At 72.5% G+C, this 56556-nt stretch carries 51 protein-coding genes, 1 tRNA gene and 1 pseudogene (1 of these 53 only partly in view); 27 read left to right on the plus strand and 26 right to left on the minus strand.

Annotated elements, in window-relative coordinates:
- Nucleotides 1-910 (plus strand): DUF8017 domain-containing protein (locus JNW98_RS13290; RefSeq protein WP_308015590.1); only part of this gene is annotated, 910 nt, incomplete at its 5' end.
- A 92-nt stretch (nucleotides 911-1002) separates the two neighbouring features.
- Here the strand turns inward: JNW98_RS13290 and JNW98_RS13295 are convergent.
- The 3 genes from JNW98_RS13295 to JNW98_RS13305 form a co-directional block, all read right to left on the minus strand.
- On the minus strand, nucleotides 1003-1197 hold the full coding sequence (locus JNW98_RS13295; protein ID WP_223768386.1) for a DUF397 domain-containing protein: 195 nt from the start codon (nucleotides 1195-1197) through the stop codon (nucleotides 1003-1005).
- A 198-nt stretch (nucleotides 1198-1395) separates the two neighbouring features.
- Nucleotides 1396-2271: a helix-turn-helix domain-containing protein gene (locus JNW98_RS13300; protein WP_223768387.1), complete on the minus strand. Its 876-nt coding sequence runs from the start codon at nucleotides 2269-2271 to the stop codon at nucleotides 1396-1398.
- A gap of 715 nt (nucleotides 2272-2986) precedes the next feature.
- The gene (locus JNW98_RS13305; protein WP_223768388.1) at nucleotides 2987-3769 is read right to left on the minus strand and encodes a GOLPH3/VPS74 family protein; all 783 of its coding nucleotides are present in this window, start codon (nucleotides 3767-3769) and stop codon (nucleotides 2987-2989) included.
- A 367-nt stretch (nucleotides 3770-4136) separates the two neighbouring features.
- Here JNW98_RS13305 and JNW98_RS13310 point away from each other — a divergent pair, with 367 nt between their 5' ends.
- The 4 genes and pseudogenes from JNW98_RS13310 to JNW98_RS13325 form a co-directional block, all read left to right on the plus strand.
- Nucleotides 4137-6524 carry a D-alanyl-D-alanine carboxypeptidase family protein gene (locus JNW98_RS13310; protein WP_223768389.1) on the plus strand — a complete coding sequence of 796 codons (2388 nt, stop codon included), beginning with the start codon at nucleotides 4137-4139 and terminating at the stop codon, nucleotides 6522-6524.
- Nucleotides 6525-6828: 304 nt separating this feature from the next.
- Nucleotides 6829-8670, plus strand: a complete 1842-nt coding sequence (locus JNW98_RS13315) for a DUF8823 domain-containing protein (protein ID WP_223768390.1) — start codon at nucleotides 6829-6831, stop codon at nucleotides 8668-8670.
- Between the two features lie 289 nt (nucleotides 8671-8959).
- The gene (locus tag JNW98_RS13320; protein ID WP_223768391.1) at nucleotides 8960-9505 is read left to right on the plus strand and encodes a GVDTG sorting domain-containing protein; all 546 of its coding nucleotides are present in this window, start codon (nucleotides 8960-8962) and stop codon (nucleotides 9503-9505) included.
- 136 nt (nucleotides 9506-9641) lie between these two features.
- Nucleotides 9642-10325 (plus strand): annotated as a pseudogene (locus JNW98_RS13325) (class F sortase); the annotation flags it as partial.
- A 324-nt stretch (nucleotides 10326-10649) separates the two neighbouring features.
- Here the strand turns inward: JNW98_RS13325 and JNW98_RS13330 are convergent.
- From JNW98_RS13330 to JNW98_RS13375, 10 genes are all read right to left on the minus strand, one after another.
- Nucleotides 10650-11213 carry a hypothetical protein gene (locus JNW98_RS13330; RefSeq protein ID WP_223768392.1) on the minus strand — a complete coding sequence of 188 codons (564 nt, stop codon included), beginning with the start codon at nucleotides 11211-11213 and terminating at the stop codon, nucleotides 10650-10652.
- Nucleotides 11214-11240: 27 nt separating this feature from the next.
- Complete coding sequence (gene recQ / locus JNW98_RS13335; protein WP_223768393.1) at nucleotides 11241-13166, minus strand: DNA helicase RecQ; 1926 nt, start codon at nucleotides 13164-13166, stop codon at nucleotides 11241-11243.
- A gap of 118 nt (nucleotides 13167-13284) precedes the next feature.
- A complete protein-coding gene (locus JNW98_RS13340; RefSeq protein ID WP_223768394.1) occupies nucleotides 13285-15372 on the minus strand; it encodes a restriction endonuclease in 2088 nt (695 codons plus the stop codon).
- A gap of 121 nt (nucleotides 15373-15493) precedes the next feature.
- Nucleotides 15494-16222, minus strand: coding sequence for a VC0807 family protein (locus tag JNW98_RS13345; RefSeq protein WP_223768395.1), 729 nt, complete (start codon nucleotides 16220-16222; stop codon nucleotides 15494-15496).
- Nucleotides 16223-16364: 142 nt separating this feature from the next.
- Nucleotides 16365-17591, minus strand: a complete 1227-nt coding sequence (locus tag JNW98_RS13350; RefSeq protein ID WP_223768396.1) for a cytochrome P450 family protein — start codon at nucleotides 17589-17591, stop codon at nucleotides 16365-16367.
- Nucleotides 17543-18976, minus strand: a complete 1434-nt coding sequence (locus tag JNW98_RS13355) for a cytochrome P450 (RefSeq protein WP_223768397.1) — start codon at nucleotides 18974-18976, stop codon at nucleotides 17543-17545. Before JNW98_RS13355 ends, JNW98_RS13350 begins: the two co-directional genes overlap by 49 nt.
- On the minus strand, nucleotides 18973-19581 hold the full coding sequence (locus JNW98_RS13360; protein ID WP_223768398.1) for a GTP-binding protein: 609 nt from the start codon (nucleotides 19579-19581) through the stop codon (nucleotides 18973-18975). The genes JNW98_RS13355 and JNW98_RS13360 overlap by 4 nt, the downstream gene beginning before the upstream one ends.
- Nucleotides 19562-19996 (minus strand): DUF742 domain-containing protein, encoded by a 435-nt coding sequence (locus JNW98_RS13365; RefSeq protein ID WP_223768399.1) that lies wholly within the window; start codon nucleotides 19994-19996, stop codon nucleotides 19562-19564. Before JNW98_RS13365 ends, JNW98_RS13360 begins: the two co-directional genes overlap by 20 nt.
- Nucleotides 19993-20397: a roadblock/LC7 domain-containing protein gene (locus JNW98_RS13370; RefSeq protein WP_223768400.1), complete on the minus strand. Its 405-nt coding sequence runs from the start codon at nucleotides 20395-20397 to the stop codon at nucleotides 19993-19995. Before JNW98_RS13370 ends, JNW98_RS13365 begins: the two co-directional genes overlap by 4 nt.
- Nucleotides 20394-22262: an ATP-binding protein gene (locus JNW98_RS13375; RefSeq protein ID WP_223768401.1), complete on the minus strand. Its 1869-nt coding sequence runs from the start codon at nucleotides 22260-22262 to the stop codon at nucleotides 20394-20396. Before JNW98_RS13375 ends, JNW98_RS13370 begins: the two co-directional genes overlap by 4 nt.
- Nucleotides 22263-22642: 380 nt before the next feature.
- Here JNW98_RS13375 and JNW98_RS13380 point away from each other — a divergent pair, with 380 nt between their 5' ends.
- The 3 genes from JNW98_RS13380 (at nucleotide 22643) to JNW98_RS13390 (ending at nucleotide 26206) form a co-directional block, all read left to right on the plus strand.
- Complete coding sequence (locus tag JNW98_RS13380; protein ID WP_223768402.1) at nucleotides 22643-23155, plus strand: hypothetical protein; 513 nt, start codon at nucleotides 22643-22645, stop codon at nucleotides 23153-23155.
- On the plus strand, nucleotides 23155-25503 hold the full coding sequence (locus JNW98_RS13385) for a hypothetical protein (protein ID WP_223768403.1): 2349 nt from the start codon (nucleotides 23155-23157) through the stop codon (nucleotides 25501-25503). The genes JNW98_RS13380 and JNW98_RS13385 overlap by 1 nt, the downstream gene beginning before the upstream one ends.
- Nucleotides 25504-25735: 232 nt before the next feature.
- On the plus strand, nucleotides 25736-26206 hold the full coding sequence (locus JNW98_RS13390) for a hypothetical protein (RefSeq protein ID WP_223768404.1): 471 nt from the start codon (nucleotides 25736-25738) through the stop codon (nucleotides 26204-26206).
- Here JNW98_RS13390 and JNW98_RS13395 read toward each other — a convergent pair.
- Complete coding sequence (locus JNW98_RS13395) at nucleotides 26171-26872, minus strand: polysaccharide deacetylase family protein (RefSeq protein WP_308015592.1); 702 nt, start codon at nucleotides 26870-26872, stop codon at nucleotides 26171-26173. The two genes, JNW98_RS13390 and JNW98_RS13395, sit on opposite strands and share 36 nt — an antisense overlap.
- A 185-nt stretch (nucleotides 26873-27057) precedes the next feature.
- Here JNW98_RS13395 and JNW98_RS13400 point away from each other — a divergent pair, with 185 nt between their 5' ends.
- A complete protein-coding gene (locus tag JNW98_RS13400; protein WP_223768405.1) occupies nucleotides 27058-27771 on the plus strand; it encodes a hypothetical protein in 714 nt (237 codons plus the stop codon).
- A 434-nt stretch (nucleotides 27772-28205) separates the two neighbouring features.
- On the opposite strand, the gene JNW98_RS13405 is transcribed toward JNW98_RS13400, so the two are convergent.
- From JNW98_RS13405 to JNW98_RS13420, 4 genes are all read right to left on the minus strand, one after another.
- Nucleotides 28206-29492, minus strand: coding sequence for a hypothetical protein (locus tag JNW98_RS13405; RefSeq protein WP_223768406.1), 1287 nt, complete (start codon nucleotides 29490-29492; stop codon nucleotides 28206-28208).
- A gap of 555 nt (nucleotides 29493-30047) precedes the next feature.
- Nucleotides 30048-30461 (minus strand): hypothetical protein, encoded by a 414-nt coding sequence (locus JNW98_RS13410; protein ID WP_223768407.1) that lies wholly within the window; start codon nucleotides 30459-30461, stop codon nucleotides 30048-30050.
- Nucleotides 30458-30886, minus strand: a complete 429-nt coding sequence (locus JNW98_RS13415) for an ATP-binding protein (protein WP_223768408.1) — start codon at nucleotides 30884-30886, stop codon at nucleotides 30458-30460. Before JNW98_RS13415 ends, JNW98_RS13410 begins: the two co-directional genes overlap by 4 nt.
- A gap of 46 nt (nucleotides 30887-30932) precedes the next feature.
- Complete coding sequence (locus JNW98_RS13420; protein ID WP_223768434.1) at nucleotides 30933-31340, minus strand: NUDIX hydrolase; 408 nt, start codon at nucleotides 31338-31340, stop codon at nucleotides 30933-30935.
- A gap of 109 nt (nucleotides 31341-31449) precedes the next feature.
- Between JNW98_RS13420 and JNW98_RS13425 the strand changes: the two genes are divergently transcribed.
- The 10 genes from JNW98_RS13425 (at nucleotide 31450) to JNW98_RS13470 (ending at nucleotide 38258) form a co-directional block, all read left to right on the plus strand.
- Nucleotides 31450-32238 carry a GntR family transcriptional regulator gene (locus JNW98_RS13425; protein WP_223768409.1) on the plus strand — a complete coding sequence of 263 codons (789 nt, stop codon included), beginning with the start codon at nucleotides 31450-31452 and terminating at the stop codon, nucleotides 32236-32238.
- A gap of 218 nt (nucleotides 32239-32456) precedes the next feature.
- Nucleotides 32457-32807, plus strand: a complete 351-nt coding sequence (locus JNW98_RS13430) for an SCO3933 family regulatory protein (protein WP_223768410.1) — start codon at nucleotides 32457-32459, stop codon at nucleotides 32805-32807.
- A gap of 6 nt (nucleotides 32808-32813) precedes the next feature.
- On the plus strand, nucleotides 32814-34154 hold the full coding sequence (locus JNW98_RS13435) for an FtsK/SpoIIIE domain-containing protein (RefSeq protein ID WP_223768411.1): 1341 nt from the start codon (nucleotides 32814-32816) through the stop codon (nucleotides 34152-34154).
- A 58-nt stretch (nucleotides 34155-34212) separates the two neighbouring features.
- Nucleotides 34213-34800 (plus strand): DUF2637 domain-containing protein, encoded by a 588-nt coding sequence (locus JNW98_RS13440; RefSeq protein ID WP_223768412.1) that lies wholly within the window; start codon nucleotides 34213-34215, stop codon nucleotides 34798-34800.
- Nucleotides 34801-34812: 12 nt separating this feature from the next.
- Nucleotides 34813-35004, plus strand: coding sequence for a mobile element transfer protein (locus JNW98_RS13445; RefSeq protein ID WP_223768413.1), 192 nt, complete (start codon nucleotides 34813-34815; stop codon nucleotides 35002-35004).
- A gap of 14 nt (nucleotides 35005-35018) precedes the next feature.
- Entirely contained in the window at nucleotides 35019-35210 is a 192-nt protein-coding gene (locus JNW98_RS13450) for a hypothetical protein (RefSeq protein ID WP_223768414.1), read from the plus strand.
- 10 nt (nucleotides 35211-35220) lie between these two features.
- Complete coding sequence (locus tag JNW98_RS13455; protein WP_223768415.1) at nucleotides 35221-35505, plus strand: DUF6251 family protein; 285 nt, start codon at nucleotides 35221-35223, stop codon at nucleotides 35503-35505.
- Between the two features lie 167 nt (nucleotides 35506-35672).
- On the plus strand, nucleotides 35673-36932 hold the full coding sequence (locus JNW98_RS13460) for a replication initiator (protein WP_223768416.1): 1260 nt from the start codon (nucleotides 35673-35675) through the stop codon (nucleotides 36930-36932).
- Nucleotides 36925-37107 carry a helix-turn-helix domain-containing protein gene (locus tag JNW98_RS13465; protein ID WP_223768417.1) on the plus strand — a complete coding sequence of 61 codons (183 nt, stop codon included), beginning with the start codon at nucleotides 36925-36927 and terminating at the stop codon, nucleotides 37105-37107. Before JNW98_RS13460 ends, JNW98_RS13465 begins: the two co-directional genes overlap by 8 nt.
- Nucleotides 37107-38258, plus strand: a complete 1152-nt coding sequence (locus JNW98_RS13470) for a tyrosine-type recombinase/integrase (protein WP_223768418.1) — start codon at nucleotides 37107-37109, stop codon at nucleotides 38256-38258. The genes JNW98_RS13465 and JNW98_RS13470 overlap by 1 nt, the downstream gene beginning before the upstream one ends.
- Nucleotides 38259-38326: 68 nt before the next feature.
- On the opposite strand, the gene JNW98_RS13475 is transcribed toward JNW98_RS13470, so the two are convergent.
- A tRNA-Arg gene (locus JNW98_RS13475) sits at nucleotides 38327-38402 on the minus strand.
- A 153-nt stretch (nucleotides 38403-38555) separates the two neighbouring features.
- Here JNW98_RS13475 and JNW98_RS13480 point away from each other — a divergent pair.
- Nucleotides 38556-40910, plus strand: a complete 2355-nt coding sequence (locus JNW98_RS13480; RefSeq protein WP_223768419.1) for a tetratricopeptide repeat protein — start codon at nucleotides 38556-38558, stop codon at nucleotides 40908-40910.
- A 250-nt stretch (nucleotides 40911-41160) separates the two neighbouring features.
- On the opposite strand, the gene JNW98_RS13485 is transcribed toward JNW98_RS13480, so the two are convergent.
- Together JNW98_RS13485 and JNW98_RS13490 are read right to left on the minus strand one after the other, a co-directional pair.
- The gene (locus tag JNW98_RS13485; RefSeq protein WP_372459237.1) at nucleotides 41161-42597 is read right to left on the minus strand and encodes a CDP-glycerol glycerophosphotransferase family protein; all 1437 of its coding nucleotides are present in this window, start codon (nucleotides 42595-42597) and stop codon (nucleotides 41161-41163) included.
- Nucleotides 42598-43231: 634 nt separating this feature from the next.
- Nucleotides 43232-44494, minus strand: coding sequence for a M6 family metalloprotease domain-containing protein (locus JNW98_RS13490; RefSeq protein ID WP_223768420.1), 1263 nt, complete (start codon nucleotides 44492-44494; stop codon nucleotides 43232-43234).
- Between the two features lie 258 nt (nucleotides 44495-44752).
- On the opposite strand from JNW98_RS13490, the gene JNW98_RS13495 reads away from it, so the two are divergent.
- Nucleotides 44753-45385, plus strand: coding sequence for a TetR/AcrR family transcriptional regulator (locus tag JNW98_RS13495; protein ID WP_223768421.1), 633 nt, complete (start codon nucleotides 44753-44755; stop codon nucleotides 45383-45385).
- Between the two features lie 269 nt (nucleotides 45386-45654).
- Nucleotides 45655-47172 carry an MFS transporter gene (locus JNW98_RS13500; protein ID WP_223768422.1) on the plus strand — a complete coding sequence of 506 codons (1518 nt, stop codon included), beginning with the start codon at nucleotides 45655-45657 and terminating at the stop codon, nucleotides 47170-47172.
- Between the two features lie 199 nt (nucleotides 47173-47371).
- Here JNW98_RS13500 and JNW98_RS13505 read toward each other — a convergent pair whose 3' ends face one another.
- Entirely contained in the window at nucleotides 47372-47878 is a 507-nt protein-coding gene (locus tag JNW98_RS13505; protein WP_223768423.1) for a MarR family winged helix-turn-helix transcriptional regulator, read from the minus strand.
- Nucleotides 47879-48081: 203 nt separating this feature from the next.
- Between JNW98_RS13505 and JNW98_RS13510 the strand changes: the two genes are divergently transcribed.
- Nucleotides 48082-48840 (plus strand): dioxygenase family protein, encoded by a 759-nt coding sequence (locus JNW98_RS13510; protein WP_223768435.1) that lies wholly within the window; start codon nucleotides 48082-48084, stop codon nucleotides 48838-48840.
- A gap of 44 nt (nucleotides 48841-48884) precedes the next feature.
- Here the strand turns inward: JNW98_RS13510 and JNW98_RS13515 are convergent, their stop codons facing one another.
- Nucleotides 48885-49976: a questin oxidase family protein gene (locus JNW98_RS13515; protein WP_223768424.1), complete on the minus strand. Its 1092-nt coding sequence runs from the start codon at nucleotides 49974-49976 to the stop codon at nucleotides 48885-48887.
- Nucleotides 49977-50098: 122 nt separating this feature from the next.
- Nucleotides 50099-50563: a cation:proton antiporter gene (locus JNW98_RS13520; protein ID WP_223768425.1), complete on the minus strand. Its 465-nt coding sequence runs from the start codon at nucleotides 50561-50563 to the stop codon at nucleotides 50099-50101.
- A 564-nt stretch (nucleotides 50564-51127) separates the two neighbouring features.
- Here JNW98_RS13520 and JNW98_RS13525 point away from each other — a divergent pair.
- A complete protein-coding gene (locus JNW98_RS13525) occupies nucleotides 51128-52126 on the plus strand; it encodes a sigma-70 family RNA polymerase sigma factor (RefSeq protein ID WP_223768426.1) in 999 nt (332 codons plus the stop codon).
- Between the two features lie 67 nt (nucleotides 52127-52193).
- Here the strand turns inward: JNW98_RS13525 and JNW98_RS13530 are convergent, their stop codons facing one another.
- The gene (locus JNW98_RS13530) at nucleotides 52194-53282 is read right to left on the minus strand and encodes a helix-turn-helix transcriptional regulator (protein WP_223768427.1); all 1089 of its coding nucleotides are present in this window, start codon (nucleotides 53280-53282) and stop codon (nucleotides 52194-52196) included.
- A gap of 91 nt (nucleotides 53283-53373) precedes the next feature.
- On the opposite strand from JNW98_RS13530, the gene JNW98_RS13535 reads away from it, so the two are divergent.
- Entirely contained in the window at nucleotides 53374-54870 is a 1497-nt protein-coding gene (locus tag JNW98_RS13535; RefSeq protein WP_223768428.1) for an MFS transporter, read from the plus strand.
- A gap of 76 nt (nucleotides 54871-54946) precedes the next feature.
- Here the strand turns inward: JNW98_RS13535 and JNW98_RS13540 are convergent, their stop codons facing one another.
- Nucleotides 54947-55543 (minus strand): GNAT family N-acetyltransferase, encoded by a 597-nt coding sequence (locus JNW98_RS13540; RefSeq protein WP_223768429.1) that lies wholly within the window; start codon nucleotides 55541-55543, stop codon nucleotides 54947-54949.
- A 196-nt stretch (nucleotides 55544-55739) separates the two neighbouring features.
- On the opposite strand from JNW98_RS13540, the gene JNW98_RS13545 reads away from it, so the two are divergent.
- A complete protein-coding gene (locus tag JNW98_RS13545; RefSeq protein WP_223768430.1) occupies nucleotides 55740-56513 on the plus strand; it encodes a DeoR/GlpR family DNA-binding transcription regulator in 774 nt (257 codons plus the stop codon).
- Nucleotides 56510-56556, plus strand: the beginning of a protein-coding gene (pfkB, locus tag JNW98_RS13550; protein WP_223768431.1) for a 1-phosphofructokinase. It continues 907 nt past the right edge of the window; the window shows 47 of its 954 coding nt (coding positions 1-47); the start codon lies at nucleotides 56510-56512; its stop codon lies off the right edge, out of view. Before JNW98_RS13545 ends, pfkB begins: the two co-directional genes overlap by 4 nt.

The following is a 56556-nucleotide window of genomic DNA, read 5'->3' on the forward strand; positions in this document are numbered from 1 at the left end:
CGGCGGCGGGGGCGCCCCCGGCCCGTACGGTGCGGGCCCGGGCATGACGCCGATGCCCGCGCCCGCGCCCCCGCCGCCCCCGCGGCGCGGGAACAAGAAGGTGCTCGCCATCGTCGGCGGGGTCGTCGCCCTGGCGGTCATCGGCGGCGGCATCGCGTTCGCGCTCAAGGGCGGGTCCGGGGACGACGAGAAGAAGGAGGACGCCAAGGGGGCGTCCGCCGCGCCCAAGGACCCCGCCGGTCCGCAGGCGTCGGCCTCGGCGCCCGCGCCGGGCGGTCAGGGCGCGGACAAGCCGGCGGACGGCGGCTACAAGGCCCCGGCCGGCTGGCAGTCGCAGGTCTACGAGCGGCACGGCTTCGCCTACGACGTCCCCGGCAAGGGGGAGAAGTGGAAGCTCCTGCCCGGTGACACCATGATCTCGTACACCGACAAGGGCAAGCCGGTCGTCGCGATGACCGGCACCGCCAACTTCCGTGAGGGCGGCTGCTCGTCCAACCCCAACCCCGACACCTTCGGCGAGGCCGGCAAGGGCCAGCTCGCCACCGTCGGCACCACCGGCGGCGGCAAGGACGGCGACCTCCAGACCAACGCCCGCAACTGGGCGGGCAACTGGGGGGTCATGGCCTACGGCGGTGTGGGCGCGAACAAGCCGAAGATCGAGGTCAGCCAGGCCACGCCGTGGAAGAAGAACGGCATCGAGGGCTACACCGCCACGGCCAAGGTCAAGGTGACCCACCGGCCGAGCGCCTGTGTGCCGCCCACCGCGATCGTGAAGAGCATCGCGCAGAAGATGCCGGACGGCACCTTCCACGGCTGGGTGATCTACGCGGACCAGGGCGTCCCGGACGCGCTGTCCGAGGAGCAGATCGACAAGATCATGCAGACGGTCCGCCCGGCCGCCGCGCACTGACGCCGCGCGCCGACGCCGCGGCCGGGTTCCGCCGCCGGCGACGTGCCACCCGAGGGCCTCGGAGGGGTGTGGCCCTCGGGTGCGCCGCTACGTCACCGGCCGTCCGCGACGGTCTCCGTGAAGGCGCTCCAGGCCTCGGGGGTGAAGCCGAGCACCGGGCTCTTCGGGTCCTTCGAGTCGCGGACCGCGATGGCGCGGGGAAGGGGGGAGGCGACCTCCACGCAGTCGCCGTGCGCCAGCGAGTAGGAGGACTTCCGCCAGGTGGACTTGCCCTGCTGAATGGCCATGGTGTTGCTCCGTTGCCTGTGAGTACTGCCTGTGGTCAGAAACGCCGGTTTCCCGAGGTGGAATCGACGGTACGCGCCAACATCAGATGCTGAGCTGGCTGTTCACCCGACCGGATGGCATATTCCAGGCACCCCTTCCCCGGAGGTGGCGGCAGGTGTACCGTTCCGCCTCTCACGTGGCAGGGGATGCGGAAGCGGTCACGCGCGGGCGCCGTCGGCGGCCCGGTACTCCTCCGCGACGCGGAGCATGAACTGCCGCGAGTGCTCCGCGTTCAGTGCCTGCATCCGCAAATGCTCGTACATCACGCTGTACGCCTGGACGTCGTTCGGCTTCTCCAGGTAGAGGTCGCTGGTGATCCCCTCCAGGTACACCGTGCTCGCGTCCTGCGGGTCGTTGAACTCCAGGATGCAGAACTTCCCGTACATGCCGGGGTGTGCGCCCACGTCGTACGGCAGCACCTGCACGGTGATGTGCGGCTGGAGGCTGAACTCCACGAGGTGCTCGAGCTGTTCGCACATCACGGCGCGGCTGCCGACCACCCGGCGCAGCGCCGCCTCGTCGATGACGGCCCACAGGCGCAGCGGGTTGTCCGGGTCGCTGATGCGTTCCTGCCGCCGCATGCGCACCTGCACCCGGCGCTCGACCTCGGCCGCCGTGGCCTCCGGCCAGGAGCCCTCGGTGACGGCGCCGGCGTAGCCGGGCGTCTGGAGCAGGCCCGGGACGAGCGACGCTTCGTAGATGCGCAGCGAGGCCGCGTCCGTCTCCAGCCCGATGTAGACGCTGTACGGGATGTCGCCGAACGCGTGCCACCAGCCCTGCTGGCGCGACTCCTTGGCCATCTGCATCAGCGAATCGACGATGCGGTGGTCCTCGACCCCGTACACGCCGCAGAGATCGCGGACATCGCGCTGGCTGATGCTGCGGCGGCCGTTCTCCAGCCTGCTGATCTTCGATTGCGACACCAGCAGCCGCTCGGCGACCTCCTCCGCCGTCATCCCCTTGAGCTCACGGAGCTTGCGCAGCTCCTGCCCCAAGCGGCGCCGCCTTACGGTGGGATTGACACTGGACGCCACGGGACGCACCTCCGGCTCCGTCATGCTGCTGTCTCCTGCTCCCGCAGCCTGCCACCACCGGCCGGGGCGGCGCTGGAAAACGCCGACACAGGATCCGCTCGCGGTGACCGTGGTCACGGCGGCGACATCCCCGCCGGAAGCGCCCGGCGGTGCGCCCACTGGGCCCCGGGGTGCGCCGGGGCGGCCGGTCGCGCCGTAGGCCGCGATTCCGTTTCGGTCTTCCCCGTGGGGTACGGGAGGTTGTCGTCCCGTGGCCCCCGCGGTGCGCGGGTCCTTCCGGTTCCGCGGGGCGCGGCGCGGTGGCGTGTGCCGGCCCGGCCGACCTGGCCCGGCGGAACGGTTCGCCGGACGCCGGTCGTGCTCGCGGTGGCGCGGTCAGCACGCCGTCGTGCCCGTCACCTCACCGGGACCGCCGCGTACGCGACCGGAGTTGACCGCTCCGGCGCCGCGTCGGTGAAGTGCCGAAGCGGCGCCGGTGACGCGCCGGTGCCGCGCCGCCCGGTGACGCGCCGGTGCCGCGCCGCCCGGTGTGCGGCGGCGCGGCTCGGCTTCGTGGTGCGGTGGTTCCGCGACGGGTCCCGACGGGTCGCGACGATTTCCGACGGGTCCTGGCGATTTCCGGCGGGTCCGTCGTGAGCGTCGACGCCCGGCGTTCACCGTGCCGGGTGTCACCGGCGTACGCCGCGTCGCCCGTCCGGTGCTCGCTGCGGCGGCGTCAGGAGGCCGCCGCAGCGCGCGCCATCACCCCGCCGTGGTGCCCCGCTTGCTGAGGAACGGTTTCAGCAGGTGCGACGCCACTGCGGACGGCCGCCGTCCGACGGCCGGAGCCGCCGTTGCCGCCGCCGCTCACGGCCGCGGCCCGGCGCGGCTGCGCCGCGACGCCGTTCTGCACGTCCATCACGGCGTGCGCCACCAGCCCGCCCATGGGGTCGTGCCGGATGAGGTCCCGGAGCCTGGAGCGCGACGAGCGGCCCTCGTTGCCCGGATAGAGGTGCTTGCCCAGGCCGACCGCGTGGGCCAGGGCGGCGAGCGCCGCGGTCCGCGGGTCCGGCGGCACGCCGGTGCGGATCGCGCTGTCCAGCCGGGCCCTGATCTCCCGGCTGATGGCCGTGTCCGTCGCCTGGTACCGGGTGGTCGGCAGCACCCCGCACATCTGGCCGGCGACGGCGTGCACCATGCCGCACCGCTCCAGGTGGGTGAGGTACGTCTGACGCAGCCCCAGCCGGGGCCCGCCGATCCAGTGGACCGCGCGGACCGGACTGCCGCGGCGGCGCAGCAGTTCGAGCGCGGTGTCCAGGGTCGGATCTCCTGTCGGCCGTGGCATCACCACGGCGATACGATCCCCGTCAGGGGCTATCCGTCCGGCCAGAGCCAGCTCCACTAGCTGGGCTCCGGCGAGACCGAGGTCGAGCGACTGCGGCTGCGCCGTGGTCCCGGTGGCCGGGTCCAAGGCGAGCAGCAGAAGCTCCTCCGGAATTGTTCTGCGGCTCCTGCCCATCCATGCCTCCCCGCGTGGATGAGTGACAGGGTGACCCCTCTCACATTGGTCTGTCGAGAGTGCGTGGTGGCTTCGGGTGGGAACCGGTAGGTATGTCGTCTCGTCTTGCACATGGGTGAAGCCGGGGAAGCCGCCTGCCGGGTGGTCGCGCGGTGGCACGCCGACGGCAGAGCACACTGGTAGACGTTGAGAATGTCCGGAACGGCGGAGTGCGGGGCACTCCGCCCCGGCGTACGGCGTGGGAATCGAGGAGGCATCGGTGGCGGGCGAGTCCCCCGACAAGTCTGAGCAGGGGAAGCCGTCGGGGGAGGCGGCCGGCGCTGAGCGCGACCCGAGGCTCGGGATGCACAGGGAGTCCGGAGCGGCCGTGGCCGTGGCCGGAGGCACCGGTTCCCACCCGGACAAGAACGACGACGGCGAACGTGACGGTGACGCCGACGGCGGTGAGAACGGTGCCGGCGGTGAGGGCGGCCGGCGTGACGCCGACGCTCCGTCGGCTCCCGCCGCCGGGACCCCGTCCGTGAACGGCGCGAAGGCCGCGGCCTCCGCCGGGGCCGGAACCGCCGCTGACGCGGCATCCGAGGACGGCGCGAAAACCGATGCGGACGCAAAGCCCGCCGCCGCGGGAGCGGGCCGGGTCCCGCCCGGCGACGCCCGGCTGAAGGCCGCCGTCGCCGCCTGGGTGGCGAGCACGGACGACGACGGGGTCGAGGGCCCCGGGGACGGCCGCGAGGAGCGGAAGGCTTCCTCCGACTCCGACGCGGCGCCCGTCGACGAGCCGACGCAGCTCATCAAGGCCCCGACCCCGGCCCCGGCTCCCGCCGGCGAGCCGACGCAGGTCATCAAGGCCCCGGCCCCCGCCGGCGAGCCCGTCCGCGACACGGCCGCGAAGCCGAAGAGCGGTGCGGGGCGCGACGACGCGGACGCCCGGCCCGCGGACCGGCCGACCGCCGCCTTCGGCGTCGTCCGCCCGGACCGCGCGCCGTCTGCCGCCAAGGGGCGGGCGAAGCAGGAGGAGAAGGCTGCCGGACGTGACGGAGGGGAGCCGTCCGGTTCCTCGTCCGCCGACCAGCCGACCGCCCTCATCAAGGCGCCCGCCGTCCCGCCCGCGGCCCCCGCGGGTACGCCCGCCGCGGCTCCCCGGCCGGCCGGCGACCAGGGCAAGGCCAGCCGCTTCGTCCCGCTGAAGTCGGACGACGACGCGCCCGCGCTCGGCAAGAAGGCCGCTCCCGGCGCCCCCGCGGCCCCCGGTGCCGCCGCGGCACCCGCCTCCGCGCGTCCCGCGACGCCGGACCGGCCCGCCGTCCCCGTCAAGGTCACCGCCCCTGCCCCGGCCGCCCGCCCGGCGCCCGCCCCGGCGGGCCCCGGCGGTTCCGAGCGCACCACGCAGACGCCGATGCCCGTCGGCCCGGACGGGGAGAAGCAGGCGCCGCTCGACCTGCTGGCCCAGCTGACCAACACCCCGCCGCCGCCGGAGACGCCGGCGCGGACGGCCATGCGCCGGGTGAAGATCTGGACGCCCATAGTGGTGCTCCTGCTGATCGTCTTCTGCGTGGTCCAGGCGTTCCGCCCGCTGCCGGACGCGTCCCTGGTGCGCGGCAAGCAGGCCGCCTACACCTTCGGCGGCGAGAAGTTCGACATGAAGTGGCCCACCGAGGGCCAGTCCGCCGCCAAGGTGCTCGGCGTCGGCGACCTCGGTACCTACGGGCCGCAGAAGCCGGTGCCGACGGCGAGCATGGCCAAGGTCATGACGGCCTACATCGTGCTGCGCGACCACCCGCTGAAGATGCGCAAGAGCGGCGGGCAGGACGTGCCCGAGCAGGGCCCGTCCGTCACCATCGACGCGCGGGCGGAGAAGGAGGGCGAGGCCAAGGACGAGTCGGCGATCCGCGGCCTGAAGGCCGGGCAGACCTTCTCGGAGTACGACATGCTCCAGATGCTGCTGATCCCGTCCGGCAACAACGTCGCCCGGCTGCTCGCGCGCTGGGACGCCGGCTCGGAGGAGGCGTTCCTCAAGAAGATGAACGACACCGCCAAGCAGCTCGGCATGAAGAACACCACGTACACCGACCCCAGCGGCCTCAACAAGACCACCGTGAGCACGGCCGTCGACCAGGTGCTGCTCGCCGAGCAGGTCATCAGGAACCCGATCGTCCGGTCCATCACCACCAAGCCCAACACCCCGATCAAGGGTCTCGACAAGGGCATCAACAGCAACATCGACGACCTGCTGATCAAGCACACCGGTGTGCTGGGCATCAAGACCGGCTCGTCCTCCCCGGCCGGCGGCACCCTGATGTGGGCGGCCCGCAAGCGGCTGAACGGCGAGGAGGTGCTGATCGTCGGCGCCACCATGGACCAGCACTTCAAGGGCGGTCCCGACGTCAACGCCGAGATGAGCCTCAAGATGGTCAAGCGCGTCAGCTACGAGCAGCTGACCGCCGTGCAGAACGCCCTCCAGCAGGCCGTCGTGGTCAAGAAGGGCCAGGTCGTGGGCTACGTCGACGACCAGCTCGGCGGGAAGACGCCGGTCGTCGCGACCAAGGACGTCAAGGGCTACGGCTGGGGCGGCCTGCGGGCGAAGATGTCCCTGGACAAGAAGAAGGGCGCGGTGCTGCCGCACTCGGCCAAGGCGGGCACGGTCGTCGGCGAGCTCGTCGTCGGCAGTGGGGCCGACGCGGTGCGGGTCCCGGTGGCGCTGCAGAAGGCGCTGAGCGAGCCGTCCTTCGGCTCGAAGCTGCTCCGCCTCGGCTGACCCGGCTCGGATGCCTCGACTGATCCGGCTCGGATGAGCGGTGATCTCCGGCTCCCGGCCCGTACGCCTCGTACGGGCCGGGAGCCGTTCTACGGGCCGGGAGCCGTTGTGCGGCCTGGCCTCCGCGGCCCGGGGCCGCTTCGTGATCCAGGGGCCGGTGCCCCGCCCGTGCTAGCGTCGCGCGGGGTCCGCGCAGGTCGCGGACCCGTCGCGTGCGGGGCCTGATCGCGCACCCGGGGGAACCGGGACGGTCGGGGCATGCGGGAAGATGGGGGGAGACTCGGGGAGGACGGGGAGAGCCGCAGTGAGCACCGTGGGCCCGGCGCGGGCCGGGAAAACCGAAGAGCAGGGCAGGGCAGGCGCCGCACCGGCAGGGACGGACGCCGCTCCGGCACGCCCCGGCGCGTGGCCGCGGGCCCGCGCGGCGCTCACCGGCACCGTGCCGGTCACCCTGTTCGTGGCCGCGGTGCTGCACGTGGTGTGGCGGTTCGTCTTCGCCAACAGCGGCGGCGACCTCGCGGCGCAGGACGCCTGGGCCGAGTTCGCGCTCCAGCACCCGACCTCCGCGTACAACCTCGCCTGGTACGGCGGCATGCACCCCGTCTCGTACAGCGTGATCTCGCCGTACCTGATGGCGCAGCTCGGCGTGCGGCCCACGATGATGATCGCGGGGACCGTCGCGTCCGGGCTGATCGCGCTGCTGCTGGTGCGCAGCAAGGCCGTCCGGCAGCCGTTGTGGCCGTCGCTGTACGGCGCCTTCGCGCTGATCTGCAACGCCATCTCGGGGCGGGTGACCTTCGCGCTGGGCTCCATGTTCGGCCTGGCGGCGGTGGCCGTGATATTCGCCTGGCCGACCCACTGGCGCGTCGAGCGCCGGTACCGCTGGTCGCGGGCGCTGCTCGCCGCCCTGATGGCGGGCCTGGCGACGGCGTCCAGCCCGGTGGCGGGCCTCTTCGTGGGCATAGTGGCCGCCGCGCTGTGGCTGAGCAGACGCCGGGCTGCCTCCTACTCGCTGGGCCTGGCGCCGGCCGTGGTGGTGGGCCTGTCGGCGTGGCTCTTCCCGTTCTCCGGGCAGCAGCCGATGGACGTCCCGTCGACGGTCCTGCCGCTGCTGTCGGGCGTCTTCGCGCTGGTCTTCGCTCCGCGTGCCTGGCGGACCGTCCGGATGACGGCCGGGCTGTACGTGCTCGGCGTGATACTGGTGTGGCTGATCCCCTCCCAGATCGGCAGCAACATCGCCCGGCTCGGCATGATCTTCGGCGGTGTGGTGCTGCTCGCCGCCCTGCAGGAGGCCGAGGTGCCCCCGCGGGCGGAGTGGCTGCGCAAGGGCCGGATGTGGACCGCGACCGTCCTCGCGCTCGTCACGGTGACCGTCTGGCAGGTGGTGAACTCCACCGCCGACATCATCAACACCACCCCCGCCGCCTCCTGGGCGCGCGAGATGGCGCCCCTCGTGGACCGGCTGCAGAAGCTCGACGCCGGGCGCGGCCGGGTCGAGGTCGTCCCGGCCCGCAGCCACCGCGAGGCGTCCGCCCTCGCCCCGTACGTCAACCTCGCGCGGGGCTGGAACCGGCAGGCCGACATGAAGCGGAATCCCGTCTTCTACAAGGAGGGCCTGCTCGACCCGCAGAGCTACCGCACCTGGCTCGACCGCTGGGCCGTGCACTACGTCGTCCTGCCGATCGGCGAGCCCGACCACGCCGCCGTGAAGGAGGCCGAACTCGTCGGCAAGGGTCAGCCCTACCTCGACGAGGTGTGGTCCGACGCCAACTGGCGGCTCTTCGCGGTCAAGAACCCGACGCCGCTGGCCGCGCCCCCCGCGGAGGTGCTGCGCGCGGACGCCGGCGAGCTGTCCCTCACCGTCCGGACGCCCGGTCCCGTCCTCATCCGCATCCCCTACACGCCCTGGCTCGGCCTGGTGGACGAGTCCGGCAAGCCCGTCGACGCCCCGAAGCCCGGCCCCGACGGCGGGCCGCCGGTGAACGAGCGCGGCTGCCTCACGAAGAAGGTCGAGCAGCCGCCGGGCGAGGACGACCCCGAGGACGACTGGACGGTGCTGCACGCGCCGCACCCCGGTACGTACCGCATCGGCGCGCCGTACAAGCTGCCGCGCGGGACGGGCTGCCCGGACGACATGGCGCCGTAGCGGCCGCGTCGTCCGTACCGCCGGGCTTGGGCGTCCGCCGTGCCGGTGGCGTGCGGGGGTGCGTGCCGTGCCGGTGGCGTGCGGGGGCGCGTGCCGCGCCGCCGGCGTGCCCCGTACGGCGGACGCCCGTCACCCTTTCGTCCGCACGCGCCGCCGGCCGCCGGAGATCACCCGTTCGTCGTCGCGCGGCGTGCGGCACCGGCCACGGACCGTTTCGCTCGGAAGTGCGCGGAACCTCCCACCTGCTGCGGCACATCGGTGTGCCGCGTCCGCGCACGGAGGAACGAGCATGCGTACTGCACGAGTGCTGGCCGGAGCCGTCCTGACCATAGCCGTCGCCGGGCTGTCCGGCGCCCCCGCCTTCGCCGGGGACTTCGACAAGCTGGAGATCGAGCCGGGCACCGCGTCCCCGGGCGCGACGGTCACGGTGAGCACGCTCGCCTGCGGCAAGCACGGCGTCGGCTCCGGTGACGCGAGCGCCGTCGGCGGCCCTTCGGCGTTCGAGCTCAAGCCCGGCACCCACAAGGAACTGGTGGTCGGCCAGTTCGACGTGCCGGGGGCGGCCAAGGCCGGCACCTACGGCATCGGCGTGAAGTGCAAGAACGGCAAGGAAGCCACCGGCGACCTGGTCGTCACCACCGGCTCGCCGTCCTCCGCCCCCGCCAAGCCCGGCAAGCCGGCCGGCACGCCGAAGGGCGGCATGCAGACCGGCGCCGGCGGCACCAGCGAGGGCTCGGGCACGGCCGAGATCATCGCGGGCGCGTCCGTGCTGGGCGCCGCCGCGGTGGGCGGGACCTGGTTCCTGCGCCGCCGGGCGGGCTCCGACCGGGCCTGAGGGCCCGTTCCGCCCGCCGGTCCCCGGCCCCGGCCCCGACGCGGGCCGGGGACCGGCGGGAAGGCCGGGGGCGGGGGGACGTGGGGGAGGCGGGGGGACCGCCGTACACCCGCCGGTGGAGGACGGTGACACCTCGATGCTCCGGACGACGCGCACCGCGCTCGCCGCGCTCACGACATGGCTCGGCACGCGCCCCCTCGCCGCCGCCGTACTCGTCGCGGCCGGCCTGTTCTCCGGCTGCTGGCTGATAGACAGCGGCTCCCGGGCGGCCGCCCCGCCGCCGCAGCCCTCCCGCGCCGAGGCGTTCGCCGCCGGTGGCGGGGGCGCCCTGGCCCCGCACCGCCGCGACCCGCTGATCCGGCCGCTGCCGCCGGTCACCCCGGTGCGGGTGCGCATTCCCGAGATCAAGGTCGACGCCCCGCTGCGCGGGCTCCGGCTGCTGCCGGACGGCAGCCTCGCCAGCCCACCGCGCGACGACCGTAACCTCGCCGGCTGGTACGAGGCGGGCACCGCGCCCGGTGCCATCGGCACCGCCGTCGTCGCCGGCCACGTGGACACGCCCACCGGGCCGGCCGTCTTCTACAGCCTCGGCGCGCTCAAGAAGAAGGACATCGTCGAGATCGTCCGCGCCGACGGCCGGACGGCGGTCTTCACCATCGACGCGATCGAGGTGTACGACCGGGGGGACTTCCCGTCCCGGAAGGTGTACGGGGCTTCGGGGCGGGCCGAGTTGCGGGTGATCACGTGTGGGGGCGGGTTCTCGGAGGAGCGCCACGCGTACCTGGGGAACGTGGTGGTGTACGCCCACCTCGCGAAGGTCGTCGAACCGGCCGGCGTGCGGGGGCGTGCGGGGGCGGGTCCCTCCCCGGCGCGGCCGTCGCCATCCCCCTCGTCTTCTCCCTCTCCCTCGCGGGTGGCCGGGCCTTCGAAGAAGCAGGCCGGGCCGTCGCGGCGGCCGTCTCCTGCTCCCTCGGCGAATGCTCCCTCGGCGAATGCTCCCTCGGCGACGCCGAAGTCCGGTGGCCGCCGGGCGGCCGGGGCCACCAAGCCGCCCTCGGCTGCCGCGTCACCGTCCGCCTCCGGCTCCGCGCGGGTGAAGTCCCGGACGCACGGCTCCCGTTGACGGTACGGGCGCGGGGCCGGGTCAGTCCTGCCGCTCCCGTTCCCGTTCCCGTCGGAACTCCACCTCGTCCGCCGTCACCGGGGCCCGGACGGCGTACACGTCGCCGACCCGCAGACCGCCCGGGGTGCGGTACTCCTCGCGCATACCGATGACGGAGATCCCCACCTCCGAAGCCGGCTGCCAAAAGGTGCGGTAGTACGGCGCGTTGGCCGGGTCCTCCGGTATCTCCACCAACGGCACCCCGCGCCGCTCCAGCAGGCGGCGGAGCTTGGCGAAGCGGAGCCGAGGGGTGAAGCGCCCGTACCGCTCCTGAAGCGCTGGCTCCAGGAACTCCCGCCTCCGGCGGGCCAGTCGGTGCACGTGCAGGGTGAAGTGATGGCCCTCCCAGGGGGACGCGGCCGACTCGCGGATCCAGTGGAACTCGGCCAGGCCGTGGTCCCGGCACAGGCCGTACGCGTGGGCGTTGTCACCGAAGTCCGGGCCGAGGACCTCGGCGACGCGCTCGGGGGAGTCCGCCGGGCGCAGCCCGAGCACGGTGCCGGTGGTGACGACGTCCACGTAGAACGCCAGGGAGTGCGGAGTCACTTGGCTGCCCTCGAAATGTCCGGAGCGTCAGTCCGTCACCGTCATCGCCGTCTCCTCCTCGTCCCCTTCCGGCGCGCCCAGCCCCTTGAGTACCTCCAGGATCAGGTCTCCGTATTTCACCAGCTTGTTCTCGCCCACGCCGTTCACCGCCGCCAGGCCGTCCAGCGAGTCCGGCCGGGCCGTCGCGATCTCGCGCAGGGTCGCGTCGTGGAAGATCACGTACGCGGGGACGCCCTGCTCCTTCGCCGTGGCGGCGCGCCAGGCGCGGAGCTCCTCGAAGACCGGCACCGCGGCCGCCGGCAGGTCGGCCGCCGCCGCGCGGCTCCCCGACCGGCCGCCGCCACCGCCGGACGCGGACTTCGTCCGGGCCGCCTTCCGCTCCGGCTCGCGCCGCAGCAGCACCTGGCGCCGGCCGCCCAGCACGTCCCCGCTGGCGTCGGTGAGGACGAGCGTGCCGTACTCGCCCTCCACCGCGAGCAGCCCCTCGGCCAGCAACTGCCGCACCACGCCCCGCCATTCGACGGCGGAGAGCTCGGTGCCGATGCCGAAGACGGTGAGCTGGTCGTGGTCGAACTGGATGACCTTGGCGGTGCGCTTGCCGAGCAGGATGTCGATGATCTGGCCGGCGCCGAACTTCTGGCGGCGCTCGCGGGCCAGCCGGAAGACCGCCGACAGGAACTTCTGGGCGGCGATCGTGCCGTCCCAGGTGACGGGCGGCGTCAGGCAGGTGTCGCAGTTGCCGCACGGCTCGCCGTGCTGGCCGAAGTAGGCCAGCAGCCGGACCCGGCGGCACTCCACCGTCTCGCACAGGGCGAGCATCGCCTCCAGGTGGGCGGCCAGGCGGCGGCGGTGCGCCTCGTCGCCCTCCGAGCCGTCGATCATCTTCCGCTGCTGGACGACGTCCTGGAGGCCGTACGCCAGCCAGGCCGTGGACGGCAGGCCGTCGCGCCCGGCGCGGCCGGTCTCCTGGTAGTAGCCCTCGACGGACTTCGGCAGGTCCAGGTGGGCCACGAACCGGACGTCCGGCTTGTCGATGCCCATGCCGAAGGCGATCGTGGCGACCATCACCAGGCCGTCCTCCCGCAGGAAGCGCGCCTGGTTGGCGGCGCGCACCCGCGCGTCCAGCCCCGCGTGGTACGGCAGCGCCTCGACGCCCTCCCGCACCAGGAACGCGGCCGTGTCCTCCACGCTCTTGCGGGAGAGGCAGTAGACGACGCCCGCGTCGCCCGCGTGCTCGCCGCGGATCAGGTCCAGGAGCTGGCGGCGCGGCTCGTTCTTCTGGGCGATGCGGTACTGGATGTTGGGCCGGTCGAAGCTGGCCACGAAGTGACGGGCGTCACCCAGCTGGAGCCGCGCCGCGATCTCCCGGCGGGTGGCGTCCGTCGCGGTCGCGGTCAGCGCGATGCGCGGCACGTCGGGCCAGCGCTCGTGCAGCGCGGACAGGGCCAGGTAGTCCGGCCGGAAGTCGTGGCCCCACTGGGCCACGCAGTGCGCCTCGTCGATCGCGAAGACCGAGACCTTGCCGCGGTCCAGCAGGCTCATCGTCGATTCGAGGCGCAGCCGCTCGGGTGCCAGGTAGAGCACGTCCAGCTCGCCCGCGAGGAACTCGGCCTCGACCATGCGGCGCTCGTCGAGGTCCTGCGTCGAGTTCAGGAAGCCCGCGCGGACGCCCAGGGCGCGCAGCGCGTCCACCTGGTCCTGCATCAGGGCGATCAGGGGCGAGACGACCACCCCGACACCCGGTCTGACCAGGGCCGGGATCTGGTAGCAGAGCGACTTGCCGCCACCCGTGGGCATCAGGACGAGCGCGTCGCCGCCCGCGACGACATGCTCGATGATCTCTTCCTGCGCCCCGCGGAACGCGTCGTAACCGAAGACGCGGCGCAGCACGCCGAGCGCCTCGCTCGACGCTTCGGGCTCACGGGTCGCGGTGGTCTCGGTGGGGTCGGCCATTCGGGCAGTCTACGAGGAACGGCGCGGCCGAGCGGGTGATCAAGGAAGCCTGTGGACGACGGGCGGCTTGTGGACAACTCCGTCACTCCTCGGTGTAGCGACAGGCGACGCTCGCCCCCTACGCCACTTCGATGCCGTACTCCTGTACCAGAGCCTCCAGACCCCCGGGATACCCCTTGCCCCCCACCACGAAGTCCCAGTTCCCGCCCGACCGCTTCCGGAACGATCCCAGCACCAGCGCCGTCTCGCCCGGCCGGCCGTCCGAGACCTCCAGCTGCCCGAGCTCCGCCCCCGCCGCGTCCGAGAGCCGTATCCGGGCGTCCGTGAAGCGGGAGAGGTCGGCCTCCGGGTTGATCTCGGGGTCTATGGCCGCCGCCAGCACCAGCCGGTCCGCCGGCTCGGGCAGCGCGTCGAACGCGACCCGCAGCGCCGCCTTGTCCCCGGGCAGCGGGTCGACCGACCGCACGGTGCCGTCGGGGGTGCGGGGGTTGTTGTAGAAGACGAAGTGCTCCTCGCTGAGCACGCGGGAGCCCCGGCAGACCAGGGCGCAGACGTCCAGGGCCACGCCGCCGGACCAGGACATGCCCAGCACGTTGTGGTCGGCCGGCTCCGCGGGGTCCGCTGCGGGCCCGGCCGTACGGGACGCCGCCGTGCCACCGCCCGTACCGCCCGTACCTCCCGCCCCGTCCGCCGGTCCCAGCCGCCCCCGCAGCCCGTGCTGCGCCAGCAGCCCCACCAGCTCCTCGCCGTTCACCAGCGTCAGCGGCTTGCCGTTGGCGAACGCGTACGAGCCGGGGCCGAACCGGGACGTCGTCACCAGGACGCCCTTGTTGGCCCCCGCCCCCTGTACCGTCCCGAACAGATCCCGGACGGCCGTAGGGGGCACCGTCTTCCGGTACCGCTTCACCTGGACGATGATCCGGCCGCCGCTGATCGGGTCCGGGTCCAGCGCCTCGACGTCCACCCCGCCGTCGTTCGACCGGGTCGTCATCACCGCCCGCATCCCGCGCGCCCGGAACAACTCCGCGACCAGCGCCTCGAACTCCACCGGGTCCATCTCGAACAGGTCCGGGTCGCCGTCGTCCCCGCCGCCGTGCGACACCACGCCCCGGCCCACCTCGGCCGGCGTCCGTTCCGGGCGGACGGCCGTGCGCTGGTCGGGCCGCGCCGACAGCCGGCCGCCCAGCCCGTCCACCAGGCAGTCCGGCGCGCTCACCTGCTCCAGGTGCAGCCGCTCGAACGCCGCCCGGTCCACCGTGACCGCCGCCAGCACCAGCCGCGCCCGCCGGCCCGTCGCCGGGTCGTGGTCGTCGACGAAACCGTTGAGGACGACGGACTCCAGCGTCCGGAACTCGTCCGCCGCGAACAGCTCCCGCACCGCCAGCAGCACGCACTGCGCCACCACGTCCCGGTACAGCGCCCGGCGCTGCGTCGCCGGCCGGGCCGTCTCCTTCTCCTGGTCGGCGGTCGGCATGTAGCGCACCGACTTCACCTCGGGCACCACGTCGAACCCCGGCAGCTCCCACTCCAGCACCAGCTGCCGCGCCCCCGGGTCGTAGGCGGCGGACACCTGGTGCGGGAACTCCTCCGGCCAGCCGGCCGACGCGTACAGCGCCGCCGAGAAGTACTCCACCACCGCGTCCGGATCACCCGCCCGCAGCGCCGCCACCAGCTCCGCGACACCCGCGTTGTGCTGCCGGACCTGCGCCAGCCGGGCCGCCGCCCACTGGTCGTACTGCTGCCGGTACGCGGCCAGCTGCCGCTGCCGCAGCGCCTCCGCCTCCTGCGCCGCCCGGAGGTCCCGGTCGTACTGCGCCCGCCGCCCGAACCCGTACAGCGCCGGGTCCGGCAGCGGCGCCGGCACCCCCAGGTGGCCCGGATTGAAGGGCTCCAGCGCCTCCGGCTCCGTCAGCCGCGCCGCCGAGAACGCCGGTGCCGCGCACCCCGTGCGCAGCAGCCCCTCCAGCTCCGCGACCCGCGCCTCCAGCTCCTCCGTCCGGCGCCGCGCCTCCGCCTCCCGCGCCTGCCGGTAGGCCGTCCGCCGCTCCCGGTCCAGCCGCGCCGCCTCCCGCTCGGCCGCCCGCTGGGTCCGCTCCCGTTCCCGCTGCTCCCGCACCTCGGCCTGGTGCCGGAGCTCCTGCTGCCGGTTCTGCGCGCGCTGGGCCTCCGCCCAGATGCCTATCAGTCCGTTGGAGCGACGAGTCATGGCGGATCCAGCCCTCCCCCCGAGACCGATCCGTCCCGGAACCGCGATACGTACTGGCTCCATGACCAGCGGTGACCCGTCAACTCTAGTCGCGGCGCGGGAGCGGGGGACTGGCGGTCCGTCAGGCCGCCGCGGCCGCTTCGAGCTCCGCCGCCTCGGCGTCCAGGAGCTTCTCCAGCGGGCCCACGCCGACCGCGCCGCCCACCACGATGCCCACCGCGATGGCGGCCAGCAGCATGGCCGTGGAACCCCAGGACGCCATCACGTCGACGGGCAGCGTGTAGGCGCCGATCACGCGGGCCGCGCACTCGGTGAGCAGGGCGACGCCCCAGACGGCGCTGTACCGGCGCTCCAGGCTCCGGAAGCGGGCGTTCCCCGCCGTCAGCCGCTCCCACGCGGCGGCCTTGGCCCAGCTGCCCTTGACCAGCATGGGCTTGAGCCCGGCCGTCATCAGGGGCGTGCCCCGGACGGCGGACCAGAGGATGGCGCCGCCGATGAAGCTGCTGATGACGGAGTCCTTGGCGATCATCAGCCGGGCGTCGCCGGTGGCGAAACTCAGCACCATGGAGAGGACGTTGACCAGCAGCATCACGCCGGCCAGCCCGTTCACCGTCCGCTCGCGCACCACGCCGACGACGGTGCGGACGGCCGGCACCACGCTGCTGAGGGCCAGGGAGAGGACGAGGCCGAGCCCGAAGCCCTCGTGCAGCAGGTAGTAGCTGCCCAGCGGCACCGCCACGTCCAGCAGCAGTGGCTTGAACGCGGTGAGGAGCGGGTGCTCCTCGTGCGCCGGCGCCGCGGGGGCGGTGGCGGCGGTGGCGGGGGTGGCCTGGGCCGTTGCCTGCGACATTGCTGCTGCTCCTGGGCTGGTCCCGGGGCGGTCCCGGGGTGCTGATCAACAGCTTCGCGGAGCGGAGGTGCCCGGCGGCAGGGCCGGGTGTGGGGGATCGGGCAGGACGAATGTCATGGGTGGGGCCCCGCCCGTAGGCGGCTCAGCCGAGCAGCACCGGGAGCGACCGGACGCTGTTGCTGATGAAGGAGGGGAGCGGAAGGAGGTCCTCCGGGTCGGTGGCCGGGGAGAGGTCCGGGAAGCGGGCGAAGAGGGCCGGCAGGGCGGTCTCGGCCTGCAGCCGGGCCAGCGCGGCGCCGACGCAGAAGTGGGCGCCGTGGCCGAAGGTGAGGTGGCGCTTGTTCTCGCGCTCGGCGTCGAACGCGTCCGCCGTCGGCCCGTACTGCTCCGGGTCGCGGCCCGCCGCCACGTACGAGGCGAGGATCGCGTCGCCACGCCGGATCACCGCGCCCGCCAGCGGGATGTCCTCCTTGGCGTAGCGCATCGGGAAGTGCGCGACGGGCGAGTCCCAGCGCAGCGTCTCCTCGACCACCGACGACCAGGGGACGTCGCCGGAGCGGACGCGGGCCAGCTGCTCGGGGTGGGTGAGCAGGGCGCGTACCGCGTTGGTGACGAGGTTGAGGGTGGTGCCGTGGCCGGCGACGAGCATGAGGAGGAGGGTGCCGATGAGCTCCTCCTCCGAGAGCCGGTCGGCGTCCTCGCGGGCGGCGATCAGGTCGCTGATGATGTCCTCGCCGGGCGCCGCCCGCTTCTCGGCCACCAGCGCGGCGAGCAGGCCGAGCAGCCGGCGGCGGGTCGCGAGGACCTCCTCGGGCCCGGTCGCGCTGCTGGTCAGGCTGGCGGAGAGGGCGCGGAACTCGTCGTACCGCTCCTCCGGGACGCCGAGCAGGTCGCCGATCGTCCGCATGGCCAGCGGGTAGGCGAACAGCGCCCGTACGTCCACCGGGCCGGGTGGCTGCGCGGCGAGCCGGTCCAGCAGCCCCTGGACGTTGGCCTCGACGGGCGCGCGCATCCCGGCGATGCGCCGGGGCGTGAACGCCTGGGTGACCAGGGTGCGCAGCCGCCGGTGGTCGGCGCCGTCGGCGGTGACCATGCCCGCCGGCGCGACGAAGTTGATCAGCGGCCAGCCCTCCGGCACCGAACCGTCGCGCAGCAGCGACCAGTTGACGGGGTCCTTGACGACGCGCGGGTCGGTGAGCAGGTCGCGCAGCAGCCCGTGCCGGGTGACCACCCAGGCGGGTATCCCGTCCGGCAGCTCGACGCGGACGACGGGACCGGCGTCGCGCAGCCGCCGGACCTCCCCGTGGAGGTCGGCTCCGGTCACGTCCAGGCGGATGGGCGGTGCGTCGTCGGTGCGGATGTCGTCCATGACGGGCCTCCAGCGGCGGCTGTGCGGTGTTTGGTGGCGGTGCTCGGTGCGACGGGACTGAAGCGCACGGGCAGGGCGGTCAGCGCGCGCGCCCAGGGGGACGGCCGGTAGGACAGCTCCCCGGCGGGCACCGCGAGCCGGATGTCGGGCAGGCGGTGGACGAGGGTGTCGACGGCGGTGTGGGCGATCACCCGGGCCTGGTCGCGGGCCGGGCAGGTGTGCGGGCCCGCGCCGAACGCCAGGTGGGAGCGGTTGCCGGGGACGATCTGGCCGTCCGGCGGCAGCACGGCCGGGTCGTGGTTGGCGGCGGCGAGGCCGAGCAGCAGCGCGTCGCCCTCGCGCACGTCCTGCCCGCCGAAGCGCAGGTCGCGGGTGGCGTAGCGGCCCGGGAAGTTCTGCACGGGCGCGTCCCGCCACAGCACCTCGTCGAGGGCCGCGTCGACGGTGAGCCGGCCGCCGGTGACGTGCGTGCGGAAGCGGGTGTCGGTGAGCAGCAGCCGGACCGTCGCGGCGGTCCAGTTGGCCGCCGGGCCGTTGCCCGCGACGATGATGACGGCCAGGTGGTGCAGGACCTCCTCGGGCGACAGCCCCTCGGGATGCCCGAGCAGCCAGGACGTGAGGTCGTCGCCCGGCTCGGCCAGCTTGCGGCGCACCAGGTCGCCGAGGATCCGCTGGAGCGCCTGGTTGGCGGCGGTCGCCTCCGGACCGCTGTCCACCATCCCGCGGACGGCGGCGATGAGTTCCGGCGCGATCGCGTCGGGGAGGCCGAGCATCCGGGAGGCGGCCCACAGCGGCAGCTGGAGCGCGTACTCGCCCAGCAGGTCGGCCTCGCCGCGCGGGGCGATCGCGTCGAGGAGCATGTTCGACAGCTGGGCGATGCTGCGGCGCAGCCGGTGCTGGTCGAGGCGGGCGAAGCCGTCGCTCACGGCTCGGTAGAGGCGGCGGTGCTCGGGGCCGTCGGCGAACAGTACGGTCGGCCGGTAGCCCATCATCGGCAGCAGCGGCGAGTCGGGGCGGACCAGGCCCTCGCGCAGTGCCCGCCAGCGGCGCGAGTCGTGGGAGAAGCACTCCTCGTTGCGGGTGACCTCCAGCAGCTCCCGGTAGCCGATCACCAGCCAGGCCGGAACGCCCGGTTCCAGCTCGACGGGGACGACCGGGCCGTGCTCGCGGCGGAGGCGCTCGTAGAGGGCGTGGGTGTCGCCGGTGAGGACCTGGCCGTAGAGGGCGGCGGCGGGGGCGGCCCCGGCCGCCGGCCGGTGGGCCGGGCAGCCGGGCGGGGGGCCCGGCGGGAGGCTCGGGGCCGGGGGGTACGCCGGGGCCTCCGGGTACTCCGAGGCGTGTGGGTGCCGCGAGGTGCCCGGGACCTCCGGTATCGGGGCGGTCATGACGCCGGTGCCTCCAGCGACGCGGCGGCCGCGGCCGTGTACAGGTGGTCGACGAGTGTCACCAGCGCCCGCGCGCTCGACGCCCGGTCGCGGGCGTCGCACAGCATCACCGGGGTGTCCGGCAGCAGGTCCAGCGCCTCCCGCAGCTCGTCCGGCGGGTGCACCGGCGCGTCCGGGAACGCGTTGGCGGCGACGGCGAACGGGACGCCGAGGTCCTCCAGGTGCCCGAGGACGTCGAAGCTCGCCTCCAGCCGCCGCGTGTCGATCAGCGCGAGCGCCCCGAGCGCGCCGTGTGTCAGATGCCGCCACAGCGGGAAGAAGCGCGGCTGGCCGGGGGTGCCGAAGAGGTAGAGGACGCGCTGCCGGTTGAGGGTGATCCGCCCGAAGTCCATGGCCACGGTGGTGGTGGCCTTGCCCGGCAGCACGTCGTCCACGCCCTGCCCGGCCTGCGTCATGGTCTCCTCGGTGCGCAGCGGCGGTATCTCGCTGAGCGAGCCGATGAGGGTCGTCTTGCCCACGCCCAGCGGGCCGGCGATCACGATCTTCACGGACGTGCGCACGGTGGGGGGTAGGTAGCGACCGCCGTCAGAGTTGGCGGAGTCCATCGAGTACCTCTTTCAGCAGGGCGGGATCGTGCCGGTCGGCGGCCGTGACCGGGGGACGGGCGACGACCAGGCCGGCGTCGAGCAGGTCGGCGAGCAGCACCTTGATCACCGCGACCGGCTGGCGCAGGTGGGCGGCGACCTCCGCCACGGACAGCAGCCGGACGCACAGGTCCAGGATCTCGGCGCACTCCGGGCTGAGGTCGGGCGCGTGCTCCCCGAGGGGCCCGGATGTCCCGGTTGCCCCGGGCGTCGCGGTGACCCCGGGTGTTCCGGTGACCCCGGGTGTTCCGGTCACCCCGGTGTACTCGGCGGCCACCACGAGCGTCTCCAGCGCGAGGCTGTCCCGCGAGGGGGCGACCCGGCCGCCGGTGATCACGTAGGGGCGTACCGGCCCCGCGCCCGTCGGGCCGCTCACGGAGTGGCGGTACGGGCGCGGGGCGGGCTGCTGAGGTGCTGCCCTATCCGCACCACCATGTGCTGCATCTCCCGCGCGACCAGCCCGGCGTCCACGTCCGCCGCGGTGGCCACGGCCAGCGAGGCGCCCGGTCCGGCCGCCACCAGGAACAGGAAGCCGCCGTCGAACTCCACCATCACCTGGCGCGGCGCGCTCCCGTCGCCCGCCAGCTGCGCCGCGGCCTCGTGGCCGAGCGAGAGCAGGCCGGAGCAGACCGCGGAGAGGCGGTCGGCGTCATCGGTGGATATGTCCGGCGAACCGGCCAGCCGCAGCCCGTCGCGGGACACGACGAGCGCGTGCCGCACCGCGGGCACCCGCAGGATGTCGGCGAGCAGCCACTCCAGATTCCCGTTCGTACTCAACGCGATTCCCTTTCGCTGTCGTTCGGCTCACGGGGCCGCGCCGGTTCCGCCGCTCCGGCCACTGACGTGCCGTCGAGTGTCTCCGGTGCGGCGACATCTGACGGCACGACCGGACCCGTCGCCTCCGCAGCCATTGTGGCCTGCGGTGTTCGCGCGGCTTCCGCCGCCTCCGCTTCCGGTGCCGTGCCGGCTCCGGCCGGCGCTGCCGCGGCCGCCGCCTCTTCCCGGCCCAGCCGCGTCCCCGCCTGCAGGCTGCTCATGAACGCCGCCGCCTGCTGCGGCGACCGGACGGGCTCCGGCGCCGGCGTCCGGGGCGCGGAACCGGGGACCGGGCCCGCCGCCGCGCGCCGGCTGCGGCGGCGCGGGAGGCCGCCGGGGGTGATGGCGGGGGGTTCCGGAGCGGGGGGCTCCGGGGTGGCGGACTTCGGGGTGGCGGGCTTCTGGGTGGCGGGCTTCTGGATGACGGGTACGTCGTACGGGCCGGCGGTGTCCTCGGCGTCGTACCGGTCGTTGCGGGCCCGGGCCTCGGTGATTCCGTCCTGGCCCGCCGCGGGCTCGGGCCGCGTGTGCTGGGCGGGCACCGGGCCCGGGCGTGCGGAGGGAGCCCGGTGCTCCGGCGCGTCGGCCGGCGGCGGCGTGCGCCGCGTCCGCTCGGCCTGTTCCCACTCCGCCTGTTCCCGTTCGGCCCGGTCCCGCTCCGCCTGCTCCCGCTCCGTCCGGTCCCGTTCGGCCCGGTCCCGCTCCGTCCGGTCCCGTTCGGCCCTGTCCCGCTCGGCCTGTTCCCGCAGCCCCGGCGCGCGCGGGGGCGCCGGGGTGGCCGGGGCCGTCGGCCCCTGGGTCAGCAGGGCGGACGGGACGAGGACGACGGCCCGGACGCCCCCGTACGCCGACGGCGAGTCCAGCTTCACCGAGAAGCCGTACCGCCGGGCCAGCATGCCCACGGCGGCCAGGCCGAGCTGCGGCTTCGCGCCCAGGCCGCGGCCCTCCGCCGCCGCGCCGCCGCCGAGCCGCACCTCGGCCTCGGCGAGGGCCTGCTCCGTCATGCCCAGACCGCCGTCGTCGATCTCGATCACGGCACCGCTGTGCACCGGCCGGATGCCCACGAGCACGGTCACGGTCGGGGGCGAGTAGCGGGTGGCGTTGTCCAGCAGCTCGGCGACGGCGTGGATCAGCGCCTCGACCGCGCGCGGCTCGACGGCGGCGTCGCGCGCGCCCTGCACGCGGACCCGCTGGTACTCCAGGATCCGCGACTGCGCGCCGCGCACCACGTCCAGCAGCGACACCGCCTCCGGCCACTGCCGCCCGGGCCACGCGCCGCACAGCACCTTCATCGTCTGCGCCTGCCGGGCCAGCTGGGCCGCCGCGTGGTCGGCACGCATCAGACCGGCCATCAGGACCGGGTCCTCGGCGCTCTGTTCCAGCACGTCGAGGCCCTGCTGCTGGGCCAGGGCCATCACCTGGATGCGGTCCGCCATGACCAGGAACGCGGCGCGCCCGGACTCCTCCAGGCCCTTCCTGGCCCGGATGGCCGCCGCCGTCCGCGTGAGCAGCGCCTCGTGGCGGGCGGCGAGAACCGCGGCCTCCGGATCGCCGTCGGGGGCGGCGTACAGCGCCTTCGGAACGTCCGCCTCCGGGACGCCCTCCAGCACCGCGGGCAATCGGACGTCGGTCAGGTGCTCCAGCTCCTCCCGCCCGACGCGCTGCCGCTCGGCCAGCCGGGACCCGTACTCCGTCGCGGCCGCCAGCTCCCCGCGCAGCCGCGCCGTCAGGCGCCGGGCGCGGATCAGCAGCGGCGCGGCGATCACAGCGGCGGTGGCCGTGCCCGCGGCCAGGCCCAGGGACACGGCCTCCGTTATCGGCATCATCAGACGGTTCCCGGGAGGCGATCTTCAACTGGAGGACGGCCGTCAGCGTACGGGGCGGGGCGGCGGTGGCGGAAGTGTTGGGTGTGTCCTGACGCTTGGTCGAATTTCGGTCGATTCCTCCGCGTCCCCCGCGAAAGCGCGCGCGGGTCATGGGCGTCGGGGGCGTGCGAGCCGGCCGCCGGGCCGGGCTTCGGGGCGCCACACCGCCCGTCCAGCCGGCGGTCGGACGGACGTCATCGTTCCGTCCCCTTCGGTATTTACCTTCCGCTACTTGGCGGGTTCTTTCCGGGCCTCTTTCGCATCCGGATACGCCCGAGGTGAAGCCGCCGAACGGAAGGCAGAGGGGAAGCCGGGCAACCGGGAATCCGGGAGGGGAACGCATGTCATACGAGGAGAAGTGGGCGAAATTCGGGATTCCGCGGGCTGCCGCGTCCGATCCGGCGGCCCTGCGCCTCGCCAGTGCGGGAGGTGAGGAGGGAAACGGGGGCACGATGGGTACGGGTACGGGTGCGGCGGCGGGGAAACTCAAAGTGACGGCCTCGGTACTGAAAACGCGCGCCGGAAAGGCGGAGGAGGTCCGCGGCCAGTTCCTCAAGGCGGACGACGACGTGATGCGGGAGACGGGGGAGGTGCCGGGCACGCTCAGGGGCTTCACCGCCGACGAGGCCCTGAAGACGTTCCAGGAGCGCTGGCTCGATCAGATGGCCTATGTGAAGGGCGAGTTCACGGAGACGGCCAAGGCGCTGAGCGCCGCGGCGGACGGTTTCCGGGCCGAGGACCGTAAACACGCCCGCTCCCTGGGCGGCAACGGCAACGGCAACGGCGGCAATGGCAACGGCGGCGGTGGCAACGGCACGCACGGCGGCAACGGCACGGACGGCGGCGAGCATTGATGCCCGAGCCCCTGGGATACGGAGAGGTCCGGAACGCCGACCTCGGGCCGCTCCGCGAAGCGGTCGCGAAATGGCGGCAGGCGCCGGGAAACTTCCAGCAGATCCAGCTGAATTTCTACAACCTCGTCACCCGCGGCCTCGAATCACCCGCCTGGGAGGGCGAGGCGGCGCAGGCGGCCGGCGAGAAGTTCGCCCGCGTCCAGAAGCAGCTGGGCGCCGCCGTCGAGGAATCGCTGCACGTCTACAACGTCATGGACGAGGGGCTCCGGCAGTTCACCGCGGCGCGGAAGGCCCTGGAGGCCATCGAGCACGAACTCGCCGGACACAAGCACCTGCGGATCAACAAGGCCGACGGCTCCCTCTACCTGGAGCTCGGCGGCGAGGAGGAGCGGCACCGGGCCGCCCTCACCAAGGCGTACCAGGACACGTTCGAGCACTACCGGCAGCGCACCCGCAACGCCGTCGAACAGGCGGGACGGGCGGACAGCGCCCTCACCGCCGCCCTGACGTCGGACGTCAACGGCGAGGACCGCGGCTTCAACGCGAAGGCGTACGACACTCTGGCCGAGGCCCGCAAGGCGACGGACGAGGACCTCGACCAGGCCGTCCGGCTCAGCGGCGTCCCCAACGGGAAGATGACCTCGGACCAGCTCCGGCAGCTGTCCGAGGTGATGGCCCGGCACGGCAACGTCCCCGAGTTCGCCGAGGCGTTCGCCACCCGGCTCGGCCCGGAGAAGACCCTGAAGCTGTGGTTCAACGCCACCCACCCGCGCAACCGCGACCAGCCCGGCACGAAGATCGACGAAAAGGTGTGGTGGCCCGCCGCGGAGAGCCTCCAGCGCGGCCTCGGCACCACGCTCGCCACCGCCTCGCACTCCGACGCCCCCGCCATGCGGGAGTGGAAGGACGGCATCATCCGGCTGGGCCCCGAACGCGTCGACAGCGGCGGGACGACGCACCCCTACGGGTTCCAGATCATGAGCAACCTCATGCGGACCGGCACCTACGACAGCCGGTTCCTCGACACCTACGGGAACCGGCTCCTGGACTGGGACGCCAAGAACAACACCCGCAAGGGTTTCGCCTACTGGTCGAACACCGCCGACACCGACACCCTCAATCTGATCGGCCGGCGGCGGGGCGACAGCGGGCACGACGCGGTGGCCGGCTTCCTGGAGGGCCTCGGGCACAACCCCGAGGCCGCCACGAAGTTCTTCGAGAAGCCCGCCGGCGGCGACAAGGACGCGGTCAACCCGCACTTCTCCTACCTCACGGAGAAGCGGAACTGGATCTTCGACGGTCACACCTCCGGCGACCCGCGCAAACTCGTCGGCCACGAGGCCCTGGGCCACGCCCTCACCGCCGCCACCACCGGTTACTCCTGGGACGCCGCCGAACTCTCCGGCAAGGACCCGGAGATCTTCAGCACCGGCGGCGACCGGCGGACGGCCGCCACCGCAGACGTGATGGAACAGGTCGTCCAGGTCTACGGCGGCAAGGACGGCCCCCGCCTCCTCCACGACCAGCCCGCCATGGCCACCAGCCTGGGCGTCATGGGCGGCGCCTACGTCGACGACCTCAACTACAACGTCTCGGGTCTCGGCGACTCCGACCACCGCGACCCCGAACACGGCGGACTGCGCAACTCCGACGCCTTCCCCGCCGCCTACAAGGGCCGCGCCGACTTCGGCAACAAGGGCGCCATCGACTTCCTCAGCGTCCTCGGCCAGAACCCCGAGTCCCACGCCGTCATGAACCAGGCGGAACACCTCTACACCGTCGACCGGTTCGCCCAGAACCCGCCGGCCGACGGCGTCGAGCAGTACGCCCACGCCCGGCGCGCCCTCCTCACCGAGGCCGAGGTGCGCGGCATCCTCGACCACTCCCGGGCGGCCCAGATCGAGGCGACGTACCAGCACGACAAGGCGCAGGCCCAGGCCGCCTTCCAGGAGTCGACGAACTGGACGCGCGTCGGCTACAGCGCCAGTGCGCCCTGGGTGAGCCAGCAGATCGTCGGCATCGTCGGGAAGTCCGGTCCCTGGGGCCTGATCGTGCCCATCGCGATGGGCGGCGCGACCGAGTTCGCGAAGGTCTTCCACAACGACGCGGTCTTCGGCGGCCCGCACCTCCCCGCGCCGGTCGACTCCACCGCCCTCTTCGAGACCGGCACCTCCTCCCTGGGCCGCACCGCCGAGCAGTTCGACCTCCCCACCTACGAAAGGCGGTACGGAACCGGTGCCGACGCCATGGACTCCACGGGAACCCTCTCCGACCGCCTCAAGCAGGCGTACCTCGGCACCGGGACGGCCACCGACACCTTCCGGGGCCGCCGCCCGTACACGCCGTGACGGCCGGCGCCGGCTGCTGTGGTGGGCGGTGGTGTGCGCGGTGGCGGGGACGGCGGCCTGCACGTCCCCTTCAGGGAGCGACGGAACCGTTCCCGCATCCCGAGTCTGCGGCGGAACCCTGACGCCGGAGGCGGCCCGGGCGGTCGAATCACTCCTCGGGGCCCGGGAGTTCCGCGACGACGCGACCCTGACCGCCGACCGGACGGCGACCCGCCTCCGTTCATCAGAAGGAGTGAACGAGTCGCGCTCCCTCCTGTGCGCGGTGCGGGGAGCGGGGGACGACGACGAGGAAGACCCCCTGTTCACGATCGAGTTCACCCACCCGGACCGCTGGACGAACTGGCCGGACCGCCTCGGCGCGGACCACGCGTACTACCGCGTGGGCCTCTACGGCGAGGCGGGACCGGACGGGGGCTCCATCGCCTTCCGCTGCGGGCGGGGCGTGGGCGGCTCGGGTTTCCCGGTGGTGGCGGCGTCCCTGGAACTGCACAGGAACGGAAGCGCCTACGCGGGCCCGCCCGGCCGCGACCGCACGCGCGCGTTCATGACCATCCTCCACGCGACGACCCGAGCGATGGCGGAGAACCTGAACTGCGGGACGGAAGCGACCCTTCCACCTCACCTCCCCCACCCCTCACCCCCCTCCGACTACCGCAGACCGCCGTACCTACGCGGGCCCGGGAGTGAGCAGCCCGCGAAGTGACATGAACCCGTACCCGCGATGACGGATCGCCCGGATGAGGGTGGGCAGCGCGCTGACGTCGACGGTCGACGGATCGGCGGAACTGGTCCGTCCGACGTGCATCAACACGATGGCGCCGGGGACGAGGGCCCCCAGTACCCGTTCGACGACGACCTCGGTACCCACGCCCGCGGCGGCCCCCTTCCACCCCAACGTGTCCACGGTCCAGCGGACGCAGACGTACCCTTCGGCGTTCACGTCCGCGACGCACTCCCGGTTCACCTCCCCGTAGGGGAACCGGAACAGCCGCACGGGAGGCCGCCCGGTCGCCCGCTCGACGGCGTACGAGGCCGACCGCACCTCGTCCACCCGCTGTTCCCGGGCCAGCGCCGGGAACGCCGGGTGGGTCATGGAGTGGTTGCCCACGGGATGCGCCCGGGCGATCCGCCGCGCGGCGTCACCGTACGCGGAGGCGAACCGCCCGGTCATGAAGAACGTCGCGGGCACCCCCTGGTCTCCCAGCGCCCCCAGCACCTCCTCAACCCCTTGATCCCCACCCCCACAGTCGAACGTCAAAGCCACCCTCCGTTCCCGGGTGGGCACCACGGCGACGTCCCGCCCGGCGAACTCCCCGGGCACCTCATCCCGAGCCCAGGCACCCCGCCCCACCACTCCGACCCCGGCCACCCCGGCCCCCAGCGCGGCGACCCCCCGCAAGAACCCCCGCCGCCCAACGTCCCGTCCCAAGCGTCCGCCCTCCCGGCACAGTCCCGAAAACGATCACCCTGCCGCCTCGCCGCTACCCTGGAGCCCCCCGCCGCGGCCGCCGCGCACGGGGTTGACGCGGAGGCCGCGAAGGCGAGGGGGACCCGATGCAATCGTTGCTGGAGAACATCGCCGTCGGCCTGGTGACCAGCTTCCTGGGCGGCGCCTTCGTATGGCTGTGGGAACGCACCAAGCGGACGCGGGCGGTGAACAGGAGAGCCCGGTTCTTCGGCGTCCGGCCCGGGCAGACCTGCCTCGTCGTCCTGGGAAACAAGTACAACTCGCCCCGAACGGCGACCTACCCGGACATCCGCGCCGCCGTGGAACTGACCCTGCTCGCGGGCGAACTGGGCTGCGAGGTCGTCGTCGAGTCCGGGGATTTCCGCGGCGGCAACGGCGACCGCACCGAGTTCTGCGTGGGCGGCCCGGAGGGCGGCGCCAACCTCCGCACCGGCGGCCACCTCGCCGCCCACCTCCCCGGCGTCACCCTCCACCCTTTCGACACCACGAGCCCGGACTCCACCGCCATCGAAGTGGGCGGAGAGAAATACCTCTTCGACCACGCGAACCAGGAGTACGTCCTCGTAGCGAAGTTCACCCCCACCGAGTCCACCAAGCCGGTCTTCCTGGTCTGCGGCCAGAGCTCCACGGCCAACCTGGCGGCCATCCACTACCTCCGCCGGGAGTACGCCCGGGTAGCCCGCCGCATCGCCACCACCGACCGCTTCTGCCTACTGATCAAGGTCTCCGCCATCGCCACCTACGCCCACCACCGCGCAACCCTGGAACGCGACGTGTCAGCCGCTGCCTTCTCCCGCTGAGACGCCGCACCCCGGCCACCGGGACACCGCCGGCGACCAGGCACCGATCACCGGCCCGACGGCCGACACACGCCGAAGGGGCACCCAGGAACGTTCCTGGGTGCCCCTTCGCGCCGGTGCCCCCGGGCAGATTCGAACTGCCGACACCCGCTTTAGGAGTTCAGTCGGCCATCCGGTACACGACCTCAATTGATGTGAGGCCTGTTAACGCCAAGTGTCTGAGGTCGCCCTTTTCCGTGGACGTTGATGTCAGGTGTTGATGTCAGCCCGAGTGATCCACATAGCCGTTGCCCCTTGGTACCGAGTAGGCGGTGGGTGAGGGGGGCGATCAAGTAAGGTCGACCGCTCTCGGCCGGTATGATCATCGGAGTTTTGTCCGGCGCAGGACACTAGCTCAGGCGCTGCATGTGACTCGCAGCTCGAATAAAGGCCATTCAGCGGTTATCGGAAATTACCTCGATGGCCAAGAGTCTGACAAGTTCTATATCTGGGGAGAGCGTCATGGCCTCTCTGCTCAATGGGAGTAGGACTTTAGACTCGGCGTAGCGGATGTCATCCTTGGCGTGAACGATTCTATTTCGAAGCATGTACACTCGCTTGGCTACTTGGGAAGTCAGGGACTCGCCGCTTTTCAGGTTAATTGCAGGAACTCCTGAAATCGGACCCTTATTGCTGAAGTGGCCGCCGTGATCGATCGAGAAGAACTCTTGTAGCTTTCCCCCTTGAACGCATTCCTCTAGCAGTGTCCTGAGTTGGTCCCCCTCGCTGGCTCCGCGCGACCGCTCTACAGAGTTAAGAATCTGGAGCACAGACGAATCTTTCTCCTCATCAAAGTCAAGAGAACGTAGAATTCGGCGTACCTTCCTCAGGGTTTCGCGCCGATGGACTGCGGGAAGGTAGTACTCAAGGATTTGGTAGTAGGAGAGGTACGACAGTGTGCGATTCCCTCGTGTTGCGAAATCTCCGGGGGTGGAAAATAGCATTGCTACGTTGTCAGGTACGGGCGTCTTTGGGAATCTGACCGTGTAGCTAAAATCCCTTGCACGTCGTCGTTGCGGCAAGATGTCCCGCCTAGGGCGCAAAGAGTAGGTGAGTCCATTTCGGGCATCTAGTTCAAAAAGAAAGGACTGTGCCAGCTCGCGAGACCGCCTTATGAGGTCCTCTTTCCCGGTTACTCCACCAAGGTGAACTTTTAGGGTTTCTTGGGTCCGGGGCCGCTCTCGCTCGTCATCCTGAATTTGCCGAAGGAAAAATGGCGTACACAGGGCGGAATTCGGGGATATTTCAATGCAGGTGGAGCCGTCGCTTGATGTTACGCGAATTATGGGGTGGATAAGGTCTCTCTCTTCATCTTCCCAGAAGGGCGGTTCGTATGCATGTGTATGCAGGCATGGGTGCCGGTCGAGTTTAATTTGTTCGATTAGCCGAGTTCTGGCGAAGTTGAATCTGGATTGATTTATTTCAAATTCTGCAAAGCCTTTGCTGGGATTTATCCAGCCTACATGTTCTGTCATCCTCTCGGCGCCGCAGTCGAGGGCTTGGTGGACCTCGATTGCTATGTCGGCAGGCATCTTGATTTCTCGTTTAAGGGGTTCGTCCGAGTGGAATACGATGAAATTTTCGATGGCTTTCCAGAACTTGAAGTTGAAGGCTTGCTCGATCTTGCGGATCTGCTCGACGTCTAGTGAGGTTGGGAGGTTATCTTTCGACGCTTCGGACATGAAATACCCTTTGCTTTTGCGTGGCTGCAGGACGGTTCAAAACGGCAGGAGGATGTCGTGCAAAGCAGACTAGAGCATTTGCTAGTTGCTCGGGAGGACTTGGTGGAGCGAACTGGCAGCCTGCGTTAGTACTGAATGTCGAGGAGGGTATTTGTCAGCGGCCACAGATGGCCCCGCTGCCATCCCGTCTGCCGTCGTCCCACACGCATGTGGAGCGGGCTTGGCCCGGGGCGTCCAGGTGGAGCGCCCGGCTGGACGAACGACCTGGACGCCCCGGGCCAAGGCTGCTCGGCTTCGCCTGGGGCGACGGCGGACGGGATGGCAGCTCCCCCCTCAACCCCATGCGACCCGCACCCGCCCGCCGGCCCCCCGCCATCCCGGAGTCTGAGCGCCCCCGCCGGAGGCATCCGTTCTGAGGGAAAGTGGCTCTCCGCTTCAGCCGCGCGGCCTGGCGGACCCGGGCCGGAGCGGGGCGGAGACAGGAGCGGCGGCCCGGGGGAGCCGGGCCGCGCGCGGCGAGCGGAGCGAGCCGCCTTGAACCCGTAGAGAAGGTTGTTACTCAGTCGGCGGGGACGGCAACAGCGGTCTGAAAGGGTAGGTGGTGAACCGCCGAGAGCAGGTGGGGAGTCGGGACTTCGAGCGGTCGGCCAGAGGGAGGAAGAGGACCGGTCGGATCGTCCACGTCACCTCCAGCTCGCCCCGGGTCACCGTGTAGGTGCACATCTGGCCCGCGATGAGCGATGACGCGGCCTGAGTCCGCTCGGCCCACGCCCGGGCGGCTGCCGCCTCCTTCTCCTCCGGGGCGGTCGCCATCATCTCCATGGCCACGATGACGCCGATGACGGCTTCGGCCGCGCTCCGCGCGTCAAAGGCCGTGACCAGCTTCGGGCCGTCGGTGACGCCGCCGAAGACGACGGTGCAGGAGCACCAGTAGCCGCCCTTTAAGGCCGACGAGTTGCGTTGCTTCATCGCTCTTCTCCCATGGCTGTCGGGGTGGTCACGAGTTCGGCGGTCACGGTGTGGCCCCTCCGGTCCCCGCGGACCGTCGTCCTGGTCGCGAGGCAGCAGACGAGGGACAGGCCCCGGCCGCTGGACGCGGTCGGCTGCGGGTGCCCGATCACCGGTCTGGTGGGGGAGCCGCCGGCGTCCGCGACGGAGATGGCGATGACGTGTTCGGACACGCACAGGGCGACGTGGAAGTGCCCGACCCGGCAGCCGCTCGCGGTGTGCAGGACGGCGTTGCTGCTCAGCTCGCTCACGATCACCTCGGCGTCCCCGGCGTACGGCGAGTGCCGCAGCACGTCGCGCGTCCAGCGCCGAACGCGTCCGACCTCTTCCACGGAACCTGGGCAAGTGAGCCCCCAGACCCGCGCCTCACTCGTATACTCATCCATACAAGTTCCTTTGTGCTGGTAGGCCGCTATGGGTAGTGGATTTCAGCTAGACGAGTCGCACGCCGTCATGGGCTCGGACGGCCGGCGGGTTCGCCGCGTCGAGCGCGTCCAGGACGCGTATCGCGTACGCCTCGTCGGCAAGCTCCACGACCTCGTCGCGCGTCGCCCAGCGCAGTGCCCGGGTCTCGGCGCCCGTGGTCGGGTTCCCGTCGATCGCCTCACAGCGGAAGACGAGGGAGACGATCAAGCCGGTCATGTTCTTGTACACGCCAGTCAGGACCGCCGGAGTCGCGATCTTGATTCCGGTCTCTTCGAGCACTTCGCGCTCAAGGGCGTCGGGGATCGTCTCCCCGGCCTCCAGTACTCCACCGGGCGGCTCCCAGTGGCCGTTGTCCCGCCGCTTGATCAGCAGGGCGCGGCCCTGGTCGTCGACGATGATCCCGGCGACGCTCACGGAGTGAGGGCGCTCTGTGCTCACGTTCCTCGGTCCCCTTTTGGCTGGCTAGGCTCTCCACCGTAGCAACTGGACTCAGCTGCTCGTCTAGATACCTGAAGGAGTGCAGATGGCCGCCCTGCCATCCGGCCTGCTCGGCGCGCTGGACCCGACCAGCGATCGTGCCGTGTTTCGCCAGATTGCCGACCAATTGCGTGAGGCGATCGACAAGGGACGCTTCCGGGAAGGCGACAAGCTGCCCTCGGAAGCCGAGCTTGTCGATCACTACTCCGTATCGCGGATGACCGTGCGCAACTCGCTTTCCATCCTTCAGGGTGAGGGCCTGGTGCACTCCGAGCACGGCAAGGGCGTCTTCGTCCGGCCTCGGCCGCCCGTTCGGCGCCTCGCCTCCGACCGGTTCGCCCGCCGGCACCGCGAACAGGGGAAGTCGGCCTTCACGGTGGAAGCGGAAGCCGCGGGAAGCCGGCCCGAGGTGGACCGCCTGGAGGTGAAGGAGGAACGGCCCTCCGCCGACATCTCCGCGCGCCTCGGTGGCCCCCGCCGCGTGCTGGCCCGCCGCCGGCGCTACCTGCTCGACCACCGCCCGGTGGAGTTCGCCGTCTCGTACATCCCGCTCGACCTGGCCCGCGACACCCCGATCGCCGAACCCAACCCCGGCCCCGGCGGCATCTACGCCCGGCTGGAGGAACTCGGCCACCGGCTTGACCACTTCGAGGAAGAGATCCGTTCCCGGATGCCAACTCCGTCCGAGGTGAAGACGCTCCAACTCGCCTCCGGTGTCCCGGTCATTCACCTGATCCGGACCGCGTACGACACCGAGGGCCGGGCCGTCGAAGTGTGTGACACGGTCATGGCCGCCGACGCCTACGTCCTCTCCTACCAGCTCCCCGCCACATAGGTGTTGGGGTGGTGCGGCCGTCCACCTGCTGGCTTGTCAGTCTGCTTCGCCAACTCGTACACACCAACCGGGAAACTCGTATAGACGAGTGGACAGGGGTTGTGCCACAGTGGACGCGTTCCGCTCCGCCGGGGCCGCTTCGTCGGGCTACTTGTATAGACGACTAGGTATGGCCCTAGTGCGTGCCCCGGCACCACCACACGAGGAGAAGAAGCCAGATGCGTTCCATCCGAGTCGACGCCTCCGCCGCCACGATCCTGCTCACCGAGGCGCCGGAGATGAAGGTCAAGGACCGGCAGACGGGCGAGATCGCCAAGGACGCCCTCACTGGCGAGGCCCTGATGAAGATCGGCGTCGTCTACATCGACGCGGGGGAGTCGTCCCTGATCCAGGTCGCCGTTCCCGAGAGCGGCGTTTCCGAGGGGCTCACCCTCGGCGCCCCGGTCTCTCTGCCCGGCCTGGTCGCCCGCCCCTGGGAGAGCGTGTTCAACGGCCAGCAGCGGCACGGCATCGCTTACCGGGCGACCGCCGTCGTGCCCGGGGTCTTCCCCGCCCAGGCCGGGGCCTGAGCCGACATGAACGAGACGCTCGCACTGCTGGAGGTGGGCGGCCCGGTCGTCGCGATCGGCGGCGGGGCGGCCTACCTCCGGGGAAAGCACCCGGCGGCCTACTGGTCCACGGTCGGCCTGCCCGTCTCGACCGCTCGCCTGCTCGGCACGTGCGGCTCCGTCATGGACGCGTGCGGGCTCACCGTGGCCCCGTCCCGCCTCAGAGCGTGGGCGGTGCGGGCGACCACTCGCCGTGAGGTCCGGCCGGTACCGCCCCGCCGGGGCCTGATCCGGCCGACCTCGACCGGGATGCGCCTCCGCCTCCGGCTCGCACCGGGCCAGGAGCCGGCGGACCTCGCGGCCTCGGCCGAACGCCTGCGGCACGCCTGGGGCGTCCACGGCGTGTACGTGTCCGAGGTCAAGCCGGGCGTCGTCGAGCTGCGGCTGATCGGCTTCGACGTGCTGCGGAAGGTCCGCATGCCGCGTCATGTCGACGGTGGGTTCCTGCAAATACCGGTGGCGCTGAGGGAGGACGCGACGGCGTTCGTCCGGGACTACCGGACCATCCCGCATCAGCTCACGCTCGGCGCGACGCTGTCGGGGAAGTCCATGTACCAGCGGAACGTGATCAGCGGCCTGGCCCCGCATCCCGTCGCCCTGGTCGGTATCGACTGCAAGCGGGGCGTCGAGCTGGCGCCCTTCGCTCCTCGGCTGTCCGCCCTGGCGACCAGCTCCGAGGAAGCCGCCGCGCTCCTGCCCGTGCTCGTCCGGATGATGGAGGACCGGTACGACCTGATCCGCGCCCGGCAGGGCATCGCCCCGGACACCCCGGACGAGGAGATCACCTCCGATGTGTGGGGACTGCCGGAAGCCGAACAGCCGGTGCCCGTCGTCGTGTTCATCGATGAGGTGGCCGAGCTGTTCCTGACCGTCACCAAGAAGGACGAGGAACGGCGCGACGAGATGGTGACCCACCTCGTACGGCTCGCCCAACTCGGCCGTGCTGCGGGTATCTACCTGGAGATCTGCGGCCAGCGCTTCGGCGCCGAACTCGGCAAGGGCGCCACCATGCTCCGGGCCCAGCTCACCGGCCGCGTCTGCCACCGGGTCAACGACGAGGCATCCGCGAAAATGGCGCTCGGGGACATCGCGCCCGAAGCCGTCGGCGCCGCCTGCACCATCGCCCCCGACCTGCCGGGCCTCGCCGTCGCCGGGGACACGTCCGGCGGCTGGTCCCGCATCCGTACGCCGTACCTGTCGCTCGGCGATGCCGCCGCCATCTGCGCCGCACACGCCGACCTCGTGCCGGACGTACCCGCGCTCAAGCCGTTCCGGCCCCACGCGCCGGCCGCTGCCGAAGCCGCCTGACGCTCCCGCTTCCCACACCTTTCGCTCCGCCATGCCCGCATCAGGAAGGAGCCCACCCGTGCGCGCCCACCTGGCCCGCGTCGACCCCGTTCTCGTCCAGGCCGTCATCGCCGCCGCACTGTCCTTCGCCCACCTTCACGACATCGCCCGGGCCGCTGGACAGGACGGCTGGAAAGCCTGGGCCTACCCCGTCTCCGTCGACCTGCTGCTCGTCGCGGCCTGGCGGCGGCTGCGGTCCGGCTCGTCCCCGGCGGCCGGGTGGTGCTGGTTCGTCATCGCCCTCGCCGCGTCCCTCGGGGCGAACGTCGCCACCTCCGGCCTGCTGGACACCTCGGCCGTACCGGCCTGGCTGCGCATCCTCGTCGCCGGATGGCCCGCCGTCGCCTTCCTCGGCGGAACGCTCCTCGCCCACCACGCCCCGGCCCGGAGCGAACCCGTGCCGACGCCTCCAGGGCCAGAGCCTGAGCCCCTGGTTTCCGTCCCCGAGCCGCCTTCGGCACCCGTCCCGGCCGCCCTCGTCGACCACGCTCGCAAGGTCGCCGACGAACACCGTGCCCGGACCGGCGTCCCGATCGACACCACGACCCTGCGCGCACGCCTCGGCGTCCCCGCACCGCTTGCCGAGGCCATCGCCGCTCGCCTCTGAGAGGAGCGCCGCATGCCCGCCAACCGCCGCTTCCGCAACGTCATCCGCATCGGACCCGTACAGGTCGGCACGGCCTACGACCGGCGCGGCCGCGAGAAGCACACCGCCGCCTGCACCGCCCCGCGCTGTGGCTTCTCGGCCGACTACGACTCCCGCGCCGCCGCCGAGCTGGCCGCCCGTACCCACCGTTGCCCCGTCCGCTGAAAGGACCCCGGTCGGTGACCGTCAGCCTGCCCCTCGTCTTCGTCCTGGGCGTCATCGCCTGGGCCGCGATCAAGTTCCTCGGAATCCGTCCGTGGGCCGTCCTCGTGATCGCGCTCTTCGGCTTCTACCTCGCCCAGACCTTCCTGGCCCCCGCCATCGACAGTGCCACCCGGACCGGCGTCGGCATCGTCAACGACCGTCGCTGAGAGGAGAACCATGCTGTTCCGCCCGACTCTCCCGGAGCCCGTCACCCTGCCGACCGCCGTCGTGCACGCGCCCCCGGCCTGCTCCTGTCAGCACGCCCACCCTGCGCCCACCATGCCCCCGGCCCCGGCCCGTCGCACGTTTCCCGCGATCGGGATCGGCGCCGGCGCGGTCGCCGCCGTGGTCACCGTCGGCATCGTCCTCACCGCGCTCCTGGCCGCCGTCGCCGTCGCGGCCGTCTCCGTGGCCGTCGTCGCGGTCGTCCTGCGCTCGCTGCTCGCCTCGCAGCGCCGCTGACCACACAGCCACCGGGGCGGCCTCGATACCGCCAAGCATCCGCCGCCCCGGTGGCGCGCTCCCCTTCCCGATCACTCGAAAAGGAGAGAACCATCTTCCCGCGAACGACCCCGCCCCCGCTGCCCGAACTCGCGGCTCTGGCGTCGTACGGCACGCTGCCCGGCCTGATGAACCAGCTCTCCGGCCTCGGCGGCTGCACCCGCCCCATCCGCCTCAGCGGCCACCGCAACGAGTACACCCTCGACACCACGACCGGCGAACTCGGCGCCCTCGTCCACCACATGACCTCCGACACCCTGCCTGCCGGACACCTCCTCGTCCGCTGCAACAACCGCCGCGTCACCCGCTGCCCGGCCTGCGCCGAGACCTACCGTCGCGACACCTTCCACCTGATCACCGCAGGACTGCGCGGCGGGAAGGGCACCCCGGAAGCGGTCGCCACGCACCCCCGCGTCTTCGCCACCTTCACCGCTCCCGGCTTCGGCCCGGTCCACAACCGCCCCGCCTCCGGCCGCTGCCGCTGCGGCACCAGCCACCCCGCTGGCGCCCCCGAACTCGGGACGCCCCTGGACCCCGACGCGTACGACTACGAAGCCGCGGTGCTCTGGAACGCCCACGCGGGCGCCCTCTGGCGGCGCTTCTCGATCTACCTCCGCCGCGAGATCGCCAAGCGCGCGGGCCTCACCCAACGCTCCTTCCGCGATCACGCCCGTGTCAGCTTCGCCAAGGTCGCCGAGTACCAGAAACGCGGCGCCATCCACTTCCACGCCGTCATCCGGCTGGACGGCCCGGACGGCGGCACGACCGCCCCGCCCGCCTGGGCGACGGCCGACCTGCTGACCGACGCGATCCGCGCCGCCGCCGCACGCGCCTCGGTCACCGGGCCCGTGATCGACGGTCGGCGCCACACCTTCGCCTTCGGCCGGCAGCTCGACGTCCGGACGATCCGGGGTGCCGACTTCACTGGCGGTACCGACCTGACCGACCGCGCGGTGGCCGCCTACATCGCCAAATACGCCACCAAGGGCGCCGAGACGGCGACGGGCACCCTCGACCGTCCGCTCCGCTTCCTCGCCGAGCTGGCGAACGTCCACCTCAGCGACCATGCCCGCCGGATGATCCGCACCGCCTGGACGCTCGGCGCCCGTCGCGACCTCGAACACCTCCGCCTCCGCGCCTGGGCCCACATGCTCGGCTTCCGAGGCCACTTCTCCACCAAGACCCGCCACTACTCCACCACCCTCGGAGCCCTCCGTGACGCTCGCGCCGCATGGCGTCGTGCCCAGTCGGCCCCGGCCGACCAGGAGACGACGCACGTGATCGCCCACTGGGCGTTCGCCGGTACCGGCCTCACTCCGGCTGAGGAATGGCTGACCGCGACGAGCAACCCCGCCCCCGGCACGGAAGGAGAACCGACTCATGGCTGACGACCTGCTGTTGACCGTGCCGGAGGTCATGGCCCGGCTCCGGCTCGGCCGCTCGACCGTCTACGACCTCATCCGCTCGGGCCGTCTGCGGTCCATCACCGTGGGCCGGTGCCGGCGCATCCCCGTCAGCTCCCTGCGCGACTTCATCGCCGATCAGATCGCCGAGGCCGCGTGATGGCACAGCAGCGCAAGCGCAACCCCAACGGCGCGGGGACGATCACCAAGCGCAAGGACGGCCGCTACCAAGCCGCCGTCTACGTGCTCCAGCCGGACGGCACCCGCGCCCGCAAGTACGCGTATGGCAAGACCTGGACCGAGTGCGACACCAAACGCCGTGAGCTGCTGGACAAGGTCGACTCCGGCATCCCCGTGCCCACCCGGTCGGCCAAGCTGTCGGAGTGGCTGCCGTACTGGCTGGACAACGTGATCAAGCCTCGCCGGAAGCTCAGCACGTACGACAAGTACGAGACGCACGTCCGGCTCTACCTGGTGCCCATGCTCGGCACCAAGCGCCTCGAAGCGCTTGGCGTGGCCGACGTCCGTCGCTTCCTCGTCCGGCTGGAGCGGGAGGCCACGGCGGCGACGGCCAAGGAAGCCCACCGGGTGTTGCGCTCCGCCCTGACCTCCGCGTGCCGGGAAGAGTTGATCACGCGCAACGTCGGGACGCTCGTCGAGCCGCCGCGTACCGCGTCGCGGGAGCTGTCCCCGTGGACGCTGGACGAGACGCTCGACTTCCTTGCGGCGGCCCGCAAGGACCCGCTCTACGCGGCGTTCGTGCTCGCCATCGCGATGGGGCTCCGCCGAGGCGAGATCGTCGGCCTGCGCTGGGCGGACCTGGACCTCGACGGCCGCGTCCTGCACGTCCGCCAGCAGACACAGCGCCGACGCGGCGTGCTCTACGACGATGATCCGAAGAGCCGTCGCCGTCGTGCCATTCCGCTGCCCGCGATGTGCATCGCCCCGCTGCGGTGGCAGCGGATGCGGCAGGCCGCTGCCCGGGCGCGGGCGGGGGAGAAGTGGCAGGAGTCCGGCTACGTCTTCACCACCGCCACGGGACGTCCGGTCGAACCGCGCAACGTCTACCGCTCCTTCACCCGCGTCGCCCGGGCCGCTGGCCTCCGGGTGATCCGTCTGCACGACGCCCGGCACGGTTGCGCGACCCTGCTCACCGCCGCCGGCGTGGCGCCCCGCGTCGTGATGGAGATCCTCGGGCACAGCCAGATCAGCATCACCATGGACGTCTACACGCACGTCGTGCAGGACACGCAGCGCGAGGCGATCAGCCACATGGACCGGCTGTTGAAGAGGCGGCCCGGCCGTGGATGACCGGCGTCGTTGATGTCGGATGTGGATGTCAAAGGCCCCCAGCCGTGATCGGCTGGGGGCCTTTTGCCTGGTGCCCCCGGGCAGATTCGAACTGCCGACACCCGCTTTAGGAGAGCGGTGCTCTATCCCCTGAGCTACGGAGGCGGGGGGACGTGGGTCCGGGGCCAGCCTACCGGGTTCCGGGGGCGGCGGGGAGGGTGGGGCGAAGGTGTGGGGGGTTGCGGGGTGTGCGGAAGGCGTGTGGGGGTGGTGGGGGCACCGATAGCGTGTTCCCCCAGGTCGAGTCGGGGAGGGGCTGTGGATCCGATCAGTGTGGAGGCCGTGCTCGGGGCCGTGGAGACGGCCGCGTCCGGGGCGTTGGGCGGGGCCGCGGGGGAGATGGGGCGGCGGGCCGCCGAGGGGCTCGCGCGGTTGCGGAGGCGGGAGCGGCGGAGCGGGGAGGACGAGGGGGGAGGGGACGGGGGCGGGCCGCCTGTCGGGGTCGACGAGGTGCGGCGCGTCGCCGAGGGGCTGAGTGAGCGGGCCCGGGTGCACCCCGAGTTCGCCCGGGAGCTGCTCGCCTGGGTGCGGGAGACCGAGGCACCGCGCCTCGGGATCCGGCATGTGCCGCAGGTGCTGCCGCCGGTCAGTGGGGTGTTCACCGATCGGGAGGCGGTGCTCGCCGCGCTGGAGGAGATGATCGGGGACGGCGGGCGTGCCGCCGCGGCCGTCGCCGTGGTGACCGGGCAGGGCGGGATCGGGAAGACCGCCGCCGCCGTGTACTGCGGGCACCGGCTCAAGAACCGTTTCCCCGACGGGCAGTTGTTCGTACGGTTGGGCGGTCCCGCGGCGGAGGGTGCCGTCCGGGCCGGGGAGGCACTGGCCGTGCTTCTGGGGGATCTTGGAGTGGCTCCTGACCGGATCCCCGCCGATCCGCAGCGGCAGGAGAACCTCTACCGGGATCTCACCGCCGGGCGGCGGATCCTCGTCCTGCTCGACGACGCGGCCTGTGAAGCCCAGGTCAGGCCGCTGATCCCGGCCTCTCCCGGCTCGTTGGTGATCGTTACCAGCCGCTACCGGCTGAGCGGCCTCGCCGGTGATCCGGGAGCGCGCTTCCTCACCCTGGACCCGCTGGCGGAGGCCGACGCCGTCCTGCTGCTGGAGCGGGTGGCCGCCGCGGGCGGGCGGCGCGACGGGGCGCGCGACGCGGCGCGCATGGCCGCGGTCGCGCGGCGCTGCGGGAGGGTGCCCCTGGCGCTCTGCGAGACGGGCGCGCTGGTCGCCGCCCGCGCGCACCTCAGCTGGGAGACCGTGGAACGGCGTCTCGGCGGCCCTTCGGGGAACCCTGGCGGCATGGACGACCACAACGGGATGGACGCCGTCCGCCGCACCCACGACCTCGCCTACCGCGAGCTGAGCCCCGAAGCCGCCCGGCTCTACCGGCTGTTGGGCTTCTGGCCCGGACCGGAGACCGGGGTGGAGGCCGCCGCGCGGGTGGCCGGCACCACGGAGGGGGCGGCCCGGGTGCTCCTGGAGGAACTGGCCGGCGTCCACCTCCTCCAGGAGGTCGGGGAGGAGCGGTACCGCTTCCACGACCTCGTCCGCGCGGACGCCGAGCGGCGGGCCCGCGCCGAGGACGGCCCCGCCGAGCTCGCCGCGTCCGTCCGGCGCGCGGTCGGCTGGTACCTGCGGTTCGCCGCCGCGGCGGACTTCCGGGTGATGCCCGGCCGCTGGCGCCTGGGCCCCGCCTACGACGGTCTGACCCCGGCCGCCGACCGCGATCCCCACGACGGCCGGGCCACCCTCGCCGAGCTGCGCCGCGAGCGCGTGAACCTCGCCGCGGCCGTACGCGCCGCCGAGGACTTCGGCCACGACGACCTCGTCTGGCAGCTCTGCGAGGCCACCTGGGGGCTGCACCTGCGGCTCGGGTTCCACGATCAGTGGATCGACACCCATCGGCGGGGCGTCGCGGCCGCCCGCCGCCGCGCCGAGGAGTTCGGCGACGCGTCGCGGGCCGAGGGGCGCGTGCTCTCCCAGCTCGCCTTCGCCTACATGGGGCGCGGCCAGTGGGACGAGGCCGAGCGCGCCTTGACCGAGGCCGCCGACGCCGACCGGGCCGCCGGCCACCTCCGCGGCCAGGCCACCGCCGTCGAATCCCTGGGGCTGCTGCGCCTGCGGCAATGGCGGTGGCAGGAGGCTCAGGACTGCTTCACGACGGCCCAGGGACTCCTGCGGCGCATCGGGCCGGAAGAGGACGGCGCGACGGACGTGCCTCGGGGGCTGGCCCTGCTGGAGGACCACATCGGCCGCGCCCTGCGCGGCGCCGGCCGGCACGCGGAGGCCGTCCGCACGCTGCACACGGCCCTGGCCATGTTCCGTGCCCTGCCCGTCCGCGACCTCTACAACGAGGGCCGCGTCTACATGAGCCTCGGCGAGACGCACCTCGCCGCCGGCGACCCCGCCGCCGCCCGCCTCTGCCTCGACGAGGCTCTCGCCGTCATGGACCGCGAAGGGGCCGAGCTCCAGCAGGCGGACGCCGCCGAGATGCGGGCCCGCTGCGCGGAGGACGGGGAGCGCAGGCTGTTCTTCCTGCGTCGGGCGGAGGAACTGTACGAGAAGGGTGGCGACGCGGTCGGGGTGGCGCGGGTGCGGGCGGGCCTGGCAGGGGAGTGAGGGTGCCCCGGTCCCTCCCCCAGAGGGGGTGCCCCCACCTTCGCCGATTCCTGGGGCGCTGCCCCGGGCCCCGGCATCGCGGCTGCGCCGCGGGGCCCTCGAACGCCGGGGCGGGCCGTACACCCGCCCGGCGTTCGAGGGAGGCGCGCCGCAGGCGGCTGGGGGTGCGGGGGCCGTTCCCCTCGCGGGAAACGGTGAATGGGGGTGCCCCCTCTGGGAGAGGGGCCGGGGAACCCCCACCGCGAAGCTGTCAACAGCCCTGCACCCGCTCGACCGCGACGCGATGCCGTACCGCACCCGTGACGACCGTCAGCTCGCACGGAACGCCGTAACCCTCGTTCAGCCAGGCGTACAGGGCCGACGCGTACGCGGCCGGGTCGCAGAGGTCCGGCCGTCCGTCGGCGCCCGGGGCGGCCGTCAGACGCAACAGGTCGCCATCTCGGGTGCGGACGGTGCCCTGGTCAGGGGCGGTGAGGTAGGCGGCGAGTCCGCAGTGCGGGTGCAGCCGTGCGGTCTCGGCGGCCCAGGTGGCGGGCGGGCCCAGGCGCGGGTCGTCGGGGTCGCCGGCGCGGAGGATGACGTCGGCGGTCCCGAGGAGGGACGCGTCGGACGTGTCCTCGTGCACCGCGGTGTGGGCGGCGTCCGCGTACGGGTCCTCGGGCTCGTACGCCGGGTCGGTGTACCGGGTGACGGCGACCTCGGGCCGGTCCGTGCGCAGGACGCGGGTGAGGACGCGGACCGGGGCCGTCCGTACGGCCGGCTGGTGGGCGGGGAGCCGTAGCCGGTCGAGGAGCGCCGGGCGTGCGGGCGGTTCGGGGAGGTCCATGATCCGGTAGAGGACGTTCCGCAGCAGCGCCGCCGAGCGGCCCGGTGTCGAGCTCGTCAGCTCGCCCAACACGGCGTAGGCGCCCGGGTCGTGGGACTCGATCACCTCCGCGATCCGGTGCCGCAGGTCGTCCGACGCCCGCAGGTGCGGCGCGGTCCGGCCGAGCGCGGCCACCGGCGAGTCCGGGTCGAGATCGGCTTCCGGGAAGGAGGCGAGGAGCACCGGCCGGCCGATGGCCGCGGCGTAGTACGTGACGCTGCCGTGGTCGCCGATGACGCAGTCGGCGGCGATCAGGGCCTGCCGCCAGTCCTCCAGCGGGTCGGCCAGGGTCAGCCCGGCCCGACGCGCCCGCTCCAGCCAGGCGCGGACCTGGCCGGGGCCGTGCCCGTACCAGATGTTGGGGTGCAGGACGGCGACCGTCCGGTACTCGTCCGCGGGCAGCTCGGAGGTCAGCTTGGACAGCAGCCAGGGGAGTCGATCACCGTCTCCCCCTTCTCTTTCGTCACCGAACAGCGCGCGCGGCGCCCAGGTGGAGTTGAGGATGACGAGCCGCTGACCAGGGGTGACGCCGAACGCTCGACGGAAGCGGTCGCGCTGGGGGAGCGCTTCGAGGATGCGGTCGTAACAGGGGTCACCCGCGAGGACGGCCGTCGGAGCCGCCTCGGGGCAGGCGGCGCGCAGGCGCCGCAGCTGTTCGGGGTGGGAGAGGACGGTCGCCGTGGCGAGCGGTCGGCCCTGGTGGAGCAGCCACTCGGGGTCGAGTCCGAAGACGGGGGCGGGGTGGGCGGCCTGAGAGGCGTCGAGGACTCCCGTGACGGCCGCGCGCCGGCCGTTCTCGCGTGAACGCCGACCTGCCGACATTCCGACCTGCCGACATTCCGGCATGCCGCCACGACGGCTCCCGGCTCCCGGCTCCCGGCTCCCGGCTCCCGGCTCCCGGCTCGGCCAGCCTCTTATTGTAGCCAACCCCATGCGAGAGGATCACCAACTTCCCCTCAAAAGCCTCCAGTTCACCCCCGTAACTCGCCGCGATCACCACGTCGAACCCGCGCGCCTCCTCCTTCGCCTGCTCCCACGGCAACACCGGCAGCCCCACCCCCGCCAGCAGCTCCGGCACCCCCGCGAGGAACGGCGACGAACCCGTGCACGTCACCGCCATCTGCACCCGCAGATCCCCGTCGAACAGCGGCTTCACGTCGAGCAGGCGGGTGGCGGACGTGACGTTGTGGACGACGAACAGCACCCGCTTCACCCGGCCGCGGGTCACCCACCGCGCGGCGTCCGCGCCCACCGGCACCCGTACTCGTCCCCGCCCGCGCGCCCACGCGTCGTCCCGCACCCCCGGCCCCCTCCGCACACCCGGCGACAGCGGCACTCCCCGCTGCCTTCGCCCGCCACGTTACTGCCGTCACCTCGGTCACCGGAGACCGATCCCGCCTCACATCCCGCGCTGCCGTCCACCTGCCGTCCTGCCGCCGTCCGCCCGCCCGCCGCGTCAGCGCCGTGAACGCGTCACCTTCACCCGCCAGTTGCCGTGCGCGTCGCGTCCGAGGACGTCGACGGTGACCCCGTCGACCGTGCCGTGGCCGCCCGCCGGGTACGGGGCGTCGCTCAGGCTCGCCGTGACGTTGGGGTCGGTGGTGTAGCAGCCGCGGCCGTGGGGGGTGGCGTCGACGGCGCGGATGGGGCCGGTGCCGGAGGGGCGGTCGGTGGCGACGGTGGTGACGAGGACGCCGGGGCGGCAGACGGCGTGGTCGAGGGGGCCGCGGGTGCGGGCCTCCAGGGCGAGGGCGCGCCGGCGGGAGACGGGGACGACGACTAGCTTGGTGCCACCGGGGGACGAGGTGGGGGTGAGGGTGAAGGTGCGGCTGCCCGTGACGGTGACGCACTGCACCTGGCGTGGCGCGAGCCAGCCCAGCTTCCACTTGTGCCAGGCGAGGAAGTCGTTCGCCGGGCCCCAGTCCTCGTCCATGGGGTCCCAGTGGCCGACGGGGGAGACGACGCGGTTGCCGCGCCCGGTGGCGTAGAGGTCGGGGAGGCCGAAGCTGTGGGCGTTCTCGTGGACCAGGACGCGGTACGGGCTGTCGCCGGTCTGACGGCTCCATATGAAGGAGATGTTCTTCAGGGCGGCGCCGTGCCGGGTCCGGAGCCCGGTCGGGGCCCCGGCGAACGTCACGGAGCGGACGTCCTCCGTCGCCGGCGGGCCGGCGTCCGGGCTGGCCAGGACGTTGACCAGGTCGTAGCGGCGCAGGTCGGCGGTGCCGTCGATCGCGGCGACGAGCTCCTTGGCGAGCGCGTGGTAGCCGGTGTCGCTGCGGGTGTCGAACGGCGTGCCGCGCCGGATGCCGTACGCGGCGTACGGGCGCGACATGCGGATCCAGCGCAGCAGCGGCGTGGAGCGGTAGTCGAGGCGCCCGTAGGAACTGGCCCGGTAGTAGTCGGCGACGGCCGGGAAGAACTCGGCGTACCGCTTGCGCGGGCTGCCCTTGCCGGGGGCGTCGGGGAAGTCGATGAAGAGGGTGAGCGCCCGTACGGTCCCCCGGGAGCGGGCGTAGCCGCGCGGCGTGCGCGCGCTCTCCGAGACGGAGCGGGTGCCCGAGCGCAGGGCGCAGGGGCCGGAGGGGGGACGGCCGGTGGGGTCAGGACCGGCGGGCGCGGCGGACGTATCCGCCGGCTGGTGGGCGCCCGCCCGGCCCGCCACCGGTGCGGTGAGGGCGAGGACTGCGGCCGCCACCATGGGGATGGCCAGGGTTTTCATGCCTGTCACCTCCTGCCGGGTGACTAACACCTTGGGCCGTCGTACGTCCGTGCGCCCTCGGGGGTACGGCAAGTGGGGGATACCGGCCGCTCCAAACGTGACGCACGCCACGTCGGAGATTCCCGCGGAGGGGAAATATCCGGGGAGCTTCTCCCCGTTTAAGCTCTCGTCCCCGCGTAAACGGGGAGAGCTTCCCCGCTTGGCTCCGCCGCTCCGGCCGGACCCGCCGCGGGAACGAGGAGAGAGAGGAGACCCGTCGTGACCACACCCCAGCCGCGGCTGCGCGCCGACGCCCAGCGCAACCGGGAGCGCATCATCGCCGCGGCCCGCGAGGTGCTGGTCGAGCACGGGGCCGAGTTCTCCTTCGACAAAATCGCTCGACGCGTCGGGGTCGGCAATGCGACGCTGTACCGTCACTTCGCGGACCGCCGCGAGTTGATCCACCATGTCACCCTCTCGGTGATGTACCGCATCGCGGACCGCGCCGAGACAGCACGAGCCGAGGAGCCCGATGCTTTCCGTGCGCTGAGGCGGTTCGTCCACGCCGCGGCAGACGAACGGGTGGGCGCGCTGTGCCCGTTGCTCGACTCCGATGTGGATCACGATCATCCGGATCTCGTCGAGGCGCGCGACCGGCTCGACCGGAATCTCAGGGAACTGATGGCCGCCGCCCGCGAGGAAGGGCAGTTGCGCGCCGACATCGACGTCGGTGACCTCATGGTGGCGCTCACTCAGCTGACCAGACCGCTGCCGGGCAAGGGCTGCCTGGACTTCGACCGGTTCGTCCACCGGCACCTCCAGCTGTTCCTGGACGGGCTGATGACCCCGGCCCGTTCCGAACTGCCCGGCTCCGCGGCGACGCTCGACGAACTACGCCGCAACCGGCGGTAGGTCCGGCCTCGTTGTCAGACCCACCTGCCATAGTCCGACCTGTACGTCCCGCACCTGTACGTCCGCACTCCGTCCGCCCGTACGTTCACCCTCCACCGGTTCCGCTCATTCCTCCTTTGCGGTCTGAGCACTTCGCGTCATCCGCTCCGTCGGCCCCGCGTGGCAGCCGTGTCACACACGTCACGTCACATCCGCCCCCGGCGCTTCGTCATTCCTTCGGTACTCCTTCGGTTCTCGCTCACCTCTCGCACCACTAGGCAGGCCCTTCCATGCCCGACACCACCACCCCGGATCCCCGGCGCTGGAAAGCGCTGATCTTCATCGCCCTGGCCCAGCTGATGGTCGTCCTCGACGCGACCATCGTGAACATCGCGCTGCCGTCCGCCCAGACCGACCTGGGTATCTCGGACGGCAACCGGCAGTGGGTCATCACCGCCTACGCCCTCGCGTTCGGCGGACTGCTGCTCTTCGGCGGCCGAATAGCCGACCTGTGGGGCCGTAAGCAGACCTTCATCACCGGCCTCATCGGTTTCGCCCTCGCGTCCGCGCTCGGTGGTGTCGCCGTCAACACCGGCATGCTGCTCGCCGCCCGCGCCCTCCAGGGCGTCTTCGGCGCGCTGCTCGCGCCGTCGGCGCTGTCGCTGCTCGCCGTCAGCTTCACCGAGGCGAAGGAGCGCGCCAAGGCGTTCGGCATCTTCGGTGCCATCGCCGGTGGTGGCGGTGCCGTCGGCCTGCTGCTGGGCGGCGTCTTCACCGAGTACCTCAACTGGCGCTGGACGTTCTTCGTGAACATCCCGTTCGCCGCCGTGGCCGCCGCCGGTGCCGTCGCCGTCATCCACGAGCCCGAGGGCAGCCGGAACCCGTCGAAGCTCGACATCCCCGGCGTCATCCTGGCCACCCTCGGCCTGGTCTCGCTGGTCTACGGCTTCACCCGCGCCGAGTCCGACGGCTGGACCGCCGGCATGACGGTCACCCTGTTCGCCGCCGCGGTCGTGCTGCTGGTGGCCTTCGTCCTCGTCGAGGGCAAGGTCAAGTCGCCGCTGCTGCCGCTGCGCGTCGTGGCCGACCGCAACCGCGGTGGCGTCTACGGTGCGCTCGGCCTCGCCTCGATCGGCATGTTCGGCCTGTTCCTCTTCCTGGTCTTCTACCTCCAGGGCATCAAGGAGTACAGCCCGATCACCAACGGCCTGGCGTTCCTCCCGATGATCGCCACCATGATCACCGGCTCCACCCAGATCGGCGCCCGGCTGATGACCCGGGTCCCGGCCCGCTGGCTGATGGGCCCCGGCTTCCTGGTCGCCGCCATCGGCATGGCGTGGCTGACCCGGATCGACACCGACACGTCGTACGTGACGGGCATCCTGCCGGGCCTGCTGCTGATGGGCATCGGCATGGGTACGGCGTTCATGCCGGCCATGAGCCTCGCCACGCACGGCGTCGAGGCCCGTGACGCGGGTGTCGCCTCCGCGATGGTCAACACGTCGCAGCAGGTCGGCGGCGCGATCGGCACGGCCCTGCTGAACACGCTGGCCACCAGCGCCAAGGACGACTACGTCTCGTCCCACCGCGCGGGTGCCACGAGCAAGGAGGCCATCCAGGTGCTGGGCATCAAGGCGACGGTGCACAGCTTCCAGGTCGGCATCGCCTGGGCCACGGGCATCCTGACGCTGGCCGCCCTGGTGGCCGTGGTCTTCGTCAACGCCGGCCGGCCCAACGCCGCGGCCAAGGCGGGCGCGGGCGAGGGGGAAGGCGCCGTCGAGGACGCCATTCCGGTGATGGCCCACTGAGGCCCGCCCAGGCCGACAGCTGAACCAAGCCCCCGCACGGATTCGCTCCGTGCGGGGGCTTCGTCGTTCCGGGCCGCCGACCGCCGACCGCCGACCGCCGACCGCCGACCGCCGACCGCCGACCGCCGACCGCCGACCGCCGACCGCAGGCCGTCAGCCGCCGGCCGCAAGCCGCGTCAGCCGCCGGCCGTGGAGTGCCTCAGCGCAGCCAGGGCAGGTCCGCGCCGGCCGGCTGGAGGCCGCTCGCGATGGTCGAGCAGATCGCGCCGAACTCGGCGACCTGCTCCGGCGTGAGGCGGTCGAAGATCGCGGCCCGCACCGCCGCCACATGGCCGGGCGCCGTCTTCCGCAGCACCTCGAACCCCTCCTCCGTGAGCACCGCCACCTGCCCCCGCCGGTCGGACGGGCAGTCCTCGCGCCGCATCCAGCCGTTCTTCTCCAGGCGCGCCACGGCGTGCGACAGCCGGGACCGGGTGATCTTGACCTGCTGGGCCAGTTCGGTCATCCGCATCCGGCGGCGCGGCGCCTCGGAGAGCTGGACGAGCAGCGCGTAGTAGATGTGCGGCATGCCCGCGTCACGCTGGAGCTGACGGTCGAGATGGTCCTCCAGGAGCGTGGTGGCGTGGAGGTACGCCAGCCAGGTCGCCTGCTCCTCGGCGGAGAGCCAGCGGGGCTCCGCCGGGTCCGTTGCGGGTTCGTTCCTCATGGCATCCACTGTTCCACTCATCGGTCGGATGATCGGACCGGCCGGTCCGGGCGGCCCTCACGGCAATTCTTGAAGTCTAAATAAAACAGGTCTAAAGTTGAGCTGTAAAGCTTGAAAGTTCAAGGAAACTCCTCCGAGGAGTGCCTCCGAGCAAGTAGTCAGGAGCGACCGTGCAGGACACCTCGGCCCCGGCCCCCGGACGGATGCCCGCCCTCTACCTGTCCCACGGCGCCCCGCCCCTCGCCGACGACGCGCTGTGGCCCGGCCAGCTCGCCGCCTGGTCGGCGGAGCTGCCCAGGCCGCGCGCGATCCTCATGGTCTCGGCGCACTGGGAGGAGGCGCCGCTCGCGCTGGGCGCGACCGAGACCGTGCCGCTCGTCTACGACTTCTGGGGCTTCCCGGAGCACTACTACCGCGTGCGGTACGCCGCCCCGGGCGCCCCCGCCCTGGCGGAACGGGTCCGGGCGACGCTGCGCGGCGCCGGCCTGCCCGTCCAGGACATGCCGGACCGGGGGCTGGACCACGGCGCGTACGTGCCGCTGGTCGAGATGTACCCGGACGCCGACATCCCGGTGCTCCAGATGTCCATGCCGTCGCTCGGCCCGGTGCGCCTCATGGAGATCGGCCGGCGGCTCGCGCCCCTCCGCGACGAGGGCGTGCTGATCGTCGGCAGCGGCTTCTTCACCCACAACCTGGCCGCCCTGCGGCACCAGGGCGGTACGCCCGCCTGGTCCGCCGAGTTCGACCACTGGGGCCGGGAGGCGCTGGAGGCGCAGGACGTGGACGCCCTCCTCGACTTCGCCCGCAAGTCGCCGGCGGCCCACCTGGCGCACCCGCGCACCGAGCACTTCGCGCCCCTCTTCGTCGCGTTGGGCGCGGCCGACGATCAACTCGGCAGCCAGCGCAGCGTGATCGACGGCTTCTGGCTGGGGCTGGCCAAGCGGTCGGTGCAGTTCGGCTGACCGGCCGCAGGCCGCGCGAGCGACCGTCCCGCCCGCCGCGCCCCTCACGCGTCCTCCGGGCTGATCAGCTCGAAGGCCCGGACCGTGGCGGCCAGCGCCCCCGCCGCCGCCTCCGGATCTGCCGTGGCGACGTCCACCGCGGTGTCCGTGAACTTGATCGCGTGCGCGTCGCCGTGCTCCGCCGCGCGGGCGAACGCCTCGTCGGCCGTGGCGGGCGCTCCGGCGGCCGGCTTCAGCGGCCCCGGCGCGGGATAGGCGGCCGTCACCGACGCGGCGGCCTCCCAGGCCGCGTGGAAGCTCGGCACCCAGAGCTCGCGGGGGAGCGCGGGCAGGGTGCGCAGGACGGCGTTGGGCGCGGTCGCCGAGTGGACGAGCATGACCGGCGAACCGTGGGCCCGCTCGCCGTAGCGCAGGACCGTCTCCCGGACGAGCTCCGCCAGCATCCCGGGCACCTCGTCGGGGCCGGCGGGCGGGCGCAGCGCGTTCGCGGCGGCGGGCCAGCCGGCGGTCTCCGGCAGCAGCGCGAAGCGGGCGCGGATGCCGAGCGGCTCGTCCGTGACGTCCGGCATCCCCGCCAGCGCGGCACCGATCCCGGCCGTCCCCGACGCCGCAACCGGCATGGGGAGCGGCTGGTAGCGGGCCGCCCAGTAGCCGAGGGCGTGCCCCAGCTCGGCCACCCGAGGGGCGCTCCCATCACCGGCGCTCCCGTCATCGACGGTCTCGCCGTCGAGGAGCGTGCGGACGGCGTGGCCGGCGCGGATGACGGGGTGCGTCGCGCCGGCCGTGATGCCGGGCAGCAGCCGCGGCCACCACTCGACGAGCACCTCACGCCACGGCCGTTCGGTCAGGGCACGGGTGAAGTGGTCGATCCAGTCCCCGAGCAGGGAGGGGTCGCCGAGCGCCGCGCGCCACGACGCGTCGTCCGCCCCGTCGATCCGGACGCCGGTCCGGCCCGGCATGTCCTCCAGCCGGTGCCGGTACCCGTCGAGCCAGCGGTGGACACGTGGCGCGTGCCCGTGGCGGACCAGCGCCTCGACGGTCATGGGGGCGTGGTTGGTGAGCCAGCCCTCGAACTCCGGGCCGTTCGCGTGGAGGCGTTCGAGGGCCTCGTCGAGTGTTCCGGTGGTGTCGGTCATGACGCCACGCTAGACCTCAGGCGTCACTCCAGAAACGGTCTCCGGACGTACACCTCAGGACTTCGGTCGCCCGCTACCGGCGCCCGAACGTGCCGTTCCGGCAGGGCAGTTGACGGGCCGGGCTACCGGCGCACGTGGCGCTCGTTCCAGTGGAAGAGGTGGTACGACGTCAGCCCCACCAGGAGCGCGAAGCCGAGTCCGATGCCGAGGGAGCGGAGCCAGGTCCCGCCGGCCACGCTGTGCAGGAAGCCGACGGTGATGCCGGCCAGCGCGCCGTACGTCGCCGCGCGCACCTCGGTGATCATCGCGTTGCGCTCGCGGACCAGCAGGTAGCCGATGCCCGTCGAGACCGCCGCGGTGGCGAGCCCCAGCAGCCAGCCGCCCGCTTCCGAGAAGCCGTTCTCGTGCGCGAGGAAGGTGGTGAACAGGAAGACGACGAACCCCAGGCAGGCGGGTACGGCCCAGGCGGGACGGCTCCGGTCGGGGACCGGGCCCGCCCGCGTCCCGCGCACCGGGAGACGGGCGCCGCTGGGCACCGGACCGGGGCCCTCCGGGGTGTGGTGGGGCAGGATCGCGTGCGCCGGCATGTCGGGGCTCCTCTCGTCCGTCCCCCGGGGGAACCGTCCGGGGTAACCGGCCGGGGGAACCGGCCCCCTGGAAACCAGCGCACACCCGCGCCCGCCCGGCGGCAAGTGGATCAGCGACCGGCTTCGACCCCGCCCGACGGGGCGCGCACTCCGTCATGTCCCCGGCCCCGCGCCCCGCCGACGCAACCACAGGACGACGGGCGCCGTCCTTCGAGGCGGAGGGCGGCGACGGGCGGCGAGGGATGGCGACGGACACAGTCCGGAGCGGCGTTCTTCCCGAGCCGCGGGGAAGGCGTCAACGGTGACGGCCGTCTCAAGGGCGCGATGGCCGCGGAGCGCGGCGAGGGGCCCTGAACCCCCCTCCGCACCCGGCCTGACCAGGGCGTCCGTCGGCTCGTCCGGCATGCGTGCCCACGTGCGGCGGGACAGGGTACTGCATGATCGTAAAAAAGAAGGCGTCTCCTGGGAATTCTGTCCGGATTGCAGTCGTTCTTTCCTTCGGACGGGTTCGCGGAGCGCGAGCCCCCCACCATCCCGCGACCGTCTCATCGCAAGGGAGTACGCATGGCAACCCGTGCCGTCGCCCGTCGTCAGTCCGCAGCCAAGGGCGTCGACGAGGCAAGCAGTGTTCGCGCCTCGAGCGGGGAGATCGCCGATCGCGACCTGGTCGGCATGTACCTGGACGAGATCGCGCGGACGCCCCTGCTCGACGCCGCGAAGGAGGTCGAGCTGTCGCAGGCCATCGAGGCGGGCGTGTACGCCCGGCAGATCCTGGACGGCCTGGAGTCCGGCGAGGCGGGCGGCGCCTCGCGCGAGGAGCTGGAGGCGATAGCCGACGAGGGCGCCCGCGCCAAGGACGTCTTCATCAAGTCGAACCTGCGGCTCGTGGTCGCCGTGGCCCGCCGGTACCCGCGCAGCGGGCTGCCGCTGCTCGACCTGATCCAGGAGGGCAACGCCGGTCTGGTCCGCGCGGTCGAGAAGTTCGACTACACCAAGGGATTCAAGTTCTCCACGTACGCGACCTGGTGGATCCGCCAGGCGATCACCCGCTCGATCGCCGACCAGTCGCGCACCATCCGGCTCCCCGTCCACCTCGTCGAGGAGCTGGGCCGCATCCGCCGGGTGCAGCGCGAGTTCAACCGGGAGAACGGCCGCGACCCCGAGCACGCCGAGATCGCCACGGAGCTGGGCACCACGCCCGAGCGCGTCGGCGACGTCCTGGACTGGGCCCGGGACCCGGTCAGCCTGAACATGTCGGTGGACGACGAGGGCGAGACCCAGTTCGGCGACCTGCTGGAGGACACCTCCGCCGTGTCGCCGGAGCAGTCGGTCATCGCGCTGCTGCGCAGCGAGGAACTGGAGACCCTCATCGGCCGGCTCGACCACCGGACCGCGTCGATCATCAAGGCGCGCTACGGGATCGAGGACGGGCGGGAGCGCACGCTGACGGAGGTCGGCAAGCAGCACGGGCTCACCCGGGAGCGGATCCGGCAGATCGAGAAGCACGCGCTTCTGGAGCTGAAGAAGATGGCTCACGACACCGGGTTCGACGCGGCGGCCTAAAAGGGCATATCCTTATAGATCGGACCCCGGCGCCTCCCCCCCCTGCGTCGGGGTCCTTCTTTTTCCCTCAGTCTTCGGAGCCCTCGGCGGAGCCCTCAGTGGCGTCCCCGGCCCGCGGTGCCGCGCCCGCTGCCCCCGCGCCCGCTGCCCCCGCGCCCGCTGCCCCCGCGCCCGCTGCCCCCGCCCCCGCTGCCCCCGCCCTTGCCGCCCGTGTGATCCGCTCCCCGAGCCGCCGCGTGTACGCGACGAGCTTCTCCGGCTCGTGCACCTCGAACTCGCAGCCGAGCATCGCCAGGTGGTACGCCACCCACTCGACGGAGTCGGCGCATTCCGTGTCCAGCCGGCAGGTCCCGTCGTCGACCGGCTCGGGCGCCCCCATCCAGTGCGGCAGCCGGGCCGCGACGGCCGACGCCGGCGCGTGCAGCGTCACCACCATCCGCAGCTCCGGCCGGCGCCGGGCCGTGGAGCCGCTGACGAACTCCGCCGCGTCCTCCGCGGGCAGCTCGCGCGGCTCGAAGCGGGCGCCCGTGGGGAAGGGGTCGCTGACCCGGTCCACCCGGAAGGTGCGCCAGTCCTCGCGGTCGTTGTCATAGGCGACCAGGTACCACCGGCGCCCGGTGCTGACCAGCCGGTTCGGCTCCACCAGCCGCTTGGTCTCCACGCCCTCGCCGGTGCGGTACGAGAAACGCAGCCGCTCGTGGCCGGTCGTGGCGGCGGCCATGACGGTGAGCGTCCGCGGGTCGACGGTCGCGCCGTCGCCCCAGGTGAGCGGCACGGTGGCGGCCTGGAGGGCGGTCACCCGGTGCCGGAGCCGGGACGGCAGCACCTGTTCGAGCTTGGCGAGCGCCCGTACGGACGCCTCCTCGATGCCCTCCACGGCGTGCCCGGCCCCGGCCCGCAGGCCCACCGCGATGGCCACCGCCTCCTCGTCGTCCAGGACCAGCGGCGGCATCGCCGCCCCGGCGGCCAGCCGGTACCCACCGACGGCTCCCATCGTTGCCTGTACGGGGTAGCCGAGGTCGCGCAGCCGCTCGATGTCCCGCCGGATCGTCCGCGGGCTCACACCGAGCCGTCCGGCGAGTTCGCTGCCCGGCCATTCGCGTGGGGTCTGCAGAAGGGAGAGCAGATTCAGAAGCCGTACGGGTGTGTCGGTCATAACGCCAGCGTGCCAGGGATCTAGGACACAGCTTGACCTAGACGGGTCCTAGCGTGGGACACCCGGAACACGAAGTGGAAGGCAATACCCCGTGAGCTCCCTGAGCACCGATCCGCCCCTCGACCGCCGCCGCTGGATCGCGCTGGCCGTCGTGCTGACGGCGTCCTTCATGGACCTCGTCGACGTGACGATCGTCAACATCGCGATGCCCAGCATCAGCCACGACCTCGGCGCCTCGTTCAGCGTCCTCCAGTGGATCACCGAGGGCTACGCCCTCGCCTTCGCCGCGGGTCTGATCACCGGCGGCCGGCTCGGGGACATATACGGGCGCCGGCGGGTCTTCCTGCTCGGCATGGGGGGCTTCACCCTCGCCTCGATGCTCTGCGGCGTGGCGGGCGACCCGCACCTGCTCGTCGCGGCCCGCTTCCTCCAGGGCGGCACCGCCGCGCTGATGGTGCCGCAGGTGCTGGCCATCGTGCACTCCACCTTCCCGGCACACGAGCGCGGCAAGGTCTTCGGCATGTTCGGCGCCGTCGTCGGGCTGGGCGCCGTCTCCGGGCCGATCCTGGGCGCGCTGCTCACCGAGTGGAACATCCTCGGCCTGGAGTGGCGGCCGATCTTCCTGGTCAACCTGCCCGTCGGCATCGCCGGCCTGATCCTCGGCCGTCGCTTCATCGCCGAGTCGAAGGCCGAGCACGCGCTGAAGCTCGACCTCGTCGGCGTCGGCCTCGCGACCCTGGGCATCGTCATGTTCCTCTACCCGCTCACCCAGGGGCGGGAGCTGGGCTGGCCGCTCTGGGGCTTCCTGCTGATGGGCGGCAGCGCCGTGGTGCTCGCCCTGTTCGTCGTGTACGAGCGGTACAAGAAGCGGAAGGACGGCTCCCCGCTGGTCGAGCTGTCCCTCTTCACCGTGAAGAGCTTCGCCGCGGGCATCGGCGTCCAGCTGGCCTTCGGCATCGTCTCCGGCATCTACTTCCTCTGCTGGACCCTCTACATGCAGCTCGGCCTGGGCTGGAGCGCGCTGCGGTCCGGTCTGACCGGCATCCCGTTCTCCATCGCCGTGTCGATCACGGCCGGCATGTCCGTCCAGAAGCTCGTCCCGCGCTTCGGCCGCAAGGTCCTCCAGGCGGGTGCGGTGGTCATGGCCGCCGGCGTGCTGCTCTACATCTGGGAGACCGGCCACTACGGCGCCGACATCACCTCGTGGCAGATGGCGCTGCCGCTGACGGTCATGGGCGCGGGCATGGGCTTCGTCGTCGCCCCGCTCACCGACGCCGTCCTCTCCGAGGTGCCGCGCGAGCACGCGGGCTCGGCGTCCGGCCTGATAAACACCACGCAGCAGCTGGGCAACGCGATCGGGCTGGGGCTCGTCTCGGTGGTCTTCTTCGGCGTCCTGGACGAGGACGCGGTCGCGAAGGGCCGTGCCGCCACCGCCTTCGGCGACGCGTACAGCAACGCCCTGTGGTGGGTCGCGGGGCTGCTCGTCCTCGTCCTCCTGCTCGTCTTCGCGCTGCCGCGGCACTCCCGGGCCGAGGCTCCGGTGGCGGACGCGGTGCCCGAGGAGAAGGGCGAGCCGATAGCCGCCTGAGGGGGGCGCGGGCCGGCCGGCCCCTGCCCGGAACCGCTTGAAGGTTCCGGGTGGGGGCCGACGCGCGTTCTGGGGGTCACCCCCGGTCGAGCCGGCTCGCGAGCCGCTTCCGTGCCGTGGGCCACTCCTCCCGCAGCATCGAGAAGTAGACGCTGTCGCGCCAGCTCCCGTCCGGCCGCCGCCGGTGTCGCCGGAGCGTTCCCTCGTGCACGGCTCCAAGCCGGAGCACCGCCGCCTGGGACCGCTCGTTCAAATGGTCGATCTTCCAGTAGACGCGTCCCATGCCGAGCTCCTCGAACGCGTGCGTGAGCAGGAGCAGCTTGCTCTCCGTGTTGACGGCGGTGCGCCAGTGCGCGCGTCCGTACCACGTGCCGCCGATCTCCAGCTGTTCCTGCTCGGTGCTCGCGTCGAAGTAGCACGTCACGCCTATGGCGCGCCCGGTCGCGAGGTGGACGACGGCGAACGGGACGCAGGCGGGGTCGGCGAGCCGGTCCTTGAGGGTGGTGGCGAGCTCGTCCTCGGTGTGGGGAGTGGGGGAGAGCGTCCAGCGCCAGACCTCGTCGTCACCGCCGACGACCCGGAACAGGTCGGCCACGTGCGCGGGGGTGAGGGGTTCGAGGCGGACGTGCCGGCCGGTCAGGACGGTGGTGCGCGTGGGCAGCTTCGCGATCATGGGCAGGAACGTAGGCGCGTTTTGGACTAGAGGCAAGAGTGATTCGCACTAGTGCGTAAGTTGGGTGCCCGTTTTTGTCCGAGTGGCCCGCCGAATGTGTTTACTTCGCGCCCGAAGCGCCCGTATCCTGCCGCTCAACCCACACAATCGGGCACGGAAGCGGAAGCGGACGGAAGCGAACGGGAGCGAAATCCACATGTACGCACCGGAACGCCGGCAGGAGATCCTGCGGCTCGCGCGTGAGAGCGGGCGGGTGGACGTGCTGTCGCTGGCGGAGACGTTCCAGGTCACCGCCGAGACCGTGCGCCGTGACCTCACGGCGCTGGACCGCGGCGGACTGCTCCGGCGCGTGCACGGCGGGGCGATCCCCGTCGGCCGGCTGGACTTCGAACCCGACCTCGCGGAGCGGGAGTCCACGGCGGCGGACGAGAAGGACGCCATCGCCCGGGCGGCCCTGGCCGAACTGCCCGCCGGCGGCAGCGTGATCCTGGACGCCGGCACTACGGTCGCCCGCCTCGCCGCGCTCTTCCCGCTGGACGCGGACCCGGGCGCCGAGCTGACGGTCGTCACGCACGCGCTGCCCGTCGCCGCCCGGCTCGCGGACCACCCGGGCCTCGCCCTGCACCTCGTCGGGGGCCGGGTCCGGCACCGCACCCGGGCGGCCGTCGACGCCTGGGCGCTGCGCGCGTACGGCGAACTCGCGGCCGACGTCGCCTTCGTCGCCACCAACGGCTTCTCGCCGGAGGGCGGGCTGACCACCCCGGACCTCGCCGAGGCGGCGGTGAAGCGGGCGGCGGTCGCGGCGGCCCGGCGCGTCGTCCTGCTCGCGGACTCCGGCAAGTACGGGCAGCGGCACTTCGCCCGCTTCGGCGACCTCTCCGACGTGGACCTCGTGATCACCGACACCGGGCTGAGCCCCGAGGACGCCCGGGAGATCGAACGCCGCGGCCCGGCGGTGATCCGCGCGTGATCCTCACCGTCACCCCCAACCCCAGCCTCGACCGCACCTACGA

The organism is Streptomyces huiliensis (assembly GCF_020037025.1).
Taxonomy (GTDB): domain Bacteria; phylum Actinomycetota; class Actinomycetes; order Streptomycetales; family Streptomycetaceae; genus Streptomyces; species Streptomyces huiliensis.

Excerpts from the sequence above, each read along its gene's own strand:
- JNW98_RS13465 (WP_223768417.1), top strand. The coding sequence starts at position 36,925 with ATGGCTGACGACCTGCTGTTGACCGTGCCGGAGGTCATGGCCCGGCTC.
- JNW98_RS13345 (WP_223768395.1), bottom strand. The coding sequence starts at position 16,222 with ATGTCGCAGGCAACGGCCCAGGCCACCCCCGCCACCGCCGCCACCGCC.
- JNW98_RS13470 (WP_223768418.1), top strand. The coding sequence starts at position 37,107 with ATGGCACAGCAGCGCAAGCGCAACCCCAACGGCGCGGGGACGATCACC.
- JNW98_RS13410 (WP_223768407.1), bottom strand. The coding sequence starts at position 30,461 with ATGAAGCAACGCAACTCGTCGGCCTTAAAGGGCGGCTACTGGTGCTCC.
- JNW98_RS13485 (WP_372459237.1), bottom strand. The coding sequence starts at position 42,597 with ATGTCGGCAGGTCGGCGTTCACGCGAGAACGGCCGGCGCGCGGCCGTC.
- JNW98_RS13415 (WP_223768408.1), bottom strand. The coding sequence starts at position 30,886 with ATGGATGAGTATACGAGTGAGGCGCGGGTCTGGGGGCTCACTTGCCCA.
- recQ (WP_223768393.1), bottom strand. The coding sequence starts at position 13,166 with ATGGCCGACCCCACCGAGACCACCGCGACCCGTGAGCCCGAAGCGTCG.
- JNW98_RS13500 (WP_223768422.1), top strand. The coding sequence starts at position 45,655 with ATGCCCGACACCACCACCCCGGATCCCCGGCGCTGGAAAGCGCTGATC.
- JNW98_RS13380 (WP_223768402.1), top strand. The coding sequence starts at position 22,643 with ATGTCATACGAGGAGAAGTGGGCGAAATTCGGGATTCCGCGGGCTGCC.
- JNW98_RS13435 (WP_223768411.1), top strand. The coding sequence starts at position 32,814 with ATGAACGAGACGCTCGCACTGCTGGAGGTGGGCGGCCCGGTCGTCGCG.
- JNW98_RS13385 (WP_223768403.1), top strand. The coding sequence starts at position 23,155 with ATGCCCGAGCCCCTGGGATACGGAGAGGTCCGGAACGCCGACCTCGGG.
- JNW98_RS13540 (WP_223768429.1), bottom strand. The coding sequence starts at position 55,543 with ATGATCGCGAAGCTGCCCACGCGCACCACCGTCCTGACCGGCCGGCAC.
- JNW98_RS13515 (WP_223768424.1), bottom strand. The coding sequence starts at position 49,976 with ATGACCGACACCACCGGAACACTCGACGAGGCCCTCGAACGCCTCCAC.
- JNW98_RS13520 (WP_223768425.1), bottom strand. The coding sequence starts at position 50,563 with ATGCCGGCGCACGCGATCCTGCCCCACCACACCCCGGAGGGCCCCGGT.
- JNW98_RS13320 (WP_223768391.1), top strand. The coding sequence starts at position 8,960 with ATGCGTACTGCACGAGTGCTGGCCGGAGCCGTCCTGACCATAGCCGTC.
- JNW98_RS13545 (WP_223768430.1), top strand. The coding sequence starts at position 55,740 with ATGTACGCACCGGAACGCCGGCAGGAGATCCTGCGGCTCGCGCGTGAG.
- JNW98_RS13295 (WP_223768386.1), bottom strand. The coding sequence starts at position 1,197 with ATGGCCATTCAGCAGGGCAAGTCCACCTGGCGGAAGTCCTCCTACTCG.
- JNW98_RS13460 (WP_223768416.1), top strand. The coding sequence starts at position 35,673 with ATGAACCAGCTCTCCGGCCTCGGCGGCTGCACCCGCCCCATCCGCCTC.
- JNW98_RS13375 (WP_223768401.1), bottom strand. The coding sequence starts at position 22,262 with ATGATGCCGATAACGGAGGCCGTGTCCCTGGGCCTGGCCGCGGGCACG.
- JNW98_RS13530 (WP_223768427.1), bottom strand. The coding sequence starts at position 53,282 with ATGACCGACACACCCGTACGGCTTCTGAATCTGCTCTCCCTTCTGCAG.
- JNW98_RS13445 (WP_223768413.1), top strand. The coding sequence starts at position 34,813 with ATGCCCGCCAACCGCCGCTTCCGCAACGTCATCCGCATCGGACCCGTA.
- JNW98_RS13340 (WP_223768394.1), bottom strand. The coding sequence starts at position 15,372 with ATGACTCGTCGCTCCAACGGACTGATAGGCATCTGGGCGGAGGCCCAG.
- JNW98_RS13350 (WP_223768396.1), bottom strand. The coding sequence starts at position 17,591 with ATGGACGACATCCGCACCGACGACGCACCGCCCATCCGCCTGGACGTG.
- JNW98_RS13405 (WP_223768406.1), bottom strand. The coding sequence starts at position 29,492 with ATGTCCGAAGCGTCGAAAGATAACCTCCCAACCTCACTAGACGTCGAG.
- JNW98_RS13425 (WP_223768409.1), top strand. The coding sequence starts at position 31,450 with ATGGCCGCCCTGCCATCCGGCCTGCTCGGCGCGCTGGACCCGACCAGC.
- JNW98_RS13355 (WP_223768397.1), bottom strand. The coding sequence starts at position 18,976 with ATGACCGCCCCGATACCGGAGGTCCCGGGCACCTCGCGGCACCCACAC.
- JNW98_RS13455 (WP_223768415.1), top strand. The coding sequence starts at position 35,221 with ATGCTGTTCCGCCCGACTCTCCCGGAGCCCGTCACCCTGCCGACCGCC.
- JNW98_RS13490 (WP_223768420.1), bottom strand. The coding sequence starts at position 44,494 with ATGAAAACCCTGGCCATCCCCATGGTGGCGGCCGCAGTCCTCGCCCTC.
- JNW98_RS13505 (WP_223768423.1), bottom strand. The coding sequence starts at position 47,878 with ATGAGGAACGAACCCGCAACGGACCCGGCGGAGCCCCGCTGGCTCTCC.
- JNW98_RS13400 (WP_223768405.1), top strand. The coding sequence starts at position 27,058 with ATGCAATCGTTGCTGGAGAACATCGCCGTCGGCCTGGTGACCAGCTTC.
- JNW98_RS13510 (WP_223768435.1), top strand. The coding sequence starts at position 48,082 with ATGCCCGCCCTCTACCTGTCCCACGGCGCCCCGCCCCTCGCCGACGAC.
- JNW98_RS13305 (WP_223768388.1), bottom strand. The coding sequence starts at position 3,769 with ATGGGCAGGAGCCGCAGAACAATTCCGGAGGAGCTTCTGCTGCTCGCC.
- JNW98_RS13525 (WP_223768426.1), top strand. The coding sequence starts at position 51,128 with ATGGCAACCCGTGCCGTCGCCCGTCGTCAGTCCGCAGCCAAGGGCGTC.
- JNW98_RS13360 (WP_223768398.1), bottom strand. The coding sequence starts at position 19,581 with ATGGACTCCGCCAACTCTGACGGCGGTCGCTACCTACCCCCCACCGTG.
- JNW98_RS13430 (WP_223768410.1), top strand. The coding sequence starts at position 32,457 with ATGCGTTCCATCCGAGTCGACGCCTCCGCCGCCACGATCCTGCTCACC.